The following is a 55,263-nucleotide window of genomic DNA, read 5'->3' as shown; positions in this document are numbered from 1 at the left end:
TCATTTTATCTTTTCCATGTATATCTGGCAAACAGGATTATAACACTATTCTTAAACAACAGGCTCAAAGAGAAAGGAATGAAAGTATGTACGTCGGAAGGGATATGACTGAACTAACCATGGTTAAAAAGACGGAATGGAAGGACAGCGAACTGGCCTTCTTCCATCACTCCATGCAGCAGGTAGTTCCCTACCTCAATGCAGAGGGACAAACCATCCACCGTGAAATCATAGAAGAAATCGAAAACCGCGGCGGCCTTAAAAGGCAGGAAGCTGACTATACACATGGGACACGGGTCAGTTACGAGTAGACATGCGGAAAAGCCTGGTTCAATAGAGGAACGCGGACTAAGAGCGCCACGTCCTGTGGCAACGTCCGCATGACCCGCATCTGTGGGCCTCGTGCATAAGACGAGCAGGTCGGAAGGTTGTTCTTTACCTTCTGGCCTGTTTGGCTTATGACTCGAGGTTCCAGCGCCCGGAGCTGGACAAGTAGAAAAGCGAAAAATCCTTGTTTCCTAATTCACAAAAAAACAGCAGGGCTGCCCCCTGCTGTTCTATTTATGCTCCTGCACGTGCTTGAGCATTTTCTGATGGGAAACCGGAAAGGCAAATTCCTTCAGCTCTTCTTCGGTTACAAGCTTCAGATCGCTCCGTTCTTCTTCCAGGGAAAGCAGTGTCCCTTTATAAACATGGATATGCCATGTTAGGTGGGTGAACACATGGTCGATCTGTCCTGTCATCTCAGCTGTTTCTATTATGGCGCCATACTGCTCTTTGATCAGTTCTGCCAGCTGATCTTTTTCATGCAGGAAAGCAAGGCTGATTTCAGTATTGGGAAACTCCCACAGATTGGCCAGCAGGCCCTTTTCAGGCCTTTTCCCGATCAGGTATCTGCCCTCTCTGTCCCGCAGCACGACAGCGGCAATCTGGACATCCTTCTGCTTTTTGTTCTTTGTCTTTATCGGCAGTTCACTCTGCTTGCCTTCATAAAAAGCATGGCAATGCTCACGGACTGGGCACAGCAGGCAGGATGGCGACGTCGGGGTGCAGATGAGCGCACCCAATTCCATGAGTGCCTGGTTGAAGAATGATGGGTTTTCGTGTGAAATGAGCTCCCGCACCGCCTCTTCAAAAATCTTGCGGGTTGCAGGCTTTGCAATATCCTCCCAGATGGAGAGAATTCTTGACAGCACCCTCATTACATTTCCGTCGACGGCCGGCTCCGGAATGCCGTAGGCTATGCTCAAAATGGCCCCTGCCGTATAAGGGCCGACCCCTTTTAATGAGGAAATTTCCTTCGGATTATCAGGAACCCTGCCGCCGTAATGTTCATGAACCTCCCTTACAGCTGCCTGCAGGTTCCGGGCTCTTGAATAATAGCCAAGCCCCTCCCACGCCTTCAGCACCTTGTCTTCCTCAGCCTCTGCAAGCGCCTCGATTGTCGGAAATTGTTCGATGAACCGGTTGAAATATGGAATGACTGTGTCGACCCTTGTCTGCTGGAGCATGATTTCCGATACCCATACCTTATAGGGATCCTGATCCTGCCTCCATGGCAGTGTCCGCTGTTCCTGTTCAAACCAGCCGATCAGGTCCTGGCGGAAGGTTTCTTTATTAAATGCATCTAAGTTGGCTAATGCTGTTTTTTTCAATTTTGATCCTCCGGATGTTAAACTTCCATGAAATATGGGAATATAATATTAAAGTTTCTTTTTCAAAGCCCAGAATCGGATTTCTTCGAGACCGCCGGGTATGAAGCTGTCCAGGCAGCCGAATGCAGAGTGCCCGCATGAGCTTCTCAGCTTTTTCAGCGCGAAATAATGGGCTTCTGTCGGCAGTGAGCAGGTTTCCGTAACGAACGAAGGCTCATGTTCAGCCCCAGAGTAGACGAACGAAATGTCAGCTGCTTCATACACAGGGAGAAGCGCTGCGATTTTTTCGATAGTGCTTTTAAAAAGATTCAAATCTGCTGGATGAACTTCGTACTGCAAAAACATTTGGACTTCATGCTTCATCATTATATTGGCAGCTCCTTTAACGTAAACCATTAATGGCTTTGATGACAAGCTTTTTACTGATAAAATACAGAAACAGCGCAACTTCAGATTATTCCATGGAAGGAGGTTCTTTCCTCTTGGATACAGGCACACATGTGGTCATGGGCTTTGCACTCGGCGGGCTTGCCACTCTGGACCCCGTTGTAGCAGATAGCACAGCAACAGCGACGAGCGTCATGATCGGGGCGCTCATCGGCTCTCAGGCCCCTGACATTGATACAGTATTAAAGCTTAGAAACAATGCAGTCTATATACGGAATCACAGGGGAATCACGCACAGCATCCCGGCTGTCATCCTGTGGCCGCTTGCAATACTCGCGGTCATCTATCCATTCTTCCCTGAAGCAAATTTGCTTCACCTATGGATTTGGACATTTGGGGCCGTATTCCTCCATGTTTTTGTCGACATATTTAACTCTTATGGGACACAGGCTTTAAGGCCATTTTCTTCCAAATGGGTTGCCCTTGGGATCATCAATACATTTGACCCGTTCATTTTCGGCATCCATGTTGCCGGTTTGTTCATATGGATACTGGGTGCACATCCCGGCTATACATTCCTGGCAATCTATGCCGTACTGATTGCATACTATATCATCCGATTCCTTGCCCAGCGGGCCGTCCTGAAAGCGGTGAAAGCCATTATTCCTGACAGTACGGAAATCATCATCGCCCCGACCATGAAATTCCATCAGTGGAGGCTTGCCATCATGACTGAACATCAGTTCTTTGTCGGCCGGGCCAATAATGGGCATATCGATATCCTGGATCAGTTCAACAGGGTACCGGTACCTCAGACTCCTGTGCTGGAAGCTGCCAAAAAGGATAAAAATTTGTCGGCATTTCTTTCCTTCTCCCCTGTATACAGGTGGGAGGTAGAAGATCTCGAGGAATCATTCGAAGTCCGGTTCATTGATCTCAGATACCGCAGCAACGGACATTACCCATTCGTTGCCGTCGTCCAGCTGGACAATGACCTGAATATCATTTCTTCTTATACAGGGTGGATTTTCAGTGAGGAAAAGCTGCGGAAGAAGCTCGATATTATCCCAAATTAAAAAAGATGGCATTTTTGCCATCTTTTTTAATGGAGATTTTTATCATCCGGTTTCTGCTCCAGCAAATTCTTATATTTTGGATTGCTGGCAACAAAGTCATGAAGCCTTGCACCATAGTTTTCAATCCACTGCCTGACAATTCTGTCTGTCACCTGGCTTCCTTTATACTCATAGCCCGCTTTTGCACGGGTCGTTTCAAAATCATCCCACAAAAGCTCTACCCATGTCCGGGCCTGGCCGTAGGAAAGGTTGCCGTTTTTCTCCATGAGAAGCTCAACCAGTCTTTCTTGTGTTTCAAACATTGACAGCACCTCTTTGCCAAATATTATTGTTATTGCATTTCGTTCATAAGCCTGCTTTTTTAAACACATACTATTCTTGCGCGGCTAATCAAGGCAGCACGCGCAAGCATACCTCGAGGAGGGGAAACGAATGCGGAACAAAGCAAAAAATTTCCCAAATCAGAATCATAACAAGTTTGAAGGCGAACCGCGCGCGAAAGCAGAATATGCTTCAAAACGCGCAGACGGGTCAATCAACACCCATCCGCAGGAACGCATGCGGGCGTCATCAAACCGTACAGATGATACACCTGAATTATTTTAACCAATAATGAGGAGGTTTGATTATGGGAAACTCTAAAAAGTTTTTTGATAACAATCCTTATTCCAGTCCGTTTACTGGTCCCTTTTACCGCCCGAAGCATGCACATGCCCAGGTAAATGGGCAGACCCAGCAATCGCAGGACCTCATTATTCTGAAAAGGCAAACAAGGAAACAGGCCTAGCCTGCAGGGAAATCAGAGCTCTCCGCTCTGATTTTCCTTTAATTCCTTCAGCATGGAAATCGGAAGCGCCTCTTCCTCCTTTCCGCCATGCAGCCTGAAGCCCCAGGCGAACACACCATTCAAATAATCTATTTTAAAATATGAGCCGGGATCGCCATCCACTTCATAAATCTCCCCTGCTTTAAAGTCCTTCGGATCAAGAAGGTATGCTTTGGCCATGACGGCTTTTCTCTCGAGGACAGCAAATTCACTGAGCATGCCCATTTGTTCAGCCTTTCTCGCCTGTTCATGCAAGCTGGCGATTTCCTGCTGCAGTTCGTACTGGGAAAGCTGACTGTATCTTTTCTCCTGCGCCATTATAATCCATCCTTTTTTATTCCTGTGTCCGGCCTGCCGGAGGAAAACTTCATCTTTTTTTAGTATAGTGAAAAGAGCTGTATAAATAAAGGACTTTACCCTTGAAGGAGGACTCAACATGCAATCAGTTATCATCACCGGCGCTGGCACCGGTCTTGGAAAGGAGCTGGCCCTTAAATACGCCGGCCTTGGTTTCCATATCATACTATCCGGAAGGCGTGAAGCAGCTCTCCAGGAAACGAAAGAAGCAATCTCCAGCCAGGGGGGAAAGGCGGATATCCTGATTCTTGATATAAGCAAGCCGGCTGAAGTAAAGGAGAAAGCTGCGGGACTGCCAGAGCAATTTGATTTGTACGGTGTGATCAACAATGCCGGCGTTGGGCATTTCGGTCCTTTTGAAGACCTGAAGGACGAGGAGCTCCATGATATGCTCACAGTCAACCTGATGGGCACCATCTACATGGCACAGGCACTCCTCCCTGCTATCAAGCAAAAGAAGGGCAGCTTCCTTATGAATATCATTTCAACTGCCGGGCTGCGCGGCAAAGCAAATGAAGCTGCATACTGTGCCAGCAAATTCGCGGCCCGGGGCTTTACTGAAAGCCTGCAGAAAGAATACGAAAACGATCCGGTCCTGATCCAGGCAGTATATATGGGCGGCATGGACACCCCATTTTGGGATCATAACAACTATATTTCAGACCGCTCACGCCTCCGCTCACCTGCTGAGGTAGCCGGCATAATTACCGAGAACCGTTTTGAAGAGAAGATTGTGATTGAATCCGGAAAATGATTGGATGTAGAACAAAAAAACAGGCAGCGCAAATACCCGCTGCCTGTCTTCTATTCTTCCTCTTCCTTTTCCTCAAGGAACCGGTCAATCAATTCAATCGGAAATCCTTTTCTAAAGAGTGCCTGCTTCATTTTTTGCCTATATTCATAGCCCTGCAGCTTTTCGTATTTCCGATGGGCTTTTTCTCCCTGATAGCGGATGGCGTCCATTTCGCCGTCATCGTCTTCCTCAAACTCTGCCTCTTCGACGGCAATATTGATTACGGAGAAAGGATAGCCTTTCCTGAGGAGCATCTGCTCAAGCTTCTGTTTCAGAAGCCTCTGTGATTCCCTGCTGTACTTTTTGGCATATTTCTGGCACAGCTTTACTGCTGCTTCGACCTGGTCCTCAACAGGGAACTCCTGTATGGCTTCCTCTATATCAGGCTGTGATATCCCCTTCTCCTTCAGCTCCCGTTTAATGACGTCAGGGCCTTTATCAGACGTATTGGCCTGTGTCCTCACATAAGCGATGGCAAATTCGTTGTCATTCAGAAATTTATATTCGTACAGCTTAACGATGACTTCATTGATGATGCTTTCATCTGTTTCTTTTTCAGCAAGATGCTTCCTTACCTCTGTTTCCGATCTCATTCTTCTGGATAAATAATGAATAGCCTGGTTATAAGCTTTTCTGATTTCATCCTGAAATTCTATTTGGGTCAGGGAGAGCGCGTCAAGCTCCATCCCTTTTTTCAGGCCGAATTTGATGATGACATCTTCATCGGCACTGAAGGCATACTGCTCACCCTTGCCATAATCCATAAAAATGTTATAGCGGTCCTTCCTTTTTTGCTGGACTGATATTTTTGTGATTACCGGCATCCTCTTCACCTCTCTCTCCACTTTATCACAATGTGCTGCATCACTTGCAAACTGCAGCCTGGAAAAGGAGTTTACACAGGAAAAAGCGTATAAATACAGTATAGGAAAAGGAGGTCCACCCATGAGAATAGCGATTACAGGCGGAACCGGCTTTGTCGGGCATGCCCTTGTGAAGAAGCTCGCAGAATCGGGCCACACGGTTTTCATTTTGACGAGGAGCACAGAAGGAAAAAAGAACGGAAACAATATTCACTATGTCCAGTGGCTGAATGAAGGTGACAATCCGGCGGCACAGCTGAAAGAGATTGATTATATCGTCAACCTGGCTGGCGAATCGATCAACAGCGGCAGATGGACGGAAGAACGTAAGAAAAGGATTATTAAAAGCAGGCTGGATGCCACAGAGGCTGTCCTGAACATAATCAGTGAGCTAAAAGAAAAGCCTGAGGCTCTGATCAATGCCAGTGCAGTTGGCTACTATGGCACTTCGGAAACAGAGACGTTTACAGAAAGTAATAAAGAACCGGCGGGGGACTTTTTGGCTCAGACTGTTAAACAGTGGGAAGAAAAGGCGGCAGAGGCAGGCAGATGGGATGTCCGCACCGCGTTCTGCCGATTCGGGATCATTCTTGAAAAGAATGACGGGGCGCTCCCCCGGATGGCTCTTCCCTATAAACTTTTTGCAGGAGGCAATCTCGGCAGCGGCAATCAGTGGGTTTCATGGATCCATCTTGAAGATGTGGCAAGGGGCATTATGTTTGCCATGGAAAATAAAAACCTAAGCGGCCCGGTTAATTTTACGAGCCCCCATCCTGTCCAAATGAAGGACTTTGGCAGGACCTTGGGAAGCACCCTCCACCGCCCCCACTGGATTCCTGCTCCAGCCTTTGCACTTAAGCTCGCTCTTGGGGAAATGAGCAAGCTGGTGCTCGAGGGGCAGCGCGTTCTTCCTGCTAAGCTGGAGGCTGCCGGATTCAGTTTCCGCTATCCTGGGCTTGAGGAAGCACTGAAAGATATTTATTAAGAAGGTATGATTCCTTCCTTTTTAGGAAAAATTAAGAAAAGGAGTTCATTTTTTCGGAAAGGGATGGTGCCTGATGGATAAAAAATCGAAAGATAAGTCCAAGAGTACATTGTCAAGCATGCAGGAGGTTGTTTACTCCAGGGAGTTCAAGCTGGCAGACCAGGCCGGCGGCTTTACGAAGAAAAAATCCAAGCATTGATGCAAAATGCTCATAATTGCCTTGATAGGGTGCAAGCTAAGAGTACGGAAGCCAATTCCGTACTTTTATTGTTGAAAGGGGTTTTTCGAATGGGCCGTGCACATGGACACAAAACTCGGGATAAAAACAAAGCATCACTTCCACAAGTTCCGAAGAACATGAAATCAGATGGACTGGATGTCGAATTTGACCGCGACCTTGCAGACCATGATGATTTAGAAGCAATGGCACGTTCAAAAGCTGCCGACCAGCGCGCCAAAAACAGCCGCTGACCGGCTGAGGGCATTTGCCCGCACTCTCTCAGCATAAAAAAAGCAGCAGGTCCAGAACCTGCTGCTTTTCTCTTTCCTAGTGCCCGTGGGCATGCCTTTTCGCAAAAACGGCCGTTTTCTTCTTCTTTGCCATGTTCTTAAAATAAGGAATCATGATGCGGTCAGCACCCCAGTAATAGGCTGCCCCGCCTGCGAATAAGAGGAGGACCGCTGCTGTGTATAAAATCGGATTCGTGCTTACTGTACCGGCCAGAAGAAAGTTAAGATTCATGAATGCACCCGCAATCAGGGCAGGAATGGTTGCTGCCCCAAGTACAAGCCCGGCTCCAACCAGAAGTTCTCCCCAAGGTATCAGAACATTGAACAAATCTACATTTGGAAGAGCAAAGTGCTCGAGGAATCCGGCATACCAGCCCTGTACAGCTGGATGGTCCCCTCCTGCCTGGGCGATCGCCCCCTGCAGGAATCCCCCTGCATCAAAGCCATCAGCGAGTTTATGCCATCCCGCTTCAATCCATTGGATGCCGAGCCATATTCTTAATACAGTCCATATTGCCGCTGCCTGTGGAGTTTTCAGCACTTTCATGATCATCGTCTCCCGCTTTGTTATTTTGTGAATAACTTCACAATACTAAACAAAAAATAATTAAGCCGGCCAGCTTTTACAAGAAAGTTTGTGAATATCTTCACTTACTTTCTACACTTTTAATATACTCCATGTTTTTCCTTTCTGCAACGCACTTCACAATATGTTCATATTCTTTTTACTCTGTGAATAAAAAGTATCCACAACCCTGTGAATTTTGTGGATAATCTAAATAATCTCATATTTACTAACGCTTTAATCAGTTAACATAATAATGAGCAAAACTTCTGATAATTCTGTGGATAATGTGGATATGTCTGTGGAATACTTTTCTGTTCATGTTTTCCCTGTTAATAAGTCTCTGGATAACATGCTATAAGACCTACACCCCTGAGTCTTTAAACCTATACAAGTATAGATAAAACTATAAGATTAACCCTTGCAATACGAGGTACATCGTAATACACTGTTAGTAACATTAGGAAAAAGGTGATGGAAATGGATAAGGAAATGATGAAAGGGAGTACAGATCTCCTGCTTTTATCGCTCATTGCCCAAAAGGATTTATATGGCTATGAAATCACAAAAATCCTTAAGGAAATCTCCGATGAAGCTTATGTAATGGGTGAAGGCACTCTCTACCCTGCCCTCAAGCGCCTGGAGAAAAAGAAGTTTGCAGAGTCATACTGGAGCGAAACGGCAGCAGGGAGAAGGAAATATTACCGTATTACTGAGGACGGCCTGCAGGAGCTGGAAAAGAAGCGAAAGGACTGGAGCCTGATCGAAAGCATGATCCGCAAAAGCTCGGGGGGATTAACGTGAAATCGCAGCTTGAACGTTTTGTCATGAAAATTGTCCAGCATACCGAATGCTCCAAAGAAGAAAAAGAAGATCTATTCGAGGAGCTTATGGTACATCTGCAGCTTTCAAAAGAGCACTTCCAGGAACAGGGCTTCAGTGAAAGTGAAGCCGAACAGAAAGCGATGGAACAGTTTGGCGAGGAAGGGGAAATCGGAAGCCAGATTCAGCAGTCTCTCTTTCCATACCGAAAAGAAATGATGCTGACGCTTGCCATCTCTTCCATCCTTTTTACAATAGGCGCTTATCTGGGACAGCTTTTGATCAATGGAGATGCCCATATCGGCTGGCTGCTGCTTTCCATGGGCGCGAGTTCCATGATTCTTTTCCTTGCCGTGAACCAGGTTTTCCACCTGAACCGGAAGCTCTGGATGAACTCCCTGCTGATTTTGCATATCCTTGTTTATGCGGCCGGCTATCTGCTGGCCAGCAATCTGGATCATAGCATCTCACTCGGACTTTCGATCTGGGATTGGCTCAATATCCTTCTTGCCATTGTCCTTGTCTATCGGACGACACTGTATGATTTCAGCGCCAGCAGCGGCAAGATGGATAAAACTTTGAAAAAGCTTCATGCCATCAATATTACCGCCGGCGTCCTGATCACAGCTGCCTGCCTCTTTTTTGCCTGGGGAGGGCTTATCATGATCGGCCTGCACCCGGTCATATTGATTTCTTTAAGCCCGATACTCTTCTGGGTCATCCTCTATGTGATCCAGATCAAGGTTGCAGGAAAAAATAAGAAACTGGCATACGGACTCTCGGCGATTCCCTTCATCGCCATCCTGGCAGGCCTGGCACTTATCTACGCGCCTGCCCTGTTTTACTAGAAAGGAGCTTTTCATGAAAAAGAAAAGTATCATCCTGCTGTTTTCATTTATTGGAGGCATCACGCTCCTGCTTATCCTCCTCGGGCTTAATCTGGATAAATCCGAAAATGAAAAGCAGAATGGGATTACCAATCAATATGATATATCTTCAAAGAATACGATTGCTTATGTAAATTACAAAGATGGCAAACCAAGCCTTATGCTGTACAACAAGGAAAAAGATATCAATGCTGAGGCATTTTCCCTGGACAGCTCAAGAATGATCCTGGATCCCAGCTTTTCCTATGACGGATCTCTGCTAAGCTTCATTTCCACCAATAAACAGCAGGATGAAGATACAGCGTTTAAAACCACCATCCATATTCTTGATTTATCGACAAAGCAGGTCACAGATGCTTTTACCGAGAATGAGCTTATCACGGAAACTGAATTTTCTCCTGTTGATGATACTCTCTATTATTTGCGCGCCGGCACCTTTCAGAACTATTCACCTATTGCCAGCAAACGGCCGCATGACCTTGATGTCTGGTCATTTAATCCGGCTGAAGGCGAACATAAGCAAATAACTGATCTGAAGAGCTATTCTATGCACAGCCTCCAGCTCAGTCCGGGAGAAAACAGTGTTTTTATCCAGATGGATGATGACCAGGGTGCTGATACACCTGAAGAAACCTTTGAGGTGAAGCAGCGCATATTTGAAATCCCCATAGATAACCCTGATAGCATGAAGATAGCAGGTGATCCTGACAGAAAAATGGATGTTTTTGATTTCACCTTCTCTCCTGATGGAAACACAATGATTTTTCAATCCATCAGTAACTCTGATGAAGGAGGAACCTATGAATATGAGCTGTATAAAATGGATGTGGATTCCGGAGAGGAAGCCCAGCTTACCCATTTAGGGGAGTATACAGACAGGCCGGTATTCAGTGCTGATGGTGACCGTGTATACTTTATGGTCGATAAGCGTTTTGCTAAAGGGTCGCCCGAGTATCATCTGTACAGCGTGAAACTGAATGGCAAAGAAATAGAAAAGATAGAACTGCCTCTTTCAGAAGACTAGAAAGAGGCTTTTTCCCTTTTAAACTCGAGAATACAGGGTATAAGTCCTATAACCCATAGACAGAGGAGGTAGGGAAAAAAATGCTGGAAAACCTGCTGAAAGAGCTGATCAGCATCAACAGCTCGGACAAAGAAGGGGCCAATGAAGCTGTTGCCTATTGCGGGCACTGGCTTGAGGGCCACGGGCTCCCTGTACATATCATTGAAAATAACGGCTACAAAATGCTTGTTTCAGAGATAGGGAGCGGCAATGAAACCATTGTCTGGAACGGCCATGTGGATGTTGTTTCAGGCAAAGAAGATCAATTCATCCCCGTAGAGGTGAAAGACAAGATTTATGGCAGAGGGGCCGCCGATATGAAAGCTGGCGTGGCAGCGATGATGTGCGCCTTCAAAGAGCTGAAGGAGGCGCCGCTTGGGGTCAAGCTTCAGCTTCAGATCGTTTCTGATGAGGAAATCGGCGGGTTCAACTGCTCCGGCTACCTTGCCGAAAATGGATACCGCGGCGATTTTGTCATCTGCTCAGAGCCGACCCAGCTTGGAATCGCCCTCCAGGCAAAGGGCGTCATGCGCCTCGAAATTGCCATTGATGGAGATCCGGCCCACGGAAGCCGGCCATGGGAAGGCATCAATGCGATTGAAAGGGCATATGAAGTCCATGGAAAGCTGAAGGAGCTCCCTTTTGCCAAAGAAAGCTCCGAATTCTATCCTTCCCCTTCCATCAACCTGGCCAAAATCCGCGGAGGCGATGTATATAATAAAGTCCCGGAAAAATGCGAGCTTTTTTACGACATCCGCTATTTGCCCGGCCAGGATAAGGATGAAATCGTTAAACAGATTGAATCGATTACAGACGGGGAAGTGCTTGTCAGCATGTTCAGCAAACCGCTGCAAACAGCAAGGGACAACCCATTCATCTTAAAGCTGAAGCCGGTCGTTGATCGGCATATTAAAGATGAAGCGGTCTTTTTCGGACAGCATGGCTCTGCCGATACCGTCTTTTTTGCCAACTACGGCATACCGGCCATCGAATTCGGACCGAGCGGACTGCATTGGCATGGCGATAAAGAATATGTACTGCCGGAGTCTGTTCATGTATACAAGGAGATGCTGGTTGATTTTGCTGAAAGTTTTTAAAGAAAGGGGTTCGAAATATCTCTATTTCGAACCCCTTTTAGTCTGTTTCAATCTATTCTTTTTCCGGAACGATGCAGCTTCCATCCGTACAGCTGGCATCAGCCGCACCTTCCGGGGACAATTCCTGCAATTTCACGGCAGGATTTTCTTCTTCCCACACCTTCTGGAGAGCGCTGGCAAAGGTTTCCGCAGGCTGGGCGCCTGAGATGGCATATTTCTGGTTGATGACAAAATAAGGGACTCCTGTAACGCCATATTGCCGGGCAATGCCTTCATCAATGCGGACATCATTGGCATAGGCTTTTTCATCCTTCAGAATGCTGAGCGCCTCTTCCCTGTCCAGTCCTGCTGCTTCCGCAAGACCAGCCAGCTCCTCGTGATCGCCTATGTTTTTTGATTCTGTGAAATAGGCATTAAGGAGCTTTTCCGTCAGAACAGCTTCCCTGCCCTTTGTTTTAGCGAATTTAGCCAATCTGTGGGCGTCAAAGGTATTGCCCGGCTTCATTTCGTCAAAATTGAAGGTCAGGCCGACGCTGGCTGCCTGCTGCCCCACTCCCACATTGGCCTGCTTCGCCTGTTCGATGCTCATGCCGTATTTTTCAGCAAGTGCCTCATGAATGCTTCTCCCAGAGTAAGGGGCGGCATTCGGATCGAGCTCAAAGCTCTTGAACTCAACCTCTACCTGATCCCGGTATGGGAAATCCATCAATGCCCCTTCCAGGCGGCGTTTTCCTATATAACAAAACGGACAGACAAAATCCGACCATACTTCTATTTTCATCCTGGACACCTCATTTCTTAACTATCCCCATACTAGCACATCTTATGCCAAAACCCTCAGGCGGATGCTCAGGCATGCTCTCCCCGATTGTCTGTATCAGGCGGCCTGCATCAGGTTAAGTTAAAAAAGAACAATACCCATTGTTCAATCCTTCGTCGGGAGTGATGGATCATGGCAAGAAACAAACTGTTGGTTCCTGGTTCAGCTAATGTACTAGATCAGATGAAGCAAGAAATAGCCAATGAGTTTGGAGTTGAGCTTGGTGCTGAAACGACCGCGCGGGCAAACGGCTCTGTCGGCGGCGAGATGACAAAGCGCCTTGTCGCCCTCGGAGAGCAGCAGCTCCAGAACAGGCAGCAATAGCGGGCCTTTGTGGAGCAGGAGACCCTTTTAGCGGGGGTCTCCTTTTTTTATTGGCTGTGTTAAATATGAATGTTGATAATTAATTAGAGATAAGAAAAACCTTATAAGGTTTCCAAATTGCTTGTTAATGAATTATACTTCTGTGGATTGTGTTTTTATAACTTCAGCACCAAACTCTAAGCATTCAATACATATAGAAACTCCTGGTCCCATAGCTAATTCTCCGGCTTCTTCTTTACTTCTACGACAAAAAGAACAAGTGGTACCGTGTTCTGTATTGCTTAAACTATTTGGATTTGAAGTTTTCTCTAAGGCATTGTACAATTCATCAATTACTTTTGGTTCAATATAGTCGAAGTCTCCTTTTAATTTCACTGCAATAGTAGTATAAGCAATAGCCATTCCTTCATAGAAACGCTGCCTTTCTAATTGTTCACTACTTTTAGATTTCTCTTCACATAATGAGCTAAGTTTCTCTAATTCCAAGATCATATCTTCAATCTTGGCACCTCGAAATGTTTTTTTGCGAAAGTCTTTTTCCACTGCATACACCTCCTATTTTGTATGTACACATTTGTATACATACATAGTGAGATATATTCTTCACACATATAGATTGTTCCTTCAATTTCCAAATTTTTTCAGGAATTAACTTACTCTTTCACATTAAGAACTAACATTGATATGGCGAACGGACATGCGCCTTGATTTTTTAAAGAGGGCAGCAAGGCAAATGCTCATTGCTGCAAAAGAGAGTGCAAGCAGCTGAAAGAAATACGGCGGATAATAGACCATCTCGATCCTGTTCTGACCTTCCTGCAGCCGGAAGCCTGTAAATGCATAATTGGCCTTCAGCAGCTCTTCTTCCTCTCCATTGATCTTTAAGCGCCAGCCTTTTTCAAAAGGCAGCGGAATGATTGCATAATGCCCGCCTTCATTTTGAAGTTCAAATGACAGACGGTTTCCTGACCACTCTGCCTCTGGCGGAACATGGCGGCGTTCTTCTTTTTTCACATTTTCCAGCACCTCAAAGGTTTCTTCATAAAGCTTAAAGTCCTTTAAATGATATTCTCCCTTTGGCATCCTAAGGGAAATCTGGTCCGCTGCCTTGACCCTTATGATCAGGTCATCCACACCCGTCCGGTATATAGACCCTTCTTCTTTCCTGATTGTCTGGAACTCATTGACCTCAAGGATAAATTCTTCCTTGTTGTTGATGCCATCAATATTGAAGCCAACCAAATAGTCTTTTGCAGAAGGATTTCTTTCACTGATCAATAAATCAATGCCGCCTTCCTCACCGCTGACCTTGAGTTTTCCTCCCGCATACTCGGCGTTTACAGGCTTGATTTCCGCCTGCGAAATTAGATTTGTGCTGTCCGGTATCGGGGCATTTGCTGTTCCCTTTTCAAGAACAATTCCTTTCAGCATCGCCTGTTCCTTTGCCGAAGGGGAACTTCCTTTCAGATCTTTTTCCAGATAAACGCTGTCAGCCGTCCGCACAAAAGGCAGGAGGTTTTCATTTTCATAAGCCTCATAACCGCCGGCAGAAGCTATTCTCTTAAAGCCGTAAGGAATGGAGGCATCTCCCTTCTTAGCAATATAATATTTTCCCATGAGGATGCTGTACAAGTTGGCCCGGTCCCCAAGGGAAGCATAGCGGCTGACGCTCTCACGCCCCATATCGATTTCAAGATCACTGAGATAAAACCATAGAAGCTCTTTATTTAAGATACTGGAATAGACGCTCATTCCTCTGAAATCCTGGACAATCGGAGTATTATTCCTTAAAGGGATCATCCAGTCGATCCTTGCCAAAGGATCATCGTCACCCTCCTGTACCAGCCGGATGAGCTCCTGCTGGTCTGCACCGTTATAGTCACGGCTGTTCATGAACTCCTTTGATACACGGTATTCCGTCCCTGTCACGGTCAAACGCTCTTCCTGGTAAAAATTCGGGATCAGCACGCTGGTCAGGATGACAGCAGCTGAAAGCAGTACTCCGGCCTTTTTCCTGAAAAAGGCTGCCCCGAGAAGGAAAACGGCAGCCGAAATGAAGGCTGCAATCGCCATATAAGCATCCTGCACTTCTTCAAATTCCAGCTTAGGGTCAAAATGATAGAACAGTATGTAAAATAAAGCCGCACCTGCTCCTGCTGATGCAAGCGGAAGAAGCTTGAGCCTGCCTGCCAGGGGGAGTGCAGCTCCTGCCGCCCCGCCGGCTGCAAGAGACAGCATATATTCCCAGCGGTACTGTGGAGCAGAAAAACCATTGAACAAGCTGCCTATTAGCGGGCTGAAATGCAGGATGGACAAAACGATCGTCATTGCAGCAAAAAACCGGAAATGCCTGTTCCTGTATAAAGGCTTTACCAGCAGGCAGATGAGAACAAATGCCGGCAGATAAACAATTCTTCCGTTCAGCAGCAGATTGTCAATAAACTCAAAAGCAGGGATATGGTCCTCATATGCAGGTCGGTAATTGTTCAAATAGCCATATACGGCAGGAAAAAACGAAAAGCCGCTGATGCAGAATCCTGCGGCCAGCCCGATAATATAATGCTTCAGCTGGATCAGCTTGGCCCGCCCGTTTCCATCAAACGGGAAAATCCAGCGAAACAGGACATAAACGCCGCACAGCAGGAAATTAACATAAGCAAAATAAAAATTGTCAAATAAGCTGATGGATACAGCTATTATGAATAAACCGGAACCCTTCCCCCGCATGATCCTTTCAATCCCGATCAGAAGGAGAAGCAGCCAGAGCATACTGTCGGCAAAAAACTCCCAATAGGTCACATGCCTGAAGTAAATGATGCTTGTGCCGTAAATGACAGCGCCAGTAAAGGCGGGCAGTGCTTTCATTCCCAGCATCCTGAAATAATAGGAGGCCAGAAGCAGGATGCCGGTCAGCCTGATGATGCTTACAATGAGGATGATGTCAGCCCAGTAAAAAATATCCGGAGCCCCGATCAGGCCGAGTCTCTCAAGTATATAGGTTACAAGCATCGTAATCAGAAAGAAGATAGAAGTAGCAAAATAATAGCCAAGCTGGGTATAGGTGCCCCCGCCGAACCCGAAGTCAGGCGAATAGAAAAACTCCCCGCTGGTGTACTGCTCATACAAGAGCTGCTTGAACGGCTGCATTTGCGACAATCCATCGTTCATCCCGGTCATATAGCGGCCCTCGAACCACTCAGAAATAAAAAACATATGGCTCATTACAGCTGCCAGCAGACAGAAGAAAAAGAAGGCAGCCTTAGGCCATCTGTCTGCCTGAAGAAAGTTTAATAAGTTTGGTAAGTAGCTTCGCGCTTTTTGCATGATGTTTTCAGGACTCTCCCCGTTAAAATGAAAGTAGCTGGCAAAGTAAAGACGACTGCAATGACCGGTGCAAGGCTGCTGCTCACCTTCAGCCCATCTACAAGTATGAACAAGATGACTGCAGTCATGCCCGTATTGAACAGCTGTGTCAGCGGAAAACGGATGAACGCCCCCCATGTCGGCTTCACTCTATAAGTAAATAGCGTGTTCAGGAAAAAAGAACCAATCAGGCTGCTTGCGAAACCTATACTATGCGCCAGGAAATAATGGAACCCTGCAAAATGGAGAAGAACAAGATAAATTGAGTAATAGTGCAGAGTATTAACCCCGCCGGTCACGGCAAAGCGGAAAAATTCACTGTGTATGAACCGCATGCTGCTCCCCTCTTTCGCTTGCTTGCTGAATATTGGTCTGCTGAATCAGATAATGCGGCCTTTTCTTTGTCTCATAATAAATGCGGCCGATGTATTCACCGACGATTCCCATGCAGACAAGCTGAATTCCTCCCAGGAAAAGGACAGCAGATATGGTCGTGAAATAGCCGGGAACAGAGACTCCATGCTGCATGATCTGGACAAAGGTAAATCCGATATATCCGAGCGAAAGCAGAAGGACAAAGGCGCCCAGATAAAAGCATGCCCTGAGCGGCTTGTGGTTAAAAGAAACGATCCCATCAATCCCGTAATTCAGCAGTTTAGGGAATGACCATTTTGTCTCCCCTGCTTCCCTTTGGACATTCTCGTATTCTATTATTTTCTGCTCGAATCCGATCCATGAATAAAGGCCTTTGGAAAAGCGGTTTCCTTCACTGAGCAGCAGGAGCGCCTTTGCTGCTTCTTTGCTCAGCAGCCGAAAATCTCCCTCACCGTCTGACAGCTGCACGTCCACTGCCCTGTTCACAAACCGGTAGAAGCAGGAGGAAACGAATGAACGCACCGGAGAATCTCCCGTACGGTTCCTTTTGGCAATCACCTGCCCATACCCTTCTTCATATCCCCTCACCAGCTGGCAGATCAGGGAAGGCGGATGCTGAAGGTCGGCATCCATCATGATGACCGCATCACCTTCTGCGTTCCGGAGTCCGGCAAGCATGGCCGCCTCCTTCCCGAAATTCCTTGTAAACGATATAAATTTTACTTCTTCATGGTGAAAAGCCAGCCGATGGATGGTTTCCATCGTGCCGTCCGAGCTCCCGTCATCCACAAATAGGATTTCATATTGATAAAAAAGGCTTGCCATTTCCGTCCGGATTGCCTCCAGCACCCTGGGGATATTCTCAGCTTCATTATAGGAAGGGATGATAAATGATATTTTTGCCTGACTCATTCTGCTGCCTCCATTTGCTCTTCCGGCTGGCCGACCATGATTTCCGGATGATTGGTTGTAATCTGGATGCTTCCGCCCAAGTCCTGCACCTTTTTCAAAGCTTCTTTGCCGTTGACTGTCCATGTGCCGATTTCAATGCGGGCGTCCAGCAGAGATTCAACCAGCTCACGGGAGAGAAAGCCATAGTGAACGGATACATGGCTTGCCCCCGTATAAGCTGCCTGCTCTGCCAGGAGAGTCGCATGACCCAGGTAAATCAGGCCGGTGCGGATCCTCGGATCCAGCTCTTTCAGCTTCAGAAGTGAATGATGATCAAAAGAGATGACCAGGGCCTCTTTATAGAGTGAATATTTCCTGATCAATCCTGCCACTTTTTCTTCAAGTCCTTCATACATTCCGGCCATCTGCTTCAGCTCAATGAAAAGCTTCTTTTTTCCTTTGGCCATTTGAATGATTTCCTCCAGCGAGGATATCGTTTCGCCGGAATACTCAGGGCTGAACCATGAGCCTGCATCAAGGAGTGCCAGTTCAGCGGCAGTATGGTCCTTCACATATCCGCTCCCGTTTGTTGTCCGTTCCAACGTGTGATCATGAATGACAACAGGGATCCCATCCCTTGATAAATGGACGTCCAGCTCTATGGCAGAAATCATAGGGTGCTCAAGGGCGAGCCGGAAAGCGGCCGCCGTATTCTCAGGGGCTTTCCCGCTCCAGCCGCGGTGTGCAACACAGGCATTCTTCAGCATCAATCATCATCCTTTCCTGTCTATTTGACTCCTGTATAAACAAAAGCACGGATAATCTGTCTTTGAGCAAAGAAAAAGGCAATAAGGATCGGCACAACAAGGATCATATTTCCTGCCATAAGCACATTCCAGGCAGTTCCTCCCTCTACTTCCCTAAGCTTGGATATCCCGAGCGGAAGGGTGCGCGCCACATCGCTTGTCGTCATAACAAGCGGCCAGAAATAATCGTTCCAGTGAGTGATGAAGCTGAATAATCCAAATGTGATAAGAACAGGCTTTGCCATCGGAACCATAATGCGGAACATGATCTTCCATTCAGAAGCTTCATCAAGCCGGGCGGCTTCCAGCAGTTCCTCAGGGACCTGCATGAACGACTGCCTGAGCATAAAAATGCCAAAAGCACTGGAGGCAAACGGCAGGATCAGCGCCCACAGGGAATCAAGCAGCCCCCAGGAGCTCATCTGCAGATAGACCGGCAAAAAGATAAGCTGAGAGGGAATCATCAGGGTAATCATGGTCACAGCAAAGAAAAACCTGCTTCCCCTGAAACGGTACCGGGCAAAAGCATAGGCTGCCGGTATAATCGTCAGAAATTGCAATATCAGGATTCCCGCTGAAACCATCAGGCTGTTTAAGAAGTAGCGGAAAAACGGCCCGGAGTTCCATGCCTTGGAGAAGTTTTCCCATTTGAACTCCTCAGGCAGCCATTTCGGCGGAAATGTCATTGTTTCACCAAGCGTTTTAAAAGAAGTGGAAATCATCCAGACAAACGGAAGTGCAAAAACAGCAACAACCAGTAAGAGTGCGGCCAAATTGAAAAGCCTTCCTGCAGCTTTAAGCTTCATATATAATCCTCCACATCATCGGTAATGGACTCTCCGGGAAAGCAGCCTGAAGTAGACTATTGTCAAAAGGCTTACCAGAATCAGCAGCAGAACACCTGCGGCCGATGCATAGCCGATTTTGAAGAACCGGAAACCATACTCATAAATATAGAAAACAAAGGTATTCGTTGAATTAATCGGCCCGCCCTGGGTCATGATCGCAATCGTTTCAAACACCTGGAATGACGCAATCAGGGAAATGATCGTCAGGAAAAAGAGCGTCGGTGACAGCATCGGGAGCGTCAGCTTGAAAAAGGTCCTCGCCTTATTCGACTCATCCAGCTCTGCCGCTTCATAAATATCCTTCGGAATGCTCTGCAGCCCGGCAATGAAAATGAGCGTATTGAAGCCGATCCCTTTCCAGACCGCCACAATGACGAGAGAAAACAGCGAGGTTCCCGGATCTGTCAGCCATGGGACATTTGCGATGCCGAACAAATTGAGAAACCAGTTCAGCAGTCCATAGTCAGTATCCATGAGCCACATCCAAAGCATCGACACTGAAACAAGCGAGATAATATGCGGGCTGAAGATCGCACCCTGCACAAATCCGTACAGAGCTCCCTGCCTGTTCAGCCACAGGGCAAGCAGCAGAGAAACCGCCACTGTCAGGGATACTGTCAAGGCTGTGTAGGTAAAGGTATTCTGCATCACTTCAATGAACTCACGCTCTGCGAAAAGCGCTTTGAAATTGCCGATACCCACAAAATCCTTAACAGGACTGACAAAGTTCCAGTCATGGAAGCTTAAATAAATCATGTATAAGATAGGATAAATGAAAAATAATCCGAAGATGGCAATCGATGGCGCAATCATGCCATACGGCCTCAGCTTATTCATCATGATATCAGCGGCCCCCTTTTACCAGTACAGGCTCCTGCATGCTCATGCTTGCTGACCTGTTCCTTATTCCATCATTCGTGAAAAAGTAAAGCTTTTCATATGGAAGCCTTACATGCACATCCTGCAGATGGGGCATCGGATCGAGAAAGCTCTTCACATGCATAACGCCAGCCGTATTTTGAACGGTATAAATGGTCTCAGATCCAAGTGTTTCCATCGCGGCCACCCTGGAAGGGAGGATGATGCTGTGCGCATCAAAGGTATCCGCCGTAACGATTTCCATATGCTCAGGCCTGCATCCAATATAGGCTGCGTCACCGTCTACAGCCGGCATATAATCAGAAAGCAGGGCTTTTTCCACTATGTTCATGGGAGGCGTTCCGATAAAGCTCGCGGCAAAGATATTCTCTGGATCATGATAGATAGCCATCGGGCTGTCAGCCTGCTTGATTTTGCCTTTATCCAAAATGACGATTTCATCCCCCATCGACATGGCCTCCACCTGATCATGCGTCACATATATAAAGGTGGTGCCGAGCTGCTTGTGAAGCTGGATCAGCTCTGTCCTCATCTGGACTCTCAGCTTCGCATCCAGGTTGGAGAGGGGCTCATCCAGAATGAATACCTTCGGCTTCTTTACCATGGCCCTGGCGAGCGCTACCCTCTGCCTTTGTCCGCCTGAAAGGTTCTGCGGCTTTTTATCAAGATATTCCTCCAGGCCGACAATCCTTGATATTTCAGCAATAAGCTGTTCCCGTTCCTGCTTAGGAACCTTTTTATTCACAAGCCCGAATTCAATATTTCCCCTGACCGTCATGGTCGGATACAGAGCATAGTTTTGAAATACCATGGCAATGCCGCGCTTTCCGGGGGCAAGATCATTCACTTTCTGGTCGTCGATCCAAATCTCTCCTCCTGATTCCTTTTCCAGTCCTGCAATCATCCGCAATGTCGTTGATTTACCGCAGCCGGATGGGCCAACCAGTACTGTGAAGGATCCATCACGGATGGTCAGATTCAAATCATTGATGATTTCTTCATCTTTATAGGTTTTTGATATGTTCACCAATCTGATTTCAGCCATGCCTTTTCATCTCCTGTTTTCGAGTATTGGATTTTCTCCAGACAAGGATCCTAGAGAGTCCCTGAAGGAACGGCCTCCAAAAGCCTCAAGAATCCGGCCAGCTCTTCGATTGTTTTTACTGAATGGTCCCACTCCTCTGAGCCGGCATGCTCATACCCGGAAATCAGGCAGGTCCTGCCCCCAAGCTGTTTCACCGGGTAAAGGTCATTGAAGGGATTGTCCCCGACGGATAAGATTTCATGGGGCTGATAGCCTTCTTCCCCCAGCCTTTTCATGACGCCCCTGATGCCCTCAGGCTTCTGTGCATCCACTATGTATGTATCAAACAGATTTTCCAGCCCAAGAAAGCTGACAAATTCTTCAGCAGAAGGAGATGGGGTGTTGGTCATAAAAATCTTGCGATCAGCACCCATTTTGCCTACCGCTTCAATCAAGCCGGGGAACACCTCGATCTGATGGGGTCCGGCAAGCATTTCCTTCCTGACTGTTTCGAACGCATTCAGCTGTTCTTCTGCATGGACGCCATGCCTTTTTGCAAGAATGGCTGCAATCCCCCATGGATCGCCTATGTAGAAAAGTCCGTCCATCTCTTCTTGGTTCAGTACCCCTTCCTTTCCATCCCATCCGAAGCAGCCTGTCGGGACAAGCCCATCATGGCTGTATGCCCTGTTTCCATCATGACAGAACAAATAGCCGAACTTCACCGGGTGCTTTCCCTCCAGAATCATATAAGCTTCATCGATGGCCGCCTGAAGTTCCTGTCCCTGCAAGCGGCTGCCAAGCATGTGGCTGATATATCTCCCTAAAAAAGCATAATCCTGATATAATGTGCCGTCCAAGTCGAAAATGGCCACTTTAATGTCTTTGTGCCAAGTCATTCTGCATTCCCCTTTCTTTATGAATGCCGGGGAAAAGGACTGAATCCCTCCCCCGGCAGCCTGATGCAATTAATGATTACTTAAGCAATTGATTGGCTTTTTCTGCTGCCTCATCAAGGGCGTCTTTTGGAGCAAGGCCATCTTCAAGCATGACCCTGGAGATTTGGTCTGTCAGGATTTTAGCCACTTCAGGATAGGCTTCTGCCATCGGACGGGCATGACCATACTGCAATTGGTCGACAGCCACTTTGAATTGGGGCATTTTCTCATATAGTGACTTCATTTCTTCAGAATCTACAGCTGAAAGGCGGCTTGGCAGATAGCCAGTATATTCGCTGGCATAAATGGTTTGTTCTTTTGCCGTCATCCATTTGATGAATTCCCATGCGGCATTTTGCCTTTCCTCATCAAGACCGGCTGTCATGACCAGGTTGGCACCGCCTGTCGGCACTCCATTCACCTTATTGGCAGGCATGAAAGCAGTGTTCAGCTCAAAGCCCTGTTCTTCGGCCACGCTCAAATTATAAGAAAGATCGGCTGTAGAAGAGAAAGCCATGGCAGAACGGCTGTTGGCAAAATCCTGCTTGGCTACTTCTGCAGCTGCTTCGCCGCCAGGAACCTTGATGACGCCTTTGTCGGCCATCTTTTTCCAGAATTCAAGCGCTTCAACACCTGCTTCTCCATTGAATTCAGCACTCTTCTCATCATCAGAGATCATTTGCCCTTCACCTTGTGCGACAAATGCTTCATACATCCAGATATTGACCGGCATGGTCATCCCGACCGTTTTCCCTTCTTTTGTGAGGGCAGTCAGATATTCTTCGAATTCCTTCCAATCCTTAGGCCCTGCCGGATCAAGCCCAGCTTCCTTCAGCATGGTCGTATTCATATACAGAATCGGTGTGCTTCGCAGATATGGAAGGCCGTAAAGCTTGTCATCCACATAGGAATTCCCCATCAGCCCCGGGTTAAAGTCATCCATATTGATATCATCTTTTTCAACGAATGGCGTGAGGTCCTGTGTCATGCCGGATTTAGCAAAAACGCCAATGGAAGCAATCTCATTCTGAGTGACTTCAGGAGCATTCTTGGCGGCAAAAGCAGCCTGTGTCTTGGAGTGAAGCTCATCATAAGTCCCCTGGTATTCTGCTTCTACATAAATCTTGTCCTGGGATTCATTGAACATCTTGACGAGATTTTCATTATTCTCGCCAATTTTATCTCCCCACGCATACCAGTATTTGATATGGATTCTGTCATCACTGGCAGATGCGGTATTGTCCCCCGAAGATTTCGTTTCTGTACCGGCAGAATTAGTGCCTGAGCATGCGGTTGCCACCAGCAGCATAAAAATCATTACGATAAGACCGGATATTTTCTTCACTTCATATTCCCCCGTTTTCAATGGATTGTGATCTAGCACTTTGCATCAGGTAGTTCAGCTTAAGCAAGATTGGAGCTGTAAAGCTTTCAAGAAAATGGCAAAGGTACTGGCCTGCCTCCTCACCTCCCAAAAAACTAAAGAGACCTCAAACAAACGGAATCCCTACTCTCCGTGTTTGAGGTCTCTCTGCATTGAACCTGTTTTCTATGTACTTGTCGATTATGATGTTACATCCCTTTTGCTAAGATAGTATTATGGAATTGTAAATCTTTATTAAACAGGCATTCTCGCATTTTTGTGCCCGGTTTTGCTCAAATCTTCCTTCCAGATTCCCGTATTGGAGGTCGTGACCGCCGCAGCCCCGCATGAGAGCGATTCTTCTGCATGCTCCCTTTCCGTCAGCAGCCCTCCCGTGATCACCGGCACCGGCAGCTTTTCCGAGAGTGATTGAATGATATGAGGAAGCCTTGAAGGCATGATTTCAATCATATCAGGGCCATCAGGTCCGCTCAGCTCCAGCACATGATCATATACTTCCGAATCTATCATGAATACACGCTGGATGACCATCAGGCGCCGCTTCTTAGCTTTTGCCGCAAGTCCCGGCTTTGTGGTCACAATGCCGAGCGGCTTGACATAATTGGCGATGAAATCCAGCCCTTCACTGTTAAGGCTTAATCCCCCGATCTTTTCTATATGGATAAAAACAGGAAGCCCCTCCTTCCTGAACAGATCTGCATAATTCTTTACAGACATAATATTGCCGGTCATCAGGAAGACAGCGCTGATTCTATCTTTATACTTGATTGCTTTTTCAATTCCGCAGGGCTCTTTGACTGCCGCAATCTTCCTGCATGCTTCCAGCCGTTCCAGAAATTCCGCTTTCTCTGCCAATGCTGCCACCATAACACTCCTATTCTGAAAATAGATTTGCTGTCCGTGATCCTGTCCTTTCCCCTATTACAGTATCATAATCCTCTATGATAAAAAGTAACCGGGAGGCTCTTTAACCTGATTTTTACATTCCTCGTCATTTTTCTTAATATTCGGCCATTACTGTTCTAAGTGAAAGGCAGTACATACGAAGGGAGAATAAAAGATGAAAATTGCAATGATTGGAGATCTGCATTACCCGGCAATCAACGAAGAGGTTTTGGGACTCAAAGAAGCGCGTACAGCTTTCTATGAAACATTCATGAACTACTTCCTGGATATCGAGGCTGATTTTCATGTTTCGATCGGTGACCTCACTAATTTCGGCCTTCCAAACGAGCTTGAGGAAATCTACAGCATCATCAGGCAAAAAGACCGCACCTTCTACCATGCGCTTGGCAATCACGATGTATATGCGATGACAAAGAAAGAAGTGCTCGCCATCACCGGCCAGAAACAATATCACTCTTTCGAAAATGAAAAAGCAGTTTTCGCCTTCCTTGATACGGCGAGGGAAATGAACTATGAAGACTGGGGCGGCTGGATGGATGAAGAACAGCTGAACTGGTTCGAGACTGTTGTTGCAGCTTCCGGCTCCAAGCCGCTTCTTGTGTTTGCCCACCATCCTGTCTATAACACAACAACCCGCTCAGATGGCGAAAAAGGCTCCATCCACCGGGATATCGACATGTGGAAAGTGCTGAGCCAAAAGAAAGGGCTTGGCGTTTATTTCAACGGCCACACCCATGTAGACTCCATCGTGCAGCAAAACAACTGGACCTTTGTACAAAAATCCGCATGCCTTGACCAGCAGGCAGTCCGTGTCATTGAAATCGGCCAAGAAGAGATCTCCGTTTCCGCCATTGATCTGGATGATGATTTCCTGGTCGAAAAAGCAGGATTCATCGCCGGAAACATCCCCCACTTCGGGCCAACCCCTGCAGCAAGAGGCACACAGGAACAGCGTGAGTGCCGCATTCCCCTCAATGCAGCTGCCTATCAGCTGTAGGAACACTGAGAAATAGACATGGCTGTGAGCTGTGTCTATTTCTTTTTGCCGGCGAGGAGGCGGTTTTTGCCGGCGGAATACTGGTTATGCAGATGTTGCCGAGTTTTTGGCCAGCATTCAGGAAGGTCGCAAATATATAGAACTCGCAAATATATCCCAAAAGTCGCAAATATATCTTCAAAGCCGCAAATAAAGCCTTAGCCTTCACACCCTGCTGAACGCCAGCCCCTCGAGCCTGCAAACGCCCTGCTCTTTTCTAGGTCCCAAGTCTTAGTCAAAATATGTCTGAGGCTCAATCCGCTTTAGACTGATTGAGTTTATGATGGAAAACAGAAGGATATGGGATTTACCCCTTCAACAAGAAAATTTTACTAATTAATGTATTATTTTCTACAACTGCTCTGTATGATTATTCCTTGGGAGCAAAGATCCATATTTTCATCTCACTAAAAGGAGAGTACTTATGAAACTGATCAAATTTATCGTTGAAAGAAAGATTCTGGTTGGACTTGTGGCAGTCCTGGTCCTGCTGACCGGGAGCTATGCAGTTCTTGAGCTTGATAAGGAGCTCATGCCTGCCATGAAGATGGATGGCGGCTATGCAGAGATCAATGCGGGAGAAATGCCTGCGATAGAAATTGAGCGATCGATTACCACTCCGCTTGAGCAGCAATTAAAAGGGCTCGACGGGGTTGAAGATGTAACGTCCACTACAATTGCCGGAAGAAGCTCCATCCAAATGGCCTTTGAGCAGGGCCGGGGTGACGAGGTTTTCAAAGAAGTGGAATCTGTCATCAATTCTTCCACTGCCGGGATATCTGCTGTAAAGGAAGTAGAAATGGGGCAATACGGCGCTAGCCAAAGCTATGAATTTTTCCTGGATCTGTCGAACGGCAATCTTGAGGACATAACCAGATTTGCAAAGGAAACATTGGAGCCGCGGCTTGAAGCTCTGCCTGAAGTAAGGGATGTATCGCTTTCCGGCATGGAGGAGGATGAAGTAAACATTCTCTTAAACCGGGAAGACATGCTGAAAAAAGGACTGGATGCTGCCGGGGTGATGGCTGCCATCCAGCAGGTGAACAGCGAAGCGACGCTCGGTCAGCTCAAGCTGGAAAAGGAATCCCCTTCTGTCCGCTGGAATACAAAGCCGGGTTCAGAAAATGACATAAGGAATATTGAAATTGCTTCTCCTTCAGGCTTCATCAAGCTTGGTGACATTGCTGATATTACAGTAGCGCCGCAGGAAAGCTCCTCTTTTGTCTGGAAAAATGGCACCAAGGATCTTGTGTTTGTCCAGGTCGGGAGAGTTTCGGATGCAACCCAGATCGAAATGGCTGATGCTGTCCGCGGGGAAATCGAAAAAATCCGTGAAGAAGGGCTGATCAAAGGGTTTGAGCTGAATGAGATGGTTGCGCAGGCTGACTATGTACAGGAATCCATTGACGGCGTCGCGTCCAACATCCTCATTGGGGGCATCATTGCTGTAGTGATTCTCCTGTTATTCCTGAGGAACTTAAGGGCCACTCTCATTGTCGGAATCTCAATTCCGACATCCGTACTCCTGACTTTCGCCTCGATGTGGATGTTCGGATACAGCCTCAATATGCTGACACTTATCGGCCTGGGATTGGGAATCGGCATGATGGTTGACTCTTCCATCGTCATTCTGGAATCCATCTACCGCAAAAAAGAGCAGGGGCTAGCCCGTCTTGAGGCCGTATTGGAAGGAACGAAAGAAGTATCGGCAGCCGTAATCGCAAGTATGCTCACTACCATCGTCGTATTTTTGCCGATCGGGCTGCTGGGCGGAGAAATGGGCCAATTCATGATCATACTGTCGGCAGTTGTTGCAATCACACTGATCAGTTCAGTACTGGTTTCATTCACAGTCATCCCTTCCCTGTCAGAGAAGTTCTTAAAAATTTCCAGCAAAAAGAAAGCCCGCAGGGAAGGACCGCTGCTTCGTTTTTACAGCAGGGTGATTAACTGGACTGTAAAGAAAAAGCGCCACAGTTTTGCAGTGATTGCAGCCTTTTTCCTCATGTTTGCAGGCTCGCTGCTGCTTATTCCAAAAATACCGATGACAATCATGCCCGATGTGTTCAACCGCTATTCCGAGCTGATGGTTGATTTGGAGACCGGAGTATCCATCAAGGAAAAAGAAGCGGTTGCCGCAGAAATGAATGAAAGCTTGAGCAAAATCAAGGATGTAGAATCCAATTATGTCATGGACAGCGGCGGTATGATGTACACCATCATCAATATGACCAAAGGGGATGATATTACAAAATCCCAGAAAGAGGTCAACGAGGAAATCATGAAGGCGCTGCGCGAGCTTGAGGATACCCAGCCAATTGAAAGCGTCCAGAGTGCGATGTCAGGCGGCGGCGGCTATCCTGTGCAAGTTAATTTGAAGGGCGAAAGCTTTGAAGAACTGGAGACTGTTTCCGATTCTTTTATAAAGGAACTTGGGAAAATAGATGGAATCGTCGCTATTACTTCTTCCATGAAACGCACATCACCTGAAGAGATCGTAGAATTAAAGGAAGACGAAATTCAAAAAGCCGGACTGTCCGGACTGCAGGTCAAGCAATTCATTGAACAGTCCTTTATGGAAATGCCGCTTGGCGAGGTTTCACTCCATGAAGAATCTGTTCCCCTCATTTTAGGATGGAGCGAAAAGACGGCAACTAAAGAGGCACTCATGAAGCTCTCCATCCCTGCTGCCGGGGGAGAAAAGAAGCTGTCAGAGCTGATTAGCCTGAGGAAGATTGATGCGCCGAATGAAATCTCCCATAAAGATGGTGAAAGATTCATATCTATTTCGGCTGATATTGAGGACAGGGATCTTGGCAGCATCAACCGTGATGTACAGAAACTGATCGAGAAATTTGATGCACCGGCAGGCTACACTTTATCTGCAGCCGGAGATTTGGAGCAGCAGCAGGAACTGATCAAGGATATGGTCTTCATCCTTTCCATCAGCATATTCCTTGTATACCTTGTCATGGCGGTTCAATTCAATCATCTGGTTCAGCCGATCATCGTCATGTCAGTCATCCCGATGACAATCGTCGGCGTCATCCTCGGGCTCTTCCTGACCCAGCGAGAGCTGAGCGTCATGTCGGCAATGGGAATCGTCATGCTGATCGGCATTGTGCTGAACAATGCCATCCTGCTGCTGGACCGGACCAACCAGCTGCGCAAAGAAGGAGCTGCAATCACTGATGCACTCATTCAGGCCGGAAAGGACCGGATCCGCCCGATCTTTATGACGACCCTTACAACAGCTGGCGGAATGCTGCCGCTGGCCCTTGCTTCCGGCACATCCGGAAACTATCAGGCGCCAATGGCAACAGTCCTCATCTCCGGGCTGATGTTCGCTACCTTTATAACACTTCTGCTGATTCCGGCTGTGTACCGCTTATTCAGCCGCTCTCCCAAGAAGACGAAGGAGCAGCCGGAGCCTGTGATGGAGAATGCAAGCTGATGAGAGAGGCCCCGCTTTTGGCGGGGCTTTTCTCTTTTTGTTCTTCTATTTGCTGATAACGATAGATAATTTGTAGCTCACTGCATTGCTGAGTCCCGTCAAAAATTCATCCAATCTTTCATTGGATGGGAATCTGCATTCAAGCAGATAGCAGCTTTCCCCACTCACTTTATAGTTATGGATGATGTACTGTTCTTGTTTCTTAACGAAAGATAAATACGGCTGATGATTGGCGGTTTTCGTATAAATATGAAGGATGGCATGAACTGGGTAACCCATCTTTTCCTTATTTACTTTAATGGTATATCCTTCAATAACCCCTGAATCCTCCAGTTTTGCAACTCTGGCTGAGGCCGCCTGTCCGGTCAGGTGGACTTTTTCACCGAGCTCTTTCATCTTTATGCGGCTGTTTTTTGAAAGCTCTTCTATAATATGTTTATCCGTACCATCTAACATCCCAACAAATCCTTTCATTAATCAAGTGAAAGTGCTTAAAGACTTGATTTAATCTATGTAAAGCCAAAAGGGTCTTATTATAAACTATACTTACATTATGGAAAAGGAGCTGTGCAATATGATTATACAACAAATCCGAAATGCAACTTTGGTTGTCCATTACGCTGGGAAAAAGTTTTTAATCGACCCATTTTTAGCAGAGAAAGGTACTTATTCCCCCTTCCCTAATTCTATCAGGCAGGAACAGCAAAACCCTTTAACCAAACTGCCATTTTCTATTGATGAAATAGTTGATCAGGCAGATGCAGTCATTCTAACCCATCTTCACCTGGATCATTATGATGATGCAGCCAAAAACGCACTTCCAAAGGATATTAAAATGTTCGTGCAAAATGAGGAAGATGCCAGTTCAGTCAGAAGTGACGGTTTTCGAAATGTAGAAGTCCTTAAAGAGGATACAGTATTCGAAGACATCCATCTGATAAAAACGAAAGGCGAGCATGGCAGGGGAGAAATTCTGAAGCTTGCTGGTCTGGTGTGCGGTGCAGTCTTTAAACATCCTTCCGAAAGAACACTCTATATAGCCGGAGATACTGTCTGGAATGCAGATGTTCAGGAGGAAATTGATGCACATCTTCCAGAAGTCATTGTAGTAAATGCGGGAGATAATCAGTTCCTTGAGGGCGGCTCTCTTGTGATGGGCAAGGATGATGTATATGAAGTGTGCAAGGCTGCTCCTAAGGCTAAAATCATTGCAAGCCACATGGAAGCAGTCAATCATTGGACATTATCCAGGGACGAACTCAAGAAGTTTATTAAGGACAAGGGAATCTCTTCTAATGTGCTGGTGCCTGATGACGGTGAATCTTACTCGTTTTAGTGAAAAAACAGACAGGATAATCCCCCTGTCTGTTTTTACATAGCCTCTGCCCTCTCTTCCTCCGAAAAATACTGGTTCATCCCAGGCTTCAAAGCCAGCCAGATGACATAAAAAGAAAGCAGCAGGTTTGCTCCGGCAAGGACGATCGTTGAATAGCGCAGAGGGATGATATCACCGATGATCCCGATGCCGAGCAGGAAAATGATTTGGGCAATGCTTTGGAAGACGGTCAATACACTCGTCATCCTCCCCATGATGGAGATGGGGATATTATTCTGGTAAAACGTCTGAAAGCCCGCGCTCATAAAGGCATTAAAAAAGCCAAGGAGCAAAAATCCTGCAGTGACCATCGCGAATGAATAGGATAAAGCATAGATCATATATCCTGCTGAGACCATGAGCATCCCGATGGCCATGAGCTGCTTGATGCTCAGCAGCCTGGAAATAACGGTGATCAACAGGGCTCCAAGCGCAAAGCCGATACCTGTGATGCTGACCAGGAAGCTGTAGTCAGCCTCGGACAGCCCGACTGTATCCTGGATGAACACAACCTCCTGTGAATCCAAGGCAAGGGAAAACAGGCCGAACGCAAGAAAGCTGGCGTAGACAGCGAAAACAAAGGATTCTTTCTTGCTGAAGTTGATCACTTCACGCCAGTCTTCCTTTAGGTGCTCAAACACGTTCCTCTTTTCAGGCAAAGGTGCATCCTTATCTGCATCAGGAAGAAACATGATGATGAGGGCCGAAACAAGAAATGAGAGGCTGTTCAAGTAGATGGCCGTGTCAATGGTTCCGATCAAAAACAGCGCACCGGCAATGGAAGGGCCGACAATGAAGGCCCCGGATGAGACAAGGCTGCTGATCCCGTTGAACCGCTTCCGGCTAGCTGCTGGTACCAGCATGGCTATATATGTAGTGGATGCCGGAGCAAAAAATGCCTTTGCAAGACTGATGACAAACAAGCATATATAAATCAGTTCCACACTGCCGAGCAGCGGGATAACCGCGACTCCGGCAGCCCGGATGATATCCGTAACGATCATCAGTTTCTTTTTATTGCTCCGGTCAACAACTCCCCCGCTCCAGGAATTCATCAGCACAGCTGTAACCGGCCCGATGATCCACAAGCCAGCGACCGCTGCAGCCGATCCGGTCATTTCGAAAACAAGCAGATTGATAGCAATCAGATAAATAAAATCCCCCAGCCTGGAAATGCCGATGCCAGTCAGGAGAAGTGAAGCAAGCTTCCAATTGAATTGGTTCATAAATTCACCCTTGTTGTGGGAATAGTCAATCAATTCATTATAGCATGCGATTCCCTTATCCTCTTGGGGAAATGTTACAAACTGCCAAACTCGTATAAAAAGAGGAAGGCAGCGCCCTCCTCTTTTGCTGGAACCACTATTTTTGGTTTTCGTTGAAATAGCGGTTCTAGCTGCTAGCACCACTATTCCCAGTTTTCACAGAAATAGTAGTTCTACCTTCTCTCGCTGGAACCGCTACTTTCCGTTTTCTCAGAAATAGTGGTTCTACCTTCTCTCGCTGGAACCACTATTTTCCGCTTTAACAGAAATAGTAGTTCTACCTTCTCTCGCTGGGACCACTATTTTCCGTGTTCGCAGAAATAGTGGTTCTACCTTCTCTCGCTGGAACCACTATTTTCCGTTTTAACAGAAATAGTGGTTCTACCTTCTCTCGCTGGGACCACTATTTTTGTTTTTCATAGAAATAGTGGTTCTACCTCCTCATGCTGGAACCACTATTTTCGATTTTCATATAAATAGCGGTCTACCTCCTCATGCTGGAACTATTATACTCGCTTTTCATAGAAATAGCGGTTCTACCTCCTCATGCTGGAACCGCTATTCTCGCTTTTCATAGAAATAGCGGTTCTACCTCCTCATGCTGGAACCACTATTTTCGATTTTCATATAAATAGCGGTTCTACCTCCTCATGCTGGAACCGCTATTTCCCTTTTCACCAGAAATAGCGGTCTAACCTCCAGCCCCTGGAACCAGGGCTCATAGCAAACTCCAATTATCCTTCAGATACAGCCTCTTCCTTCGGCTTCGAAAAGAACCAGCCGCCAACTGCAATTAAAATAAGCACGATATAGAACGTGATTTTCCATTCAGAAGATTTGGCAAATCCTTCTGCCAGTACCCCAAGCGCCGGATGTGAGAGTGTGTACACAGACAGCTTAACGCCTACCCAGCCGACAATCAGGAATGCGGCAACTTCGAGGCCAGGCCTTGAATGCAGCAGCCCGACAAACAGATTGGCTGCGAAGCGCATGATAATCAGACCGATGAAACCTCCGGCAAAGATGACAAGGAATTTTCCTCCGTCAAGTCCACCGATATTCGGAAGCCCTGAATCCGGGAGCGCGATCGCCAAGGCAACAGCAGCAAGGATTGAATCAACAGCAAAGGCGATATCAGCCAGCTCTACCTTAAGAACAGTTACCCAAAAGCCTGATTTCTTCTTTTCTTCTCCCTCTTCCTCCTCCTTCGCTCCGAATTTTCTGGCGGCAAGCTTACGGACAATATGGTTGATACAGATGAATAACAGGTAAAGCGCACCAATCGCTTGGACCTGCCAAACGTCGACCAGGAATGAGATGACGAATAATGAGCCGAACCTGAAGACAAAAGCTCCTGCCAGACCGTAGAATAATGCCTTTTTCCGCTCCTCTTCAGGCAGATGCTTGACCATGATGGCCAGTACGAGCGCATTGTCAGCGGCTAAGAGCCCTTCGATGGCTACCAGGAGCAGCAGCACCCAGCCATATTCCATTAATAATGCAAAATCCATTTTTTGAACCTCCTATTAATCTGATTATTTTTCTATTCCATGCTTTAATTTCAGTGAATCCGGCGCCATCTTGATCATCCGCTCTACAACAAATCCAGCCACTGCCAAATCATCGACGATTCCAAGGATGGCTAGATAATCGGGGATAAGATCGAATGGGAAAAAGGCATACGTCAAAACGAGCAGGATGCCGAGCGCCTTCTTGTGGGCCTCAACCTCCTTCGATAAAAAGAAATCTTTCAGAAAGGGTATGACCTTCCAAAATTTAAACAAAAACTTGATTCTCCGGAAAAATTTCATGCTGCTTCACACTCCTTATTGCGATTTTGCATACCTCTCATCCAGCCGCTTTTCAATTTTTTCAATCTCTCTCTTGTCCTTCAGAAGCTCTTCCTTGTTCTTCCTGATCAATTCTTCAAACTGGAACTTCTTCTTTTTCATGCCTGACACCCCTTTTAAAATTTTTAACAGAAAAAAAGCCTTTGCCACATCCGGCAAAGGCTCAATAAACAAATAAAGACCTTTACCCGAATCAGGTAAAGGTCTTGCTAACAACGTCATGGTTGCCAACAAAGCCGGGAGAAAACTCCGAAATGACGACTTTGCTGTAAAAGCTACTCCCCTTTAGGAGACTATTTAACTGTTGCCTTTATCATAATATAAACCTTCTGGGCTGTCAAACTTTCTTCTGCAGGAAGGAAATGGCATATCCAATGGCAAATTATTATACAGACCATTTTTTAAGGAGGATAACCATGCAAAAATTTGTATCTCATATTGCCACGATTGAAATACCTGTCTCAGATCTTGAAAGGTCCATAGCGTTCTACAGAGAAATATTCGGTGTCTCGGTTCACTTTCATGGGGAAAAAGCTGCCATGCTGACATTTGAAGCCAAAGGGGTGCCGACCATCTTTCTTGTAGAGACTGGCAGTGAAGGAAATCTGTCTTTCCATAATACATATACAGGGGTCGACCACACCGTTGTTGATTTTTATACAGAATCTCTTAAAGAGTTCAGAGATTGGCTCCAGGAAAAAAAGGTAGAAGTGGGTCCGCTTAATGTACATCCTGAAAACGGGATGGGCGGGTTTGGCTTCAAAGACCCGGACGGCAACAATCTGAGCGCGTGCAATGTCCTTCATCCTGGACAGTAAGCATTAAAGGTGGCATTGCCCCTTTTTCTGCTTTGTCCACACCTTTCTCCCCCAAAGCGCATTATATGTATCCGTAAAGGATGTGAAATCATGAACATTGCGTCAATCGGGGAGCATTGTGTTGTAAGGATCAACCGGCAATTTTACCTGCTGCTGGAAATCGATTTTACTTTTGAGGCGATGAACAGGAAAGAAACCATTTTTATCCTATTGACCGAACAAGAAGCCAGTGCGCTGACAGAAGCCTCTCTATAAAAAGCCATAGGTGTCCTCCTTTGAAGGCAGGCGCCTATGGCTTGCTTTGCAATTAGATATGAAAAGATTTGGCGGTACGCTTAAACAGCGCTATCTATGCTTAAATACATAAACGCATATCAGTTGCCCATCCCTTCTGTAAACGTTATATTTCAGAGTAGATGGAAGAAATGAGGGATCAGGATGAAAAAAGCTGAAATAGAATACAAGATACAAGATCTTAAGCTTGATTACGTACGGCTCCAAAACGATCTGGAGAAAATGGAATCTGTCGACGGAAACCTGTCTCCGCTCGAAAAACAAATCCAGGCAATCGAGGCAGAGCTGAAAAGTTTGTATAAAGAATTGGAAAACGAGTGATATGAGTTTTGGGTAAGATAATCGGGCCTGTCTTATTTTAGACAGGCCCTGTATATTGATAAGTGCAATTTAATGCGTAACAGGCCGGCTTGAAACCGGTCCTTATATTTAAAAAGCAGACATTCTATGCATGAGTCGTCACGGTGAGGCCAAGTCATGTGCCGAATAGGAATTATTCTATGCATGAATCGTCCTTTTCAGCCAACTCATGTATCGAATGAGAGCTATTCTATACACGCCCCGCCCTCTTCCAGCCCAGTCATGTACCGATTAAGAGACATTCTATGCACGACCCCACCTCTTCCAGCCCAGTCATGTATCGAATAAGAGCCATTCTATGCACGACCCCACCTCTTCCAGCCTAGTCATGTACCGAATAGAGCTTATCTATGCATGACTCGTCGATTTGAATCCATAGGATGCCTGAATAACCTATCTCTACACTACTCGCCTCAACAAGCGAGTATTTTATATGACTTTAGTAATAAAATTCACACCTCATAATAGGAAGATTGATTTATTTTTCCAATATTTAGATATTATTATTTTCAGCAGCTCCTTCCTCCCGTTTACAATAGGGATTGTTATCTTATAATCGGAGGAACATATTATGAAAATCAATTCTCTTATTCTAGTCATTCTTGTTGTACTGCTGGCTGCCTGCGGGAACAGTCAGGATGAGGAAGCAGGCAAAAAGGAGCCTGTACAGGATGAGGCAGCCCAAAAGGAAGATCAGGATTCTGCTGAGGATGAGGACAGTGATAAAGAGGCTGTTGAAACTACGGTGCTTACAGCGCGTGAGGATGCAGGCGATTATGATGTGAAGCTTGAAGGCGAAATCCACCGGAAAGATCAAAACATCACAGTCACAGGCACCACCAATCTTCTACCCGGTTCAAAGCTTTTCCTTTATACCGATCCGCTAGACGGCACCATCATCGGAAGCGCCGGCACCACTCTTGTCGAAGAGGATGGAAGCTTCACACTTGAAGACAGCATCCCGGATGATTATAAATATCCGGTGATTTATACAAAAATCATTTTCAAGCCCTCTGCCAGCAGCGATGAGGTGAATGAGCATTATTCCGTGGATGGCAGCAAGCTCGAAGGGGCATTCGTCAGGCTTGATGAGGAAGGCGGAGAACACCAGAAGCAGATTATCGCTGTGAATGAAATTGACCTGTCCCAGCCGGAAAGCACGGTCATGATTGAAGAACCGGAATGGTCAAAGCCCGATGATTACGGAGCTGTTCAAATCCGGATGGAAACTGAAGTGACCGAAGATGAAGATTTCATTTACGTTAATGGCAAAAGCAATATTCTGGAAGGAGCATCTGTTACAGGAGGCGTCAGTGCAGAAGGCTATATCATCACAGGCTTCAATGACCGTGCCGATGTCTTGCCTGACGGATCCTTCCGCCTGGTCATCTCCAACCCGATGACCGAAATCAAAGATCTGAAATCCTATCAAGTCAAAATCATGTTCGACCCCACTGATGGCAACGGCTTATCCTATATCAAGGAAACCTACGGCGAAAAAGGCGAAAAGCTGCAGGGCGGTCTGATCAAAGACGAAAACGGGACCAACATGGCGGTCTATAGCTTTAAAGTCGGGAAATAGGAGGGCGTTTCTGCCCCGCAGCCAGTGAAGAAGGCGTCTCCAAAAAAGGAGACGCCTTCTTCATGCCTGGACTGTCAGCGGATGCTTAAACTCTGCCGGCAGTCTGCTATGTTCGCCATTATATTTTACAAATAAAACATGGCTGTCTTGATACTTCACCTTTTCCAGCACATCGGTCTTTGGAGAAGGGGTGAAATAAAGCGCTGCCCTGTTTGTCTCCTTTCCTGCGAGCCTTCCGGCAAGGCCGGCCGGATCCCAATCAGGTTCAGAGGAAATGATATCATACACATGCAGGACATCCTTTTCCTGCCTGGCGAGTACAATGGCCCGATCTTCCGGGAGGTGGTAGATGTCATCATGGAACACATTCAGGCAGTAAAACATGAGCAGCTCTCTTGTGTTGACTGCATCAAACCCGCCTGGAAAGGTTCTCCTGCCTGCCATCTCATAAATGAAGCTTAGATCCTCCGGATTTCTGCCATCCAATTTGCGGATCTCGCTTTGATTGCTGTCGGCGTTGGCTTTAATGAAATATTGCGTTTCCTCTACCGGACTGAACCCAAATTTCGGATAAAAATCGAGCACAGTTGAATTGGCAAAAAGGTAAATGAAATCCGCTCCTTGATAGTCTTCCAGGATGCGTTCCATCAACTGCCTTGCCAGCCCTAGATTGCGATAATCCTTATGCGTCATGACAGTGCCCACCTGGACAGCCTTCCAATCCTTTCCTTCTCCTGAAAACCCGATCAGATTTGCCGATGCATTGGCCACCACTTTTTCTCCGTCAGCAAAAGAATAGGGTATGTATTTATCTGACCAGTATCTGAGGTCAAACCAGTTCTCAAATTGGATGCCGAAAGTCTCTTTCGCCAGTTCATTAAAACTCTTGCGCAATATTCGGTTTTTTTCATAGCCTGAGACAAACGTCAGCTTCTCCAGTACAGCCATATTACTTTCCTCCCATCAAGGCTTCTTTGCTTTTATAGTAAGGCGGAAAATGATCAGCGTCCAATCTTTTTTCAAAAAAATCCCTGATTTAAGTTTACAGGAAAACACACCGGGAACGAGTGGAATATCTAATCATTACACAGGGAGGCGGAAGAGATGAGCCTGCTTTTTTACAAAGCAATGGAAGCGTTCAAAAAAGATGCTGAACGCGAAGAGCAAATGAAGCGCCAAGCGGCAAGTCAATATCCGAGAAAGCAAAAATAAGAACCCTTTTCCCTTTCCTGTCCATCCTTTCGAGGGTGGATTTTCTGTATAAGAAAAAGGATAAAATCCCATGGGATTTTATCCTTTTTCATTTTGCCGGGCTCTTTCCAGCAGCTGCAGGAATGACCACTTTAGCAGAAGTAACCGAATGATGTGAATCTAAGGTAACCTGGCCGCCATAGCGGCTGGTGATCTGTTTTACAATGAACAGCCCCTGGCCTCTTGTTTTGCCTTTTTCCGGTTTTTTCGTTGAAAATCCGCTTTCGAAAATCTTTTCTTTATCCCATGAATTTATGCAGGGGCCTGTGTTTGTCACGGTAAACATATAGCGGCCTTCACCTGCCGTGCAGGATACTGACAGCTTCCTTTCTTCCTCAGGAAGCTCAAGGGAAGCCTCTATGGCATTATCTATCAAATTAGAGAGGATTTTAATCAGGTCTGTTGTTTTAATAAGATTAAAAGAGTCCTCAGAAACGGAAAATCTGGCTTCGATGCCGTAATTTTGCGCCAGCAGCCTTTTTGTTTCAAGCAGTACCCCCAGCCCGGGGTTGACCGTATCGAGCTTGATGGATTCAATGGAATGCACTTCCTTGGATAGGGCCGTCAGATAAGAAAGGGCCTGATCATAGCTCTCAATCTTCAGCAGGCCGTGAAGCACCTGGATATGGTTTGAGTAATCATGCCTCAATGACCGGACTGAGGAAAGAAGCGAATCAAACTCTGCCTGGTACGTATATTCCGTCTCACCGACTTCATTTTTCAGCTCGCGCTGGTACCAGCGCTGGATAAAGATGAATGCTGCGAGGAGAAAAAGTACAAAGACTCCGTTGAAGACCAGGTTGGATAAACTGCCTTTCAGCACCTTGCTGCTGATGCTTCCGATCATTTCCGCGCTGATGTCGATGGCCAGGAAACCAATGGTTGCACCTTCCGAATTTTTGATTGGCGCGCCTGCAGTCAAATACTCTCCATATTCGGGATCCTGGATGAGGCCGGTACTAAAAGGCTTCCCATTATAGGCCAGCTTCACCTGCTCCTCAGGTACAGTGCAGATCCCGCCGATTGGAAACTCTTCGGCACCTGGCGGGAGCCCGGCTATCATTGCCCTCGAAACCTCGGGATTATCAATGAGGAGGGTATACACATGGAGCGAGCCTGTCTTCTTCCTGACATCCTCCAGATACCTTTTGATAGCTTCATATTCCGGCCCTTTTTCCGGATTTTCCAGAAACTCCTCATAAATGATGACTGGCATGGTATCTGCAATAGATTTGGCTGTTTCAAGCGTCTGGCTGGCGATGGACCTTACGGTAGAGCCCTTTATGCTTACATAAGATATATACATGTTGAAAATAGTAAACAATAGCAGCAATCCTGCTGATATTACAATGATGGCTTTGAGCTTGGCATTTTTCATCTGCTCTAACTTCCTCTTCTTGATAACACTTATAGTAAAAATAGCCTAAATTCAAGTTTACTATATTTTGAGGGTGAGCACATCATAAAATAGGTTGGGAAAATTTCAAAAACAGGCCAGTCTGAATGGCCTGCTTCATTTCATTCTATTCTTCCTTTTCATTGTGCTCCAGATAAGTGCTTTTATCATTTTCAATGAGATGCTTGAGCACCGATAACCGGTTATCCCAGAACCGGTCGAAATAAGCGAGCCATTCCCTCAATTCAGCGAGGGATTCTGGCTGGAGGGTGTAAAGCTTCTCCCTCCCCGCCTTTCGCCCCTTGATCAGCTTCGCTTCTGAAAGGATATGGAGATGCTTGGCCACTGCAGTTCTGCTAATGGAAAAATGGCCGGCAATTTCTGATACAGGACGCTCCTTCTCTGCAACCAGCCTTAAGACTTCGCGGCGCGTCGGATCGGCCACAGCCTGGAAAACATCGTATTTTTGTGCCGGGGCGGACATTATCACTCCACAGCTTTCTTCAATTTTTCTACAATGCCTGACCAGCCGCCGCTCATGCGCTCCCTGACAACGCCGCTCGCCTCGCGGGCCTTTGGCAGGATTTCACCGGTTTCCTTCCAGCCGGCATGGATAAGAGTGAACTCTGTTTTCCCGTCCTTCTCTTTTAACAGGAACGAAACAGTCCATCCATCATTGTCCCAGAGAAAAGAAAGCCTGTAAGGCGGATCAAGCTCGGTCACCTTGCATGGAGAAGGCCCAAAAGGTGACTGAAGATGAAATTCACAGCCCAGTTCAGGCTTGAAATCATTCGGCATGAACCATTCCGCGATTCCTTCTGAAGAGGCTACCTTTGCCCATACTTTCTCAATTGGTGCTTCAATGGTGATGACCTTGACGATATCATCTGCTTTTGCCATAATGATTCTCCTTTTCCGACGAATATACAACCTTTTGGTTACACTTTTAAAATATAACACCTTATGGTTATATGTCAATGGAAGTTCATATAGGAAACCTTGCCCACAATCGGAATAATTTTTTCCCAACCTCGGCAATCTAACACTATGACAAAAGACAGGGTGAATGATTGTGCAGACTGACTGGTTTTCTATCCTTCCATTTCTGATTGCAATACCAATTGCCATAAAAACCAAACAGGTCCTTCCAGGCCTTTTTGCCGGCCTTCTCGCCGGATCCTTCCTTCTTCAGCCGACACTGGCAGGAGGCTTGGAGACGCTCATCCGTTTTCTCGTTAAAGGGCTCATAGATGAAAATAATATTAAGATCATCCTTTTTCTTTATGCTTTTTCCGGCCTTGTCGGCATGATCAAGATTTCCGGGGGCATCAGGGGGTTTGTTGAGGAGGCGTCAGTCAGGATCCAAAATAAAAGGCAGGCACTCCTTCTCACTTACCTTTCCACGGTTGGGACCTTTTCGGCCCCCAGCTTCCGGTTCGTCACGATTGCGCCGATCATGCGGGCACTTTTGAAAAAAGTGAAAATGTCGACACAGGAGCTTGGCTTTGTTATCGAGACCACAGCAACTCCCATCATTGTCCTGATACCGATCGCTACAGCCTTTGTCGGCTATATGACCTCCATTGTCGATATTGCTGTCAGCAATGAGAACATAAATGCCGATCCTTATGATCTGTTCCTGAGGAGCATCCCTTTTAATTTCTTTTCATTTGTGATGATTCTTCTCGGCATTTATTTGAGCTTCTTCCATCATTCAAAGTCAACGCAGGACAGCAATCCTGAAAGAATCGGAAAATCCGGCGATGATGAAGATGACTGGCATACTTGCGACCCGGCGGTTGGGAGGGACTTGCCGGAAAAGCCGTGGAATCTGTTGGTACCGCTTGCGCTTGTTGTTGTTCTGACTTTAATATTCACATGGTGGGACGGCTATAAGAAGGCAGGGGGCTTTGCCGCTGCCTTCATTAAAGCGGATGTGATGGATGCTATGCTGATTGCCCTTGTATTTACTGTTTTATTTACATTTTTGTTTTTCCGGTTCCAAAAGACGAAGACGTCCGATCTTTTGAACAGCTTCGTGATCGGCGGGAATGACCTTATGTCAGTCATCGTCCTGCTCGCGGTTGTCTGGGGGCTGTCGTCCGTAACAGAGGCGCTGGGCTTTTCCGCGTTTGTCACCCGATATTCGAGCTGGATTCCTCCATCCATCGTTGTGCCGCTGCTCTTTTTATTCGGAGCAGCCATCTCATATTTCATCGGGTCGGCATGGGGCACCTGGGGCATCCTGATGCCGCTCGGGATTTCAATGGCTGCTGCTTCAGGGATCTATCTTCCGCTCGTCATCGGCGCTGTCTTTGCCAGCGGGACCTTTGGTGCATTTGCCTCCCCGCTGAGCGACGATACGAATACGATCGCCCGGATCCTGAATTTGTCTGTCATTGAATATGCCCGCTATAAGCTGAAGCCTGCTTTGATTGCCGCCGGTATTACTGCCGTATTGTATGCGGGGACCGTATTTTTCTTCTGACAGCTGAATTGCCCTCACCGCACCGAATGAAATGTGGTAAAGTTAAAGGGCACAAAACTGAAAGGGGAATCATATGACACACCAAGATAGTGGATTGCCAGCTAAAACATGCAGCATTGAAAGACTCGTTACGGTACCGGCGGATATCGAGAAGGTACTAAAAGGAGAAAAGACAGCTACGAGAAGGAATGGCAGGTATGCTGATATCGGGGAAATCATGGTGCTCAAGGATAAAGAATTCATCGTGACTTCCGTTTACAGCCAGACTCTCGGTGAGCTTACCGACGAACATGCCGGCCAGGAAGGCTTCGGCTCTGTCGAGGATTATAAGCAGACAATCCTTTCGTATCATAAAGGAATGCCTTGGCTTCCGCATATGAAGGTATGGGTCCACGAATTCAAACCGGCTGAAGCGTAAGACTCAATGGATTTAATCTACCGGGCTGTTATATACATACATGTACTTAGTGCGATTATGTCAATCGGGCCATTCTTCATCCTCTTCCCGATTGTGAAGAAGCTGAAGACTGCCGCCGGTGCCGAGCTTGAAGCTTATATGGATACTTTCCGGTCCGTTGTCAGGCTCTCCAAGCACTCCGGTCACGTCCTTGTAGGATCCGGCGTGATTTTGATCGCAGCCGGACCTTGGACATGGGGCACCTCCTGGGTTGTCATGACCCTGATCATCCTGTTTCTCTCTCTCTTTTTCCTGGCGCGCGCTTTCACGCCGAAGCTGCGGAAATTCCGGGAAGAAGGGACCGATAAGGAAAAAGCAGCGGCTCAGCTTAACCGCACTGTCTGGATTTACATCATCCTTCTATCCGCCATGCTCTGGTTCATGGTCGTCAAGCCTGGTCTTTGGTAAGACGGTCAGCCTATTGAGGAGAAACAGGATAAAATGCTAAAACCTTGCCTTAATCCGGCAAGGTTTTTATTTTATAGAAGAAATAATAGTATTTATACAGAACAATGATTATTAGCATAATCCTGACTGCTGTGAGATCCGTCAAGAAGAATGCAATGATGATCATGGCGTCAGCAAACAGCAGGATCGTGAATTTTTGCTTCAGTGTCATCGACTTATTTTTCACAAAGCTTTCTAAGTGCTTTTTGTAGATCCCTGTCTGCTTGAACCAGACTTCAAACCTTTTGGATCCTTTCATAAAGCAGAATGAAGCCAGCAGAAGCAGCGGGGTGGTCGGAACGACGGGAAGGATGATGCCCAGGATGCCAAGGCCAAGAGCCAGAAAGCCGGCTGTGACGAATAAAATCTGTTTTATTTTCCTGATAACCCCTGCCCCCTTCCTTTTCTGAGTTTAAATCTACCATTTTTCATAGTAAAAAGATATATCTGCTGTATGTGATGCAAAACTCTATAAACAAAGGCCCTGCATCTGTGCAGGGCCTCTACTTTATCGGGCAGTCACTTTGTTCAGGAACTGCTGTGTCCGTTTGTTTTGTGATTTTTCAAATACGTCCTCTGGTGTTCCCCTCTCGACAACGACGCCCCCGTCCATAAAGATGACTTCATCGGCCGCATCGCGGGCAAAGCTCATTTCATGCGTAACAATGACCATTGTGATGTCTTCTTTGGCCAGATCCTTCATAACCTTCAGCACTTCCCCGACCAGTTCCGGGTCAAGAGCTGATGTCGGTTCATCAAAGAGCAGCACCTGCGGATCCATCGCCATTGCCCGGGCAATGCCGACCCGCTGCTGCTGGCCGCCGGACAGCTGGTGGGGGTAATTATCGGCACGGTCCTTGAGCCCCACCTTTTCGAGGAGGCCCAGCGCTTTTTTCCGCGCTTCCTCTTTCGAGCGCTTCAAGACGACCATCTGGCCTTCCATTACATTTTCAGCCGCGGTCAAATGCGGGAAGAGATTATAATTCTGGAATACCATGCCGGTCTGCTTGCGGAAGGCTACCATTTCCGCCGTTTTAATTTTCGCAGAATCCCCGAACTGGAGCGTTTTGTTTCCAAGCTCGATCTTACCGGCATCAGGAGTTTCGAGCAGATTCATGCATCTGAGAAGTGTTGTCTTCCCGGATCCTGAAGGGCCGATGATAACGGCCGTTTTCCCGGTCGGGATGGACAGGTCGATCCCTTTCAGCACTTCCAGTTCGCCGAATTTCTTATACAGGTTTTCAATTTTTATCATTCAGGCACCTCCATTATTTTGCTACGCTTCTTCCAAAACGGTCTTCAAGCTTGTTCTGGAAATAAGACAGGACTGTGCTGAAAATCAGATAAATAAAAGCAACCTCGATGTACAGCCACAGCGGTTCATATGTGGCTGCCGCAATCTGCTGCCCCTTTTGGAACATCTCGGTAACCGTGATGGTCGCTGCCAGGGAAGTATCTTTTACCAGGCTGATAAAAGAATTCCCGAGCGGAGGGAGTGAGACTCTGACTGCCTGGGGAACGATGATGCGCCTCATGGCCTGGCTCCTGGTCATCCCGACAGAGGAAGCCGCTTCCCATTGCCCCTTGGGGATGGAAAGGATTGCCGCCCGGATGATTTCAGAGCTGTATGCACCCTTGTTCAAGGTAAAAGCAATCACAGCGGCCGGGAACGGATCCAGTGTGATGCCTACGCTTGGAAGTCCAAAAAACAGGATGAAAATCTGGACCAGCAGCGGGGTTCCCCTGAAGATCCAAACATAAAACCTGGCCAGCGCGACAAGCGGCTTGATGCTGGATAATCGGGCAAGGGCCACAAAAAACGCAAGAATCAAGCCGAGGGCAAATGTAATCAGTGTGAGCGGGATTGTAAAATAGATCCCGGCTTTTAGAATAGGAAAAAAGGAATCAGCGAGGATTCCTATAATTCGTTCTGCGCGTTCATCAAACATCTATATCAGATCCTTTATTTCGATACGTCTGTGTTGAACCATTTTTTTGAGATTTCCAGGTATGTTCCGTCTTCCTTCATTTCTGCAAGAGCTCCGTTCACAGCCTCGACAAGCTCATCGCTGCCTTTGCGGAAAAGGAAGGCATTACTTGTTGCATTCTCTTCTTCAAAAACTGTTTTAACAGGAAGCTCAGGACGCTGCTTCTTAAGGTCAAGGTAAGATAGGCTGTCGTTGAGTGTCGCATCGATCCTGCCTGATGTTATCAGATCTATTGATTGATTGAAGCCTTCTACCACCGTGTTCGTAGCCCCATGCTCTTCAGCAATTTTACGGTAGTTTGAGTCCAGTGACTGCCCGACCTTTTTGCCGTCCAAATCATCAAGCGTCTTGATTTCATCATTATTTTCATGAACGATCAGCACCGCTTTAGAAACGATATATGGATCTGACATATCGTATTTTTCAAGGCGGTCTTCACGGACGGCTACTTCATTCGCAACCAGGTCATAGCGTTTTGCATCAAGTCCGGCAATCATGCCGTCCCATTTAGTCTCAACAAACACAGGCTTGATATCAAGGCGCTTGAACACTTCTTCTGCAATTTCAATGTCAAAGCCGGTCAGCCTTCCTTCTTTATCATGGTAGGTGAAGGGGGCATAGGTTCCTTCAGTCCCGATAGTGATTTCGCCTTTTTCCTTGATCTGGTCATACAGGCTCTGGTCTTTCGCTGTATCTTTGTCTCCATCGCCGCTGCTTCCGCATGCAGCAAGGGAAATCGCTAATGCAAATGTGAGTAAAATTAGTGCGTACTTCTTCATGTGTGCATCAATCTCCTAGTATTTTTATCGGTTTAATTCAAACAACGTTACTTAGATTAATTCACTGCTTAAAAAAAGTCAACATATATTGCTCGGTATTAAAAAGAATCCCCTTAATGCCTTTATTTCATGTGCAGATAAAAACTTTCAGCCGGCAATCCCTAAAATCAGCAAACCCGCATCCTTTGCCAGATGCGGGTTGAACTTTACTTTTCTTTTTTCTGGTTCAGTGATTTTAAGGCACCGCGGAATGCCTGGTCATCCATCCTGCTGTCAGAGGAATCATGCTTTTTCTCTTTTTCCTTCATAAAAGATTGCAGGGCCTGCCGGTATGCATGGTCTTCCATCCGTTCTGCATCTTCCGCAGCAGGCTTTATTGGTGTGCCTGCTGCTTCCCCTGCATCCTGAACGAGTTCAGCAGGATGTTCCTCGGGAGCCAGGAGCACTGCCTGGCTGGCACTCTTTTTCTCCTCCAGCTGCCCATGTCTGCGTGTAGAGTTTAGATTAGCAGCAATCAGGATGGCAGCCACGACTAAAGCAGCCAAAAGGCAAAATATGATGCCGGCCATTACTGACCAGCTCCGTCTCTGCCGGCATCAAGCCGTCTGGCCAGAAGTGAAACCCGTTCACCGAGGGCTCTCCCGAGTTCCAGCCCTTCATTTGATATCTTCTCGTCTGAATCAATCGGGCAGGTGATGCCGACACCATAATAAGAGCCGTATAAGGCATTTGCCGGAATATTGGCAGGCAGTCCGGCAATAATCATCCCTTGATGGAGCATGGGCGTAATCAGGTTGAGCATCGTTGCCTCGAGGCCACCGTGAGTGGTTGCCGTTGTACAGAAAACCGCGCCGATTTTATTGACCAGCTTTCCTTCCGCCCATAAATAGCCCAGCTTATCAATCCACGCCTTCAAGCCTGAGCTGATGGTTCCAAAATGGCCCGGGCATCCCCATATGATGGCATCCATTTCCGGGAGTTTATACACATCTGCCTGGCTGACATGATCAATCAATACCTCTGCTCCCTCTATCGTCCGGGCGCCTTCAGCAATGGACCTGGCCAGGGCTTCCGTATGCATGCCTTCGCTATCGTAAACCACGTATATCTTCAATTGCCTTTCCTCCCCGCATTTTTCCTTAATCGCTTCTTTAGAGCGAAATTTTCACTTCCGCATTCATCCCCGGCAGCACTTTGTCTGAAGCATTTTTCAGGGAAATTTTCACTGCGACCTTTTGGGCCACTTTGGTGTAGCTGCCATTGGAGCTTTGCTGGGGCAGCACAGAAAATAATGAATTGGTGGCAAAGCCGATTTCCTCTACTTCTCCATCAAATAATGTGTTCCCATCTCCATCAACCTTGATTTCAACACTGTCTCCCACTTCAATCTCCTTCAAGTCTTTTTCCTTAATATTGACCGTAATATAAAGATGCTCCATGTCTGCAGCAACTGCCAGCGCCTGTCCCGCCTGGACCATCTGATGAGGATAGGCTTGATTCTGGATGACCGTGCCGTTCATATAGCTGCTGACAGGAACAGAAGTTTCTCCTGCCGCTACTTTTCCGACGCTTGCATTCTCGGAGACACTTTTCCCCTCTTCCAGCTTCCATTCTGCAAGCATCCCTGATGCCGGTGCCGTTACCTGCATCATATCGGCTGATACCACTGCATCATCCGTCGTTACATAGTTTTCATTCTGGTAATAGTAATAAGCACCTGCTGCAATCAATGCGAACACAACCAGGATGCCAATAATATTTGTCAGGATTAAACGTCCTTTACTCATTCATCTTTCTCCTCTCAGGTAACCTCTATTATTTATGTGCCTGCCGGCTGTCCGGAGCGGGCAGAAGAATTCTTTTTTGCTTTTGGACAAGCGAACGCCCTTTCCCTGTCGCAATCTTGCCGATGGAAGCCAGCAGCATGATGACGCCGATTCCCAGCATGATCGTAAACAGGTCATGGTATGCCGTAAGGATGGCCGACTTTTTCGCATTGACGACCAATTCATAGAATGCCATGCTCTTCGCCTTGGCCAATGGCAATCCGCTTTCCATCAGATGCCTTGTCATCCTGGCCATTTCCGCCTGTACTTCCGGGTCATATTTACTTGCGTGGATCCTGACTGCTTCATAATGATACGCATTCTGCCTGTATATGAACCAGCCGAGCAACGGAGCAGCCACTGCCCCGGCAAAATTCCTGATCGAATGCAGGGTGACTGACCGCTTGGAGGCTTTATGGATGTCCCCGGCCAGGGCCGTCCCAAGTGCTCCTGCCACCAGCACCATGCTGACCCCTGCCCCAAGGCAGGCGATTTGGAAATAGAGAGCATGAAGGGAGATATCAGGAGTGATGTTCATCCATCTCCAGCTGACGTAAATGACAGCCAGTGAACCGATTGTCCCCAGAATGCCTGCTCCAAGCCTGTCATATAATAAAGTTTTCAGGATAGCTGTGATCAATATCCCGATGAAAAACCAGAAATAAAAATGCGATAGATACTCAAATGGCAAGTCTTTATTATTCCGGAGAAACCCATTGATCCCGGCAAGGGCAAAAATGAGTGAAATATGGGACGCGACTGCCATGATAGTGCCTGACACCGGCTTGGCTGCCTTGAGAGAGCCAAACGGAACAAGCGGATTCTCCGATTTTAAATCAATATAGATAAAGAGGAGCATGATGATGGCGGCGAGAACCAGCAGCGGCCAGATCCTGATCGATGAGAAGCCCTCTTCCATCAGATTGCAAAGGGGATAGGCGAGGCTTAGGATAAATAACCCTAACAGGAAAATCCCTTTTTTATCCGCAGGCGGCTCCTTATGTTTTTTCTCATCCTGTGCTGATGGAAGAAAAATACTTCCCATTACAAGGCATAAAATGCTTGAAACGATGTTCAGGATAAACAGCCAGCGCCACATGCCTGATGAGAGCGAAATGCTTCCAAAGAATGCCCCGACAGCACTCGACCCGAATAGTCCCCCAATCGCCATCAGCAGGAAGGTATTGCGGATTTTGTTCGGAAAAGAAGTCAGGCTGACCGGCAAAATCGTCAGGAAAAGGATGCCGGCGCTGATTCCCTGTATGATCCGGCCTGCCGTCAATGTTGTAATGCCCAGTGACAGCGCGTCCAGTACAGAGCCAAGCAGGAAAACCAGCACAAAGGTCAGATAGTTCCTCTTAAGGCCGATCTTCCTTGCCAGCACCGGACCTAGCGGCACACCGAACGCAAATGCAAGATTGGATAATGTGGACGGCAGCAGCAGATCATTCGAACCAAGGTTCAGGCCGTTTTGAATGATCCCCTGATTGAGAATATAAGATAAATTTAAAAAGTACTGCGGCCCGATAGAAAAGATGGTCAGAATGGATATGGCCAAATATGGCGGAATGGCCATCTTTTTCGAATCAGAGCCGGAAATATTGACAGGTTGACTCAACAGCAGATCCTCCTTTCAAAACTTATATTTCTTTTTACAAGTTGCATTATACAACTTATAGACAATATATTGTATTATACAACTTTACAGTGATTCTGCAACAGGTAATTTCCAACAAAAAAAGAGCCTTGGCGGCTCTCTCCTCATCCGTATTATTTTCCCCATAGTTTGAAATCTTTATTAAGCCTTGTCAGGCTGGCTTCCAGCCCTGCCAGCTCGTCCGGTGACCAGTCTTTCAAGATTTCCCCATAAACAGACTGGCGCGCTTCTTTCACCTTCTGAAGCACCGCCCGTCCTTTATCTGTCAGCTGGACCAGGCTGATCCGGCCGTTATGTTCATCCGGGAAACGTTCAATATAAGCTTTTCCTTCGAGAACGGCGATCTGCCTGCTCGCTGTAGAGAGATTCAGCATCAGCTTTTCTGCCAGTGCATTGATTGCCAGGGGCTCATGCGCAGAAATCTCACTCAGCAGCAGATACTCCGACCGGTCAAGGCTCCCCAGCTTCGGACTGTGGGCAGTCGTCAGCCTCACAAGCATCGCAATTTCATATTCAATCTGCCGTAAAGTATCCTTCAGCACCATCCGCCCCCCTCTTAATAAACGCCTTTCTTCTATTTGTGATTATGAACCATTTTACCTGAGGTATCAAGGGATGAAATGTGATGGACTCTGTTTAGAGATAGCTAATTCGCGGCGTGTCCTGCACAGTCTATGGACCACAACACTCATAATAGAGTTGGGGCCCAGCTCTGCCATGCTTAAGCTGGCCGTCAATTCTCCAAAACTCTCAGCAGCACAGCATGACGGTCAACGTCTGAGTCCTTTCCTGGATGGCCATATTGAGAAAAGAACCTCTGTCTGTCCTTTGGCGCTATCCCGCTTCTTTTGACCGGAATTCCATAGCTTACTAGAAAGCGGTCAAGGGAAACGGCCCTCCTGAAAAATTCCGGCGAATCAGTGCTATCTACCCTTCTCCCATGCTGCTGTAGCCTTCATTGGCCCACAGAGAAATCATGGCAGCAGCTATCATAAGAAGAGTAAAAACAATAAAAGGATGCATGCTCCCTTTTTGCCTTCTTTTTCTATGCTTTTTTTCCTTCATACCATCCCCTCCCCTTTCCATATATAAAGAGAAAAGAAGAAAAGGCCAGGCATCGCCCGGCTTTTTCAATGTTATTTCCTGATCTTTTCTATTTCATCGGCTACAAATTGCACTGATGTGCCAACGATGACCTGAATGCTTGTAGGACCGACAATATTGATTCCCGGAACCCCGGTATCTTTAATCTTTTTCTGGTCGACCTGCTCCATGTCCTTCACTTCAATGCGAAGGCGGGTCACACAGTTGTCTACAGATGTAACATTCGCATCTCCGCCGAGGCCGTCATAGATTTTAGCAGCCATGATGGCGAATTTTTCACTTCCTGCCGCAGGGGCAGATACTTCTCCGCCTTCAGCGCCCTCTGCTCCCTCAGTCATTTCAACCCGGCCAGGAGTGGATAGGTTAAACTTGGTGATCAGGAATCTGAACAGCACATAATACAGGACTGCAAATACGAGACCCTGAACCAGGAGCATCCACGGCTGGTTGGCAATAGGGATCTTTAGGCTCAATACAAAGTCGACCAGCCCTGCACTGAATCCGAAGCCTGCTGTCCAATGGAAGAAGGCCGCAACAGCAAGGGATATTCCCGTCAATGCCGCATGCACGACATAAAGAGCAGGCGCAATGAACATGAATGAGAACTCGAGCGGCTCAGTCACTCCCGTAAAGAAGGAAGCAAAGCCTGCAGCAAGCAGCAGTGATGCCGCCATTTTCTTCTGTTTTGATTTCGCCGTATGGTACATGGCCAGGGCAGCAGCCGGAAGACCGAACATCATGACAGGGAAGAAGCCTGCCTGATACATGCCAGTCACCCCTTTAGTTCCTTCGCTTGCCCAGAACTTTCCGATATCATTGATTCCGACAGTATCGAACCAGAACACAGAGTTCAAAGCATGGTGGAGCCCAGTTGGGATCAGGAGCCTGTTAAAGAACCCGTAAAGCCCTGCGCCCACAAAGCCCATCTTGCTTATCGCTGTCCCGAAGGATACCAGTCCGGAGAAGATGAGCGGCCAGACAAAGAACAGGATTGCGGCCACGGCCAGCATTGTCACAGCGGACATGATCGGAACAAGCCGCTTTCCGCTGAAGAATGCCAGGGCATCCGGAAGCTTCACCTTGGCAAAGCGGTTATACATAATCGATGCTACAATCCCTGATAAGATACCAACAAAAGCATTCTCGATTTTCCCAAAAGCAGGGTTTACATCGGCAGCGTCTACACCCTGCAGCATCGCAACCGTGTCAGTTGATAGCAGTGTTGTGACAACGAGATAGGCGACCAATCCGGAAATAGCTGAGGAACCATCTTTTTCCTTCGCCATTCCCAAGGCAATTCCGACCGCGAACAGCACCGGAATATGATCAAGGATAGAGCCTCCAGCTTTAATCAGGAAAGCGGCAGCCGGGTTTCCTGCCCCCCAGCCGTTTGGATCGATATAATACCCAATCCCCATCAAAATCGCAGCCACCGGCAGCACGGCTACAGGCAGCATTAAAGAGCGGCCCATTCTCTGTAAGTACTTCATGACCATTTTTATTCCCCCCTGGATGAAAAACTTGTTTGTCTAATTTGTAATGCAGAACGGTCCTCCTCTTCGTGATATTTTATAAGATAAACGAAAAAAGTCCATGCCTGCATCTATTATAGTTCACAAAATTGTAAATATTCAATCAAATTTCCAATTCTGCCTTACTTATTTTGCACTTTTTTAATAAAAGCCGTCAAGCGCTTCTGGTATTCTTCTTCAGCGATTGTATAAGCCTCTGTATGACCGGCCCCCGGCACAATCCAGATTTCCTTCTCGCTTGTCGCCGCATCATAAATCCGGTCTGCCATTTCGGTCGGGACCAGTTCGTCCTGGTCACCGTGGATGATGAAGAGCGGAAGCTTATTCTTTTTCACCTGTTCAACTGCCGAAGCTTCGCTGAACGTATAGCCTGCCCTTACCTTCGTCACAGCGCTCGTCACTTGCATGAGAGGGAATGAAGGCAGATGGTACAGATATTTCAGCTGGTGGGATAGCTCTTCATGAACGTTTGTGTAGCCTGAATCCTCAATGATCCCTTTCACTTCCGGCGGAAGCTTTTCCCCGCTTGCCATCAGGACGGTCGCTGCCCCCATGGAAAAGCCGTGCAGAAAAATATCAGTTGCCCCTTCCTCTTTTATCAGCCTGCTGGCCCACTTCACATAGTCCTTCCGTTCATGCCAGCCATAGCCGATATAATTCCCTTCGCTTAAGCCATGGCCCCTGGCATCCGGCTTCAGGACGTCAAACCCCTGCTCATAGTAAAATTTCGTAACGCCCGGCATCTGTTCGCTGCTGCCTTTATATCCATGAGCCAAGATGACTGCCCTGCCATTGGAATCCGGGTTCTTCAGGAAAGCTGCCTTTAGCTTCAGCCCGTCGTCCGAAGTGATTTCAACAGTCTTGAAGTCCTGTTTTTCCGTCCACTCCATCACTTCAGCAAGCTTGGCCGCCTCTTCCTCAGCTGCCATTGCACTGACTGCTCTTGACTCGCTGCCGCCATGGAGCTTCAGGGACTCATCACTCCGATTGATTGCTACATTATAAAAGTAGTTGCCTGCTCCTATCAGAACCGCAGCCAAAAGCACGATGACAATGCCGCTAATCAGAAGGATCTTTTTCTTATTCATTCTCCTACCCCATTTACTATTTATCTTGAAACCATTATATCTATCATTTCCAATAAATTCTATATCTCCAGCAAATAAAATGTAAGCGATTTCACACCTTTAGCCTGTAGATCAAAAACCTTTCATTTTGATCATGGCTGCTTTCCGGGAGCTCTACCTCTTTTTCCAGTTCAAAGCTTGTATAATTTTCAAGGAAAAAAATATAATCCTCTGATGGGTAATACAGCACAATATCTGCAGAGCGCGGGTGTTCTTCCACAGACAAAAGGATATTTGCGATGATATTCCTGAACACCTGGATGGAAAAGGGGTTGAAGAAGTAAAAGCAATTCTCTTCCGGCCTGATCCTGTATTCCTCTGCAAGGCTGCATTCAAATTGGAGCATCCCCCTGCTTTTTCTGCTTTTTTTCACATAAGTTTCTGCGTTGCGAAGGGCTTCTTCATATAAATCCTCATTCATTTCAACACCTGTGCCGGAAGCCTGGAACAGATAATGGCTGTAAAAGACAAGCCGGCCCTTCCCGCAGCCGAAATCAACAAGCGTGTCGGTGCCCGCCAATTTGTAATCCTCGAATAAAATATCCAGTGCGGAATAAGGTGTCGCCTCATATCGGTGATAATGGAAAGAGCGGGTAAACCCCTGCTGTCCGCCTTCTGTTTTAATATGAAGAAGTCTGTCATAATCCTGTTCTTTCATTCTTTCCTCCCTGGCTGTTCAATGTCATTCTCCCCAAGCATCTGCATATAATCTATATTTGAACCGCCAGTACCAAAGCTGTCACCCACATCCGGAAAAAAGGTTTTTCCATTTTCATCGTAGCCAATCCAGCCAAAATGGATGCCGAGCACAGGAAAAGAGAACCAATCAGGCTGGCTCTTCTTGACAGAATCCGCCAACGAACCCGCGACGGACTTCCACTCTTCCGGCAGCTCCATCATCCCATAGCTGCCTTCATCAAGCATGGTTTCATGCTCCATCTGCACCTTTGGCAAATAAGTCTCTTTTCCCCCTGAAACAAAAAAGTCCCTGTCTCTCATTAAATAGTAGCGAATCTTTTCTAAGCCGCTGTCAGGCGAAAAGCTCCAGGCTATCCGGAATGAAGATGGGTCATCCGGGTCGATCCGCCAAATCTTCGGCTCCCCGGCAGAGCTTATATAATCAAGCTCCCAATCGCGCTTTCTCCATGTCCAGAAGCTGGCGCCATATTCTCCGCCTTTCCTCACAAAAGGAACAAAAACATGCTCTTCATCGGCTGGGATGATTGCCTTGATATCACTGGCCTGCATGTCGGAATGATAGCGGTTCATATAATCTATGAGCTTCTTGTCATCAGGCAGTCCGTCCGGTTTGGAAAAATAAAGCCAATAAAGTCCGATGCCGACTGTTATTGTAATAATAAGACCGGACAGCAGGAACAGCCATTTCTTATTCATATCCATACCTCCGGCAACGTTTATTTGCTGAACCAGTTTGCATTATCATCCATATGCAGGAAGGGGATGCTGGTATTCACTTCACCTGTGATCCTTTTCATATCAATATCTTCTCCCTGCAGCCATCTGTCAAAGTCAAATTCAACCGGGCTCCGGTCGCCGCCCAGGGCAAACCAGGCTTTACCTTCCTGAGGCAAATAACCTGATGTGTGGATGGTGCCGGCCCAGCTGCTGTATAAATCAGAAAAAACGCCTTTATCTGTATCATTCAGGAGTCTGAACGCCTCCATCGCTTCGGTCATTTCCACGCCTGCTTCTTTGATAACAGCAAGCCTGCGGAGTGAGTCTGCCAAATGGTGGCGGTTTTCATCTTTCATAATTTCAAAATGGTTGGTGCAGGCATTCGTCTGCCGGATCTCCACACGGCGCGGGGAAGTTTCCACCGCAAAGGATTTCCCGCTTCGGTCATATACAACATAGGTGAAAGAATGGCGGTGCGGAATCTCCTTGAGCATGCTTACAGCTTCATCGGCATCTGCGCATGATTCAAGAAGCAGCCTCCCGATCATGCAGCAGATAAAGCCGTCGCCCGGTTTTTTCCGGTTCATGAAGTTATAGCCTGCCACCAGGCCTTTTTCGTTCATTCCATCCATCCGCCCTGTGACCCGCTGGCTGGGCCCGATGATGGCATAGCCCTGGTCAGTTGGCTGGAAAAGGGTGTAGCGGCCTTCATAGGTTTTGGGATGATAGTCGTAGTTGCGGATCAGATAGCTGCTGCCTGTCAAGATGGAGCAGCCGGATCGGTTATAATCGACGCGATAGCCGCCGAACTCCTGGAGGACTTTCTGCATCTGCCATTCCAGTGCTTCCTGGAGGCCGAGCAGTTCGTCCCAAGTGCCGGGGGCGAATTTTTTGATTGCATCTTTTGCTTCTTTTTCATCGATGATGAAGCGCGGTTTTCTTACTTTCCATTGTTCTTCGCGGTTTTTTACAGAAAGCGAGTTTTTGATTTTTTCTCCCTGCATATAGCCGAAGTCATAGTGGGTGCCGCGGAACTGGATGATGTCGCTGTGTATTTGTTTCATAGGGATCCCTCGTTTATTTCAGATTGCCTGTTTAATTTTCTCTTCTTTTTTAAGGATACTGGAAGGGGATTTGAAAATAAAGAGAGAAAAGCGGAGGCGCCATTAAGGAGTGTTGTTTAGAAACATAGAAAAAAGCTGATCCAATTTGGAGCAGCTTTTAGACTTTTTTCACTTGTTAATGGGGGCTGTTGATTTGCGTTGCAGGCACTTCGCTTTCCGCGGGGCGACGCTGAGCCTCCTCAGAGCAAGCTCT

General features: G+C 47.0%; 65 protein-coding genes. 23 read left to right on the top strand and 42 right to left on the bottom strand.

Going from position 1 to position 55,263, the window contains the following annotated elements; all coding sequences use genetic code 11:
* Nucleotides 1-86 precede the first annotated feature (86 nt).
* Nucleotides 87-311, top strand: coding sequence for a hypothetical protein (locus RBB45_RS21185; RefSeq protein WP_009795200.1), 225 nt, complete (start codon nt 87-89; stop codon nt 309-311).
* 246 nt (nt 312-557) lie between these two features.
* Here RBB45_RS21185 and mutY read toward each other — a convergent pair whose 3' ends face one another.
* Nucleotides 558-1,655 carry an A/G-specific adenine glycosylase gene (gene mutY / locus RBB45_RS21180; protein WP_148950960.1) on the bottom strand — a complete coding sequence of 366 codons (1,098 nt, stop codon included), beginning with the start codon at nt 1,653-1,655 and terminating at the stop codon, nt 558-560.
* A gap of 48 nt (nt 1,656-1,703) precedes the next feature.
* The gene (locus RBB45_RS21175; protein ID WP_022543508.1) at nt 1,704-2,021 is read right to left on the bottom strand and encodes a hypothetical protein; all 318 of its coding nucleotides are present in this window, start codon (nt 2,019-2,021) and stop codon (nt 1,704-1,706) included.
* A 116-nt stretch (nt 2,022-2,137) separates the two neighbouring features.
* Here RBB45_RS21175 and RBB45_RS21170 point away from each other — a divergent pair, with 116 nt between their 5' ends.
* Entirely contained in the window at nt 2,138-3,118 is a 981-nt protein-coding gene (locus tag RBB45_RS21170) for a metal-dependent hydrolase (RefSeq protein WP_022543507.1), read from the top strand.
* A gap of 26 nt (nt 3,119-3,144) precedes the next feature.
* Here RBB45_RS21170 and RBB45_RS21165 read toward each other — a convergent pair whose 3' ends face one another.
* The gene (locus RBB45_RS21165; protein WP_022543506.1) at nt 3,145-3,420 is read right to left on the bottom strand and encodes a YfhJ family protein; all 276 of its coding nucleotides are present in this window, start codon (nt 3,418-3,420) and stop codon (nt 3,145-3,147) included.
* Nucleotides 3,421-3,550: 130 nt separating this feature from the next.
* Between RBB45_RS21165 and RBB45_RS21160 the strand changes: the two genes are divergently transcribed.
* On the top strand, nt 3,551-3,724 hold the full coding sequence (locus RBB45_RS21160) for a small, acid-soluble spore protein K (protein WP_009795195.1): 174 nt from the start codon (nt 3,551-3,553) through the stop codon (nt 3,722-3,724).
* A 22-nt stretch (nt 3,725-3,746) separates the two neighbouring features.
* Nucleotides 3,747-3,905, top strand: coding sequence for a YpzG family protein (locus RBB45_RS21155; protein ID WP_009795194.1), 159 nt, complete (start codon nt 3,747-3,749; stop codon nt 3,903-3,905).
* A gap of 12 nt (nt 3,906-3,917) precedes the next feature.
* On the opposite strand, the gene RBB45_RS21150 is transcribed toward RBB45_RS21155, so the two are convergent.
* Nucleotides 3,918-4,262, bottom strand: coding sequence for a YfhH family protein (locus tag RBB45_RS21150; RefSeq protein WP_035403156.1), 345 nt, complete (start codon nt 4,260-4,262; stop codon nt 3,918-3,920).
* Nucleotides 4,263-4,380: 118 nt separating this feature from the next.
* Here RBB45_RS21150 and RBB45_RS21145 point away from each other — a divergent pair, with 118 nt between their 5' ends.
* Complete coding sequence (locus RBB45_RS21145) at nt 4,381-5,055, top strand: SDR family NAD(P)-dependent oxidoreductase (protein ID WP_009795192.1); 675 nt, start codon at nt 4,381-4,383, stop codon at nt 5,053-5,055.
* A 50-nt stretch (nt 5,056-5,105) separates the two neighbouring features.
* Here the strand turns inward: RBB45_RS21145 and recX are convergent, their stop codons facing one another.
* A complete protein-coding gene (gene recX, locus RBB45_RS21140; RefSeq protein ID WP_129613413.1) occupies nt 5,106-5,918 on the bottom strand; it encodes a recombination regulator RecX in 813 nt (270 codons plus the stop codon).
* 121 nt (nt 5,919-6,039) lie between these two features.
* On the opposite strand from recX, the gene RBB45_RS21135 reads away from it, so the two are divergent.
* The 3 genes from RBB45_RS21135 (at nt 6,040) to RBB45_RS21125 (ending at nt 7,413) form a co-directional block, all read left to right on the top strand.
* Nucleotides 6,040-6,942 (top strand): TIGR01777 family oxidoreductase, encoded by a 903-nt coding sequence (locus tag RBB45_RS21135; RefSeq protein WP_148950959.1) that lies wholly within the window; start codon nt 6,040-6,042, stop codon nt 6,940-6,942.
* Between the two features lie 73 nt (nt 6,943-7,015).
* Nucleotides 7,016-7,141 carry a YfhE family protein gene (locus tag RBB45_RS21130; protein ID WP_009795189.1) on the top strand — a complete coding sequence of 42 codons (126 nt, stop codon included), beginning with the start codon at nt 7,016-7,018 and terminating at the stop codon, nt 7,139-7,141.
* 89 nt (nt 7,142-7,230) lie between these two features.
* Nucleotides 7,231-7,413, top strand: coding sequence for a YfhD family protein (locus RBB45_RS21125; protein ID WP_022543504.1), 183 nt, complete (start codon nt 7,231-7,233; stop codon nt 7,411-7,413).
* 76 nt (nt 7,414-7,489) lie between these two features.
* On the opposite strand, the gene RBB45_RS21120 is transcribed toward RBB45_RS21125, so the two are convergent.
* Nucleotides 7,490-7,999 (bottom strand): DoxX family protein, encoded by a 510-nt coding sequence (locus RBB45_RS21120; RefSeq protein ID WP_306010317.1) that lies wholly within the window; start codon nt 7,997-7,999, stop codon nt 7,490-7,492.
* Nucleotides 8,000-8,497: 498 nt separating this feature from the next.
* On the opposite strand from RBB45_RS21120, the gene RBB45_RS21115 reads away from it, so the two are divergent.
* From RBB45_RS21115 to RBB45_RS21100, 4 genes are all read left to right on the top strand, one after another.
* Entirely contained in the window at nt 8,498-8,821 is a 324-nt protein-coding gene (locus RBB45_RS21115) for a PadR family transcriptional regulator (RefSeq protein WP_035403153.1), read from the top strand.
* On the top strand, nt 8,818-9,687 hold the full coding sequence (locus RBB45_RS21110; RefSeq protein ID WP_009795185.1) for a permease prefix domain 1-containing protein: 870 nt from the start codon (nt 8,818-8,820) through the stop codon (nt 9,685-9,687). Before RBB45_RS21115 ends, RBB45_RS21110 begins: the two co-directional genes overlap by 4 nt.
* Nucleotides 9,688-9,700: 13 nt before the next feature.
* Nucleotides 9,701-10,750, top strand: a complete 1,050-nt coding sequence (locus tag RBB45_RS21105; RefSeq protein ID WP_306010316.1) for a TolB-like translocation protein — start codon at nt 9,701-9,703, stop codon at nt 10,748-10,750.
* An 80-nt stretch (nt 10,751-10,830) separates the two neighbouring features.
* A complete protein-coding gene (locus tag RBB45_RS21100; RefSeq protein WP_094769052.1) occupies nt 10,831-11,886 on the top strand; it encodes a M20 family metallopeptidase in 1,056 nt (351 codons plus the stop codon).
* Nucleotides 11,887-11,938: 52 nt separating this feature from the next.
* Here the strand turns inward: RBB45_RS21100 and RBB45_RS21095 are convergent, their stop codons facing one another.
* Nucleotides 11,939-12,667: a DsbA family oxidoreductase gene (locus tag RBB45_RS21095; RefSeq protein ID WP_306010315.1), complete on the bottom strand. Its 729-nt coding sequence runs from the start codon at nt 12,665-12,667 to the stop codon at nt 11,939-11,941.
* Between the two features lie 171 nt (nt 12,668-12,838).
* Here RBB45_RS21095 and RBB45_RS21090 point away from each other — a divergent pair, with 171 nt between their 5' ends.
* Nucleotides 12,839-13,030 (top strand): alpha/beta-type small acid-soluble spore protein, encoded by a 192-nt coding sequence (locus tag RBB45_RS21090; protein WP_009795181.1) that lies wholly within the window; start codon nt 12,839-12,841, stop codon nt 13,028-13,030.
* A 132-nt stretch (nt 13,031-13,162) separates the two neighbouring features.
* On the opposite strand, the gene RBB45_RS21085 is transcribed toward RBB45_RS21090, so the two are convergent.
* The 11 genes from RBB45_RS21085 to RBB45_RS21035 form a co-directional block, all read right to left on the bottom strand.
* Nucleotides 13,163-13,573, bottom strand: a complete 411-nt coding sequence (locus tag RBB45_RS21085) for a ClpX C4-type zinc finger protein (protein ID WP_009795180.1) — start codon at nt 13,571-13,573, stop codon at nt 13,163-13,165.
* Between the two features lie 123 nt (nt 13,574-13,696).
* Entirely contained in the window at nt 13,697-16,354 is a 2,658-nt protein-coding gene (locus RBB45_RS21080; RefSeq protein ID WP_306010314.1) for a YfhO family protein, read from the bottom strand.
* Nucleotides 16,318-16,728, bottom strand: a complete 411-nt coding sequence (locus tag RBB45_RS21075; RefSeq protein WP_094769055.1) for a GtrA family protein — start codon at nt 16,726-16,728, stop codon at nt 16,318-16,320. The genes RBB45_RS21080 and RBB45_RS21075 overlap by 37 nt, the downstream gene beginning before the upstream one ends.
* Nucleotides 16,709-17,680, bottom strand: a complete 972-nt coding sequence (locus RBB45_RS21070) for a glycosyltransferase family 2 protein (protein WP_009795176.1) — start codon at nt 17,678-17,680, stop codon at nt 16,709-16,711. Before RBB45_RS21070 ends, RBB45_RS21075 begins: the two co-directional genes overlap by 20 nt.
* Nucleotides 17,677-18,426, bottom strand: coding sequence for a glycerophosphodiester phosphodiesterase (locus RBB45_RS21065; RefSeq protein WP_094769057.1), 750 nt, complete (start codon nt 18,424-18,426; stop codon nt 17,677-17,679). Before RBB45_RS21065 ends, RBB45_RS21070 begins: the two co-directional genes overlap by 4 nt.
* Nucleotides 18,427-18,446: 20 nt before the next feature.
* Nucleotides 18,447-19,271 (bottom strand): carbohydrate ABC transporter permease, encoded by an 825-nt coding sequence (locus tag RBB45_RS21060; protein ID WP_009795174.1) that lies wholly within the window; start codon nt 19,269-19,271, stop codon nt 18,447-18,449.
* A 15-nt stretch (nt 19,272-19,286) separates the two neighbouring features.
* On the bottom strand, nt 19,287-20,153 hold the full coding sequence (locus tag RBB45_RS21055; RefSeq protein ID WP_306010313.1) for a carbohydrate ABC transporter permease: 867 nt from the start codon (nt 20,151-20,153) through the stop codon (nt 19,287-19,289).
* A gap of 4 nt (nt 20,154-20,157) precedes the next feature.
* The gene (locus RBB45_RS21050; RefSeq protein WP_306010312.1) at nt 20,158-21,237 is read right to left on the bottom strand and encodes an ABC transporter ATP-binding protein; all 1,080 of its coding nucleotides are present in this window, start codon (nt 21,235-21,237) and stop codon (nt 20,158-20,160) included.
* 50 nt (nt 21,238-21,287) lie between these two features.
* A complete protein-coding gene (locus tag RBB45_RS21045) occupies nt 21,288-22,115 on the bottom strand; it encodes an HAD family hydrolase (RefSeq protein ID WP_306010311.1) in 828 nt (275 codons plus the stop codon).
* A 76-nt stretch (nt 22,116-22,191) separates the two neighbouring features.
* Nucleotides 22,192-23,499, bottom strand: a complete 1,308-nt coding sequence (locus RBB45_RS21040) for an ABC transporter substrate-binding protein (protein ID WP_306010310.1) — start codon at nt 23,497-23,499, stop codon at nt 22,192-22,194.
* A gap of 273 nt (nt 23,500-23,772) precedes the next feature.
* Nucleotides 23,773-24,405, bottom strand: coding sequence for a glycerol-3-phosphate responsive antiterminator (locus tag RBB45_RS21035; RefSeq protein WP_306010309.1), 633 nt, complete (start codon nt 24,403-24,405; stop codon nt 23,773-23,775).
* Nucleotides 24,406-24,598: 193 nt separating this feature from the next.
* Between RBB45_RS21035 and RBB45_RS21030 the strand changes: the two genes are divergently transcribed.
* Together RBB45_RS21030 and RBB45_RS21025 are read left to right on the top strand one after the other, a co-directional pair.
* Nucleotides 24,599-25,441 (top strand): metallophosphoesterase family protein, encoded by an 843-nt coding sequence (locus tag RBB45_RS21030; protein ID WP_306010308.1) that lies wholly within the window; start codon nt 24,599-24,601, stop codon nt 25,439-25,441.
* 463 nt (nt 25,442-25,904) lie between these two features.
* Nucleotides 25,905-28,934, top strand: a complete 3,030-nt coding sequence (locus tag RBB45_RS21025; RefSeq protein WP_306010307.1) for an efflux RND transporter permease subunit — start codon at nt 25,905-25,907, stop codon at nt 28,932-28,934.
* A 45-nt stretch (nt 28,935-28,979) separates the two neighbouring features.
* Here the strand turns inward: RBB45_RS21025 and RBB45_RS21020 are convergent, their stop codons facing one another.
* Nucleotides 28,980-29,390 carry an Lrp/AsnC family transcriptional regulator gene (locus tag RBB45_RS21020; protein WP_022543498.1) on the bottom strand — a complete coding sequence of 137 codons (411 nt, stop codon included), beginning with the start codon at nt 29,388-29,390 and terminating at the stop codon, nt 28,980-28,982.
* A gap of 118 nt (nt 29,391-29,508) precedes the next feature.
* Between RBB45_RS21020 and RBB45_RS21015 the strand changes: the two genes are divergently transcribed.
* Entirely contained in the window at nt 29,509-30,270 is a 762-nt protein-coding gene (locus RBB45_RS21015) for an MBL fold metallo-hydrolase (protein ID WP_306010306.1), read from the top strand.
* Between the two features lie 35 nt (nt 30,271-30,305).
* Here the strand turns inward: RBB45_RS21015 and RBB45_RS21010 are convergent, their stop codons facing one another.
* The 4 genes from RBB45_RS21010 to RBB45_RS20995 all read right to left on the bottom strand — a co-directional run bounded on the left by RBB45_RS21010 (nt 30,306) and on the right by RBB45_RS20995 (nt 33,526).
* A complete protein-coding gene (locus RBB45_RS21010) occupies nt 30,306-31,535 on the bottom strand; it encodes an MFS transporter (protein ID WP_306010305.1) in 1,230 nt (409 codons plus the stop codon).
* 773 nt (nt 31,536-32,308) lie between these two features.
* On the bottom strand, nt 32,309-33,085 hold the full coding sequence (locus RBB45_RS21005; RefSeq protein WP_009791561.1) for a TerC family protein: 777 nt from the start codon (nt 33,083-33,085) through the stop codon (nt 32,309-32,311).
* 24 nt (nt 33,086-33,109) lie between these two features.
* Nucleotides 33,110-33,358, bottom strand: a complete 249-nt coding sequence (locus RBB45_RS21000) for a YkvA family protein (protein WP_371931642.1) — start codon at nt 33,356-33,358, stop codon at nt 33,110-33,112.
* Between the two features lie 42 nt (nt 33,359-33,400).
* Entirely contained in the window at nt 33,401-33,526 is a 126-nt protein-coding gene (locus tag RBB45_RS20995; RefSeq protein WP_083783065.1) for an FbpB family small basic protein, read from the bottom strand.
* A gap of 314 nt (nt 33,527-33,840) precedes the next feature.
* Between RBB45_RS20995 and RBB45_RS20990 the strand changes: the two genes are divergently transcribed.
* From RBB45_RS20990 to RBB45_RS20975, 4 genes are all read left to right on the top strand, one after another.
* Entirely contained in the window at nt 33,841-34,242 is a 402-nt protein-coding gene (locus RBB45_RS20990; protein ID WP_022543495.1) for a VOC family protein, read from the top strand.
* A gap of 90 nt (nt 34,243-34,332) precedes the next feature.
* Nucleotides 34,333-34,497, top strand: a complete 165-nt coding sequence (locus RBB45_RS20985) for a hypothetical protein (RefSeq protein WP_009791565.1) — start codon at nt 34,333-34,335, stop codon at nt 34,495-34,497.
* Between the two features lie 183 nt (nt 34,498-34,680).
* Nucleotides 34,681-34,857 (top strand): SE1832 family protein, encoded by a 177-nt coding sequence (locus RBB45_RS20980; protein ID WP_009791566.1) that lies wholly within the window; start codon nt 34,681-34,683, stop codon nt 34,855-34,857.
* 610 nt (nt 34,858-35,467) lie between these two features.
* The gene (locus RBB45_RS20975) at nt 35,468-36,478 is read left to right on the top strand and encodes a hypothetical protein (protein WP_009791567.1); all 1,011 of its coding nucleotides are present in this window, start codon (nt 35,468-35,470) and stop codon (nt 36,476-36,478) included.
* A 60-nt stretch (nt 36,479-36,538) separates the two neighbouring features.
* On the opposite strand, the gene RBB45_RS20970 is transcribed toward RBB45_RS20975, so the two are convergent.
* The 4 genes from RBB45_RS20970 to RBB45_RS20955 form a co-directional block, all read right to left on the bottom strand.
* Nucleotides 36,539-37,426, bottom strand: coding sequence for a GNAT family N-acetyltransferase (locus RBB45_RS20970; RefSeq protein WP_148950949.1), 888 nt, complete (start codon nt 37,424-37,426; stop codon nt 36,539-36,541).
* Between the two features lie 352 nt (nt 37,427-37,778).
* Nucleotides 37,779-39,107, bottom strand: a complete 1,329-nt coding sequence (locus tag RBB45_RS20965) for a sensor histidine kinase (RefSeq protein ID WP_009791570.1) — start codon at nt 39,105-39,107, stop codon at nt 37,779-37,781.
* Between the two features lie 145 nt (nt 39,108-39,252).
* Nucleotides 39,253-39,609, bottom strand: coding sequence for an ArsR/SmtB family transcription factor (locus RBB45_RS20960; RefSeq protein WP_009791571.1), 357 nt, complete (start codon nt 39,607-39,609; stop codon nt 39,253-39,255).
* A gap of 2 nt (nt 39,610-39,611) precedes the next feature.
* The gene (locus tag RBB45_RS20955) at nt 39,612-40,025 is read right to left on the bottom strand and encodes an SRPBCC family protein (RefSeq protein WP_306010304.1); all 414 of its coding nucleotides are present in this window, start codon (nt 40,023-40,025) and stop codon (nt 39,612-39,614) included.
* 172 nt (nt 40,026-40,197) lie between these two features.
* On the opposite strand from RBB45_RS20955, the gene RBB45_RS20950 reads away from it, so the two are divergent.
* From RBB45_RS20950 to RBB45_RS20940, 3 genes are all read left to right on the top strand, one after another.
* The gene (locus tag RBB45_RS20950; RefSeq protein ID WP_306010303.1) at nt 40,198-41,613 is read left to right on the top strand and encodes a Na+/H+ antiporter NhaC family protein; all 1,416 of its coding nucleotides are present in this window, start codon (nt 40,198-40,200) and stop codon (nt 41,611-41,613) included.
* 73 nt (nt 41,614-41,686) lie between these two features.
* Nucleotides 41,687-42,031: an ASCH domain-containing protein gene (locus tag RBB45_RS20945; RefSeq protein ID WP_306010302.1), complete on the top strand. Its 345-nt coding sequence runs from the start codon at nt 41,687-41,689 to the stop codon at nt 42,029-42,031.
* Between the two features lie 6 nt (nt 42,032-42,037).
* Nucleotides 42,038-42,478 carry a hypothetical protein gene (locus RBB45_RS20940; protein WP_094769072.1) on the top strand — a complete coding sequence of 147 codons (441 nt, stop codon included), beginning with the start codon at nt 42,038-42,040 and terminating at the stop codon, nt 42,476-42,478.
* A 49-nt stretch (nt 42,479-42,527) separates the two neighbouring features.
* Here RBB45_RS20940 and RBB45_RS20935 read toward each other — a convergent pair whose 3' ends face one another.
* The 15 genes from RBB45_RS20935 to RBB45_RS20865 all read right to left on the bottom strand — a co-directional run bounded on the left by RBB45_RS20935 (nt 42,528) and on the right by RBB45_RS20865 (nt 55,010).
* Nucleotides 42,528-42,884: a YbaN family protein gene (locus RBB45_RS20935; RefSeq protein WP_306010323.1), complete on the bottom strand. Its 357-nt coding sequence runs from the start codon at nt 42,882-42,884 to the stop codon at nt 42,528-42,530.
* Between the two features lie 141 nt (nt 42,885-43,025).
* Nucleotides 43,026-43,772 carry an amino acid ABC transporter ATP-binding protein gene (locus RBB45_RS20930; protein WP_094769074.1) on the bottom strand — a complete coding sequence of 249 codons (747 nt, stop codon included), beginning with the start codon at nt 43,770-43,772 and terminating at the stop codon, nt 43,026-43,028.
* A 13-nt stretch (nt 43,773-43,785) separates the two neighbouring features.
* A complete protein-coding gene (locus tag RBB45_RS20925) occupies nt 43,786-44,466 on the bottom strand; it encodes an amino acid ABC transporter permease (protein ID WP_009791579.1) in 681 nt (226 codons plus the stop codon).
* A 14-nt stretch (nt 44,467-44,480) separates the two neighbouring features.
* Nucleotides 44,481-45,284: an amino acid ABC transporter substrate-binding protein gene (locus RBB45_RS20920; RefSeq protein WP_306010301.1), complete on the bottom strand. Its 804-nt coding sequence runs from the start codon at nt 45,282-45,284 to the stop codon at nt 44,481-44,483.
* Nucleotides 45,285-45,490: 206 nt separating this feature from the next.
* Nucleotides 45,491-45,853 (bottom strand): hypothetical protein, encoded by a 363-nt coding sequence (locus tag RBB45_RS20915; RefSeq protein ID WP_306010300.1) that lies wholly within the window; start codon nt 45,851-45,853, stop codon nt 45,491-45,493.
* Nucleotides 45,853-46,398, bottom strand: coding sequence for an NAD(P)H-dependent oxidoreductase (locus tag RBB45_RS20910; protein ID WP_094769078.1), 546 nt, complete (start codon nt 46,396-46,398; stop codon nt 45,853-45,855). Before RBB45_RS20910 ends, RBB45_RS20915 begins: the two co-directional genes overlap by 1 nt.
* Before the next feature lie 37 nt (nt 46,399-46,435).
* Nucleotides 46,436-47,071: an HlyD family secretion protein gene (locus RBB45_RS20905; RefSeq protein ID WP_306010299.1), complete on the bottom strand. Its 636-nt coding sequence runs from the start codon at nt 47,069-47,071 to the stop codon at nt 46,436-46,438.
* A 28-nt stretch (nt 47,072-47,099) separates the two neighbouring features.
* Complete coding sequence (locus RBB45_RS20900) at nt 47,100-48,728, bottom strand: MFS transporter (protein WP_306010298.1); 1,629 nt, start codon at nt 48,726-48,728, stop codon at nt 47,100-47,102.
* Between the two features lie 152 nt (nt 48,729-48,880).
* Complete coding sequence (locus RBB45_RS20895) at nt 48,881-49,312, bottom strand: MarR family winged helix-turn-helix transcriptional regulator (protein WP_022543488.1); 432 nt, start codon at nt 49,310-49,312, stop codon at nt 48,881-48,883.
* A 382-nt stretch (nt 49,313-49,694) separates the two neighbouring features.
* The gene (locus tag RBB45_RS20890; RefSeq protein ID WP_156916998.1) at nt 49,695-49,832 is read right to left on the bottom strand and encodes a hypothetical protein; all 138 of its coding nucleotides are present in this window, start codon (nt 49,830-49,832) and stop codon (nt 49,695-49,697) included.
* A gap of 71 nt (nt 49,833-49,903) precedes the next feature.
* Nucleotides 49,904-51,367 (bottom strand): N-acetylglucosamine-specific PTS transporter subunit IIBC, encoded by a 1,464-nt coding sequence (gene nagE / locus RBB45_RS20885; protein ID WP_022543487.1) that lies wholly within the window; start codon nt 51,365-51,367, stop codon nt 49,904-49,906.
* A 158-nt stretch (nt 51,368-51,525) separates the two neighbouring features.
* The gene (locus RBB45_RS20880) at nt 51,526-52,491 is read right to left on the bottom strand and encodes an alpha/beta hydrolase (RefSeq protein ID WP_101551637.1); all 966 of its coding nucleotides are present in this window, start codon (nt 52,489-52,491) and stop codon (nt 51,526-51,528) included.
* Between the two features lie 91 nt (nt 52,492-52,582).
* Entirely contained in the window at nt 52,583-53,188 is a 606-nt protein-coding gene (locus RBB45_RS20875; protein ID WP_306010297.1) for a class I SAM-dependent methyltransferase, read from the bottom strand.
* On the bottom strand, nt 53,185-53,925 hold the full coding sequence (locus RBB45_RS20870; protein WP_306010296.1) for a hypothetical protein: 741 nt from the start codon (nt 53,923-53,925) through the stop codon (nt 53,185-53,187). Before RBB45_RS20870 ends, RBB45_RS20875 begins: the two co-directional genes overlap by 4 nt.
* 20 nt (nt 53,926-53,945) lie before the next feature.
* A complete protein-coding gene (locus RBB45_RS20865) occupies nt 53,946-55,010 on the bottom strand; it encodes a C45 family autoproteolytic acyltransferase/hydrolase (RefSeq protein ID WP_306010295.1) in 1,065 nt (354 codons plus the stop codon).
* Nucleotides 55,011-55,263: the final 253 nt, after the last annotated feature.

This window comes from Bacillus sp. MMSF_3328 (assembly GCF_030733525.1).
Taxonomy (GTDB): Bacteria; Bacillota; Bacilli; order Bacillales; family Cytobacillaceae; genus Bacillus_AB; species Bacillus_AB infantis.
Note: the sequence above shows the minus strand (reverse complement) of the source record. Positions and strands in the feature narration are given on the sequence as shown.

Coding starts and splice junctions, on each gene's coding strand:
- RBB45_RS20980 (WP_009791566.1), top strand. CDS start 34,681: ATGAAAAAAGCTGAAATAGAATACAAGATACAAGATCTTAAGCTTGAT.
- RBB45_RS21115 (WP_035403153.1), top strand. CDS start 8,498: ATGGATAAGGAAATGATGAAAGGGAGTACAGATCTCCTGCTTTTATCG.
- RBB45_RS20870 (WP_306010296.1), bottom strand. CDS start 53,925: ATGAATAAGAAATGGCTGTTCCTGCTGTCCGGTCTTATTATTACAATA.
- RBB45_RS20895 (WP_022543488.1), bottom strand. CDS start 49,312: ATGGTGCTGAAGGATACTTTACGGCAGATTGAATATGAAATTGCGATG.
- RBB45_RS21050 (WP_306010312.1), bottom strand. CDS start 21,237: ATGGCTGAAATCAGATTGGTGAACATATCAAAAACCTATAAAGATGAA.
- RBB45_RS21175 (WP_022543508.1), bottom strand. CDS start 2,021: ATGATGAAGCATGAAGTCCAAATGTTTTTGCAGTACGAAGTTCATCCA.
- RBB45_RS21030 (WP_306010308.1), top strand. CDS start 24,599: ATGAAAATTGCAATGATTGGAGATCTGCATTACCCGGCAATCAACGAA.
- RBB45_RS21010 (WP_306010305.1), bottom strand. CDS start 31,535: ATGAACCAATTCAATTGGAAGCTTGCTTCACTTCTCCTGACTGGCATC.
- RBB45_RS20925 (WP_009791579.1), bottom strand. CDS start 44,466: ATGTTTGATGAACGCGCAGAACGAATTATAGGAATCCTCGCTGATTCC.
- RBB45_RS21015 (WP_306010306.1), top strand. CDS start 29,509: ATGATTATACAACAAATCCGAAATGCAACTTTGGTTGTCCATTACGCT.
- RBB45_RS21065 (WP_094769057.1), bottom strand. CDS start 18,426: ATGCTGAAGAATGCCTGTGTTGCACACCGCGGCTGGAGCGGGAAAGCC.
- RBB45_RS20915 (WP_306010300.1), bottom strand. CDS start 45,853: ATGGCCGGCATCATATTTTGCCTTTTGGCTGCTTTAGTCGTGGCTGCC.
- RBB45_RS21070 (WP_009795176.1), bottom strand. CDS start 17,680: ATGAGTCAGGCAAAAATATCATTTATCATCCCTTCCTATAATGAAGCT.
- RBB45_RS20985 (WP_009791565.1), top strand. CDS start 34,333: ATGAACATTGCGTCAATCGGGGAGCATTGTGTTGTAAGGATCAACCGG.
- RBB45_RS20905 (WP_306010299.1), bottom strand. CDS start 47,071: ATGAGTAAAGGACGTTTAATCCTGACAAATATTATTGGCATCCTGGTT.
- RBB45_RS20960 (WP_009791571.1), bottom strand. CDS start 39,609: ATGTCCGCCCCGGCACAAAAATACGATGTTTTCCAGGCTGTGGCCGAT.
- RBB45_RS21080 (WP_306010314.1), bottom strand. CDS start 16,354: ATGCAAAAAGCGCGAAGCTACTTACCAAACTTATTAAACTTTCTTCAG.
- RBB45_RS20875 (WP_306010297.1), bottom strand. CDS start 53,188: ATGAAAGAACAGGATTATGACAGACTTCTTCATATTAAAACAGAAGGC.
- RBB45_RS21155 (WP_009795194.1), top strand. CDS start 3,747: ATGGGAAACTCTAAAAAGTTTTTTGATAACAATCCTTATTCCAGTCCG.
- RBB45_RS21075 (WP_094769055.1), bottom strand. CDS start 16,728: ATGCGGTTCATACACAGTGAATTTTTCCGCTTTGCCGTGACCGGCGGG.
- RBB45_RS20940 (WP_094769072.1), top strand. CDS start 42,038: ATGGATTTAATCTACCGGGCTGTTATATACATACATGTACTTAGTGCG.
- RBB45_RS21020 (WP_022543498.1), bottom strand. CDS start 29,390: ATGTTAGATGGTACGGATAAACATATTATAGAAGAGCTTTCAAAAAAC.
- RBB45_RS21095 (WP_306010315.1), bottom strand. CDS start 12,667: ATGAAAATAGAAGTATGGTCGGATTTTGTCTGTCCGTTTTGTTATATA.
- RBB45_RS20880 (WP_101551637.1), bottom strand. CDS start 52,491: ATGAATAAGAAAAAGATCCTTCTGATTAGCGGCATTGTCATCGTGCTT.
- RBB45_RS21135 (WP_148950959.1), top strand. CDS start 6,040: ATGAGAATAGCGATTACAGGCGGAACCGGCTTTGTCGGGCATGCCCTT.
- RBB45_RS21025 (WP_306010307.1), top strand. CDS start 25,905: ATGAAACTGATCAAATTTATCGTTGAAAGAAAGATTCTGGTTGGACTT.
- RBB45_RS21185 (WP_009795200.1), top strand. CDS start 87: ATGTACGTCGGAAGGGATATGACTGAACTAACCATGGTTAAAAAGACG.
- RBB45_RS20970 (WP_148950949.1), bottom strand. CDS start 37,426: ATGGCTGTACTGGAGAAGCTGACGTTTGTCTCAGGCTATGAAAAAAAC.
- RBB45_RS20920 (WP_306010301.1), bottom strand. CDS start 45,284: ATGAAGAAGTACGCACTAATTTTACTCACATTTGCATTAGCGATTTCC.
- nagE (WP_022543487.1), bottom strand. CDS start 51,367: ATGGTCATGAAGTACTTACAGAGAATGGGCCGCTCTTTAATGCTGCCT.
- RBB45_RS21125 (WP_022543504.1), top strand. CDS start 7,231: ATGGGCCGTGCACATGGACACAAAACTCGGGATAAAAACAAAGCATCA.
- RBB45_RS20965 (WP_009791570.1), bottom strand. CDS start 39,107: ATGAAAAATGCCAAGCTCAAAGCCATCATTGTAATATCAGCAGGATTG.
- recX (WP_129613413.1), bottom strand. CDS start 5,918: ATGCCGGTAATCACAAAAATATCAGTCCAGCAAAAAAGGAAGGACCGC.
- RBB45_RS20990 (WP_022543495.1), top strand. CDS start 33,841: ATGCAAAAATTTGTATCTCATATTGCCACGATTGAAATACCTGTCTCA.
- RBB45_RS21060 (WP_009795174.1), bottom strand. CDS start 19,271: ATGAAGCTTAAAGCTGCAGGAAGGCTTTTCAATTTGGCCGCACTCTTA.
- RBB45_RS20995 (WP_083783065.1), bottom strand. CDS start 33,526: ATGAAAAAGAAGAAGTTCCAGTTTGAAGAATTGATCAGGAAGAACAAG.
- RBB45_RS21100 (WP_094769052.1), top strand. CDS start 10,831: ATGCTGGAAAACCTGCTGAAAGAGCTGATCAGCATCAACAGCTCGGAC.
- RBB45_RS20975 (WP_009791567.1), top strand. CDS start 35,468: ATGAAAATCAATTCTCTTATTCTAGTCATTCTTGTTGTACTGCTGGCT.
- RBB45_RS21130 (WP_009795189.1), top strand. CDS start 7,016: ATGGATAAAAAATCGAAAGATAAGTCCAAGAGTACATTGTCAAGCATG.
- RBB45_RS20890 (WP_156916998.1), bottom strand. CDS start 49,832: ATGAAGGAAAAAAAGCATAGAAAAAGAAGGCAAAAAGGGAGCATGCAT.
- RBB45_RS21165 (WP_022543506.1), bottom strand. CDS start 3,420: ATGTTTGAAACACAAGAAAGACTGGTTGAGCTTCTCATGGAGAAAAAC.
- RBB45_RS21055 (WP_306010313.1), bottom strand. CDS start 20,153: ATGATGAATAAGCTGAGGCCGTATGGCATGATTGCGCCATCGATTGCC.
- RBB45_RS21090 (WP_009795181.1), top strand. CDS start 12,839: ATGGCAAGAAACAAACTGTTGGTTCCTGGTTCAGCTAATGTACTAGAT.
- RBB45_RS21160 (WP_009795195.1), top strand. CDS start 3,551: ATGCGGAACAAAGCAAAAAATTTCCCAAATCAGAATCATAACAAGTTT.
- RBB45_RS21105 (WP_306010316.1), top strand. CDS start 9,701: ATGAAAAAGAAAAGTATCATCCTGCTGTTTTCATTTATTGGAGGCATC.
- RBB45_RS20930 (WP_094769074.1), bottom strand. CDS start 43,772: ATGATAAAAATTGAAAACCTGTATAAGAAATTCGGCGAACTGGAAGTG.
- RBB45_RS20955 (WP_306010304.1), bottom strand. CDS start 40,025: ATGGCAAAAGCAGATGATATCGTCAAGGTCATCACCATTGAAGCACCA.
- RBB45_RS21120 (WP_306010317.1), bottom strand. CDS start 7,999: ATGAAAGTGCTGAAAACTCCACAGGCAGCGGCAATATGGACTGTATTA.
- RBB45_RS21045 (WP_306010311.1), bottom strand. CDS start 22,115: ATGACTTGGCACAAAGACATTAAAGTGGCCATTTTCGACTTGGACGGC.
- RBB45_RS21150 (WP_035403156.1), bottom strand. CDS start 4,262: ATGGCGCAGGAGAAAAGATACAGTCAGCTTTCCCAGTACGAACTGCAG.
- RBB45_RS20865 (WP_306010295.1), bottom strand. CDS start 55,010: ATGAAACAAATACACAGCGACATCATCCAGTTCCGCGGCACCCACTAT.
- RBB45_RS21005 (WP_009791561.1), bottom strand. CDS start 33,085: ATGGATTTTGCATTATTAATGGAATATGGCTGGGTGCTGCTGCTCCTG.
- RBB45_RS21035 (WP_306010309.1), bottom strand. CDS start 24,405: ATGGTGGCAGCATTGGCAGAGAAAGCGGAATTTCTGGAACGGCTGGAA.
- RBB45_RS20945 (WP_306010302.1), top strand. CDS start 41,687: ATGACACACCAAGATAGTGGATTGCCAGCTAAAACATGCAGCATTGAA.
- RBB45_RS21145 (WP_009795192.1), top strand. CDS start 4,381: ATGCAATCAGTTATCATCACCGGCGCTGGCACCGGTCTTGGAAAGGAG.